General features: G+C 62.4%; 35 protein-coding genes and 1 riboswitch. Of the genes, 12 read left to right on the top strand and 23 right to left on the bottom strand.

All coding sequences use genetic code 11. The features are described from left to right. Positions 1-7: 7 nt before the first annotated feature. Genes Q0877_RS15405 through Q0877_RS17145 form a run of 6 tightly spaced genes read right to left on the bottom strand, consistent with a single transcriptional unit; the run spans position 8 to position 7337 of the window. Positions 8-1519 (bottom strand): hypothetical protein, encoded by a 1512-nt coding sequence (locus Q0877_RS15405; protein ID WP_299169422.1) that lies wholly within the window; start codon positions 1517-1519, stop codon positions 8-10. Next, positions 1512-2696 (bottom strand): lantibiotic dehydratase C-terminal domain-containing protein, encoded by a 1185-nt coding sequence (locus Q0877_RS15410; RefSeq protein ID WP_299169424.1) that lies wholly within the window; start codon positions 2694-2696, stop codon positions 1512-1514. The genes Q0877_RS15405 and Q0877_RS15410 overlap by 8 nt, the downstream gene beginning before the upstream one ends. Continuing rightward, complete coding sequence (locus Q0877_RS15415) at positions 2689-5283, bottom strand: lantibiotic dehydratase (RefSeq protein WP_299169426.1); 2595 nt, start codon at positions 5281-5283, stop codon at positions 2689-2691. Before Q0877_RS15415 ends, Q0877_RS15410 begins: the two co-directional genes overlap by 8 nt. Continuing rightward, a complete protein-coding gene (locus Q0877_RS15420; protein ID WP_299169428.1) occupies positions 5276-6136 on the bottom strand; it encodes an ABC transporter permease in 861 nt (286 codons plus the stop codon). The genes Q0877_RS15415 and Q0877_RS15420 overlap by 8 nt, the downstream gene beginning before the upstream one ends. Beyond that, positions 6136-7203 carry an ABC transporter ATP-binding protein gene (locus Q0877_RS15425; protein ID WP_299169430.1) on the bottom strand — a complete coding sequence of 356 codons (1068 nt, stop codon included), beginning with the start codon at positions 7201-7203 and terminating at the stop codon, positions 6136-6138. The genes Q0877_RS15420 and Q0877_RS15425 overlap by 1 nt, the downstream gene beginning before the upstream one ends. Continuing rightward, a complete protein-coding gene (locus tag Q0877_RS17145; RefSeq protein WP_367182186.1) occupies positions 7143-7337 on the bottom strand; it encodes a thiazolylpeptide-type bacteriocin in 195 nt (64 codons plus the stop codon). The genes Q0877_RS15425 and Q0877_RS17145 overlap by 61 nt, the downstream gene beginning before the upstream one ends. A 536-nt stretch (positions 7338-7873) precedes the next feature. On the opposite strand from Q0877_RS17145, the gene Q0877_RS15430 reads away from it, so the two are divergent. Then, positions 7874-9097 carry a helix-turn-helix domain-containing protein gene (locus Q0877_RS15430; RefSeq protein WP_299169432.1) on the top strand — a complete coding sequence of 408 codons (1224 nt, stop codon included), beginning with the start codon at positions 7874-7876 and terminating at the stop codon, positions 9095-9097. Positions 9098-9138: 41 nt separating this feature from the next. Continuing rightward, complete coding sequence (locus Q0877_RS15435; RefSeq protein ID WP_299169433.1) at positions 9139-9405, top strand: hypothetical protein; 267 nt, start codon at positions 9139-9141, stop codon at positions 9403-9405. Here the strand turns inward: Q0877_RS15435 and Q0877_RS15440 are convergent. Beyond that, positions 9402-9653 carry a hypothetical protein gene (locus Q0877_RS15440; protein ID WP_299169435.1) on the bottom strand — a complete coding sequence of 84 codons (252 nt, stop codon included), beginning with the start codon at positions 9651-9653 and terminating at the stop codon, positions 9402-9404. The genes Q0877_RS15435 and Q0877_RS15440 overlap by 4 nt on opposite strands. A gap of 122 nt (positions 9654-9775) precedes the next feature. Here Q0877_RS15440 and Q0877_RS15445 point away from each other — a divergent pair, with 122 nt between their 5' ends. Then, complete coding sequence (locus Q0877_RS15445) at positions 9776-10945, top strand: RtcB family protein (protein WP_299169480.1); 1170 nt, start codon at positions 9776-9778, stop codon at positions 10943-10945. 7 nt (positions 10946-10952) lie between these two features. On the opposite strand, the gene Q0877_RS15450 is transcribed toward Q0877_RS15445, so the two are convergent. The 8 genes from Q0877_RS15450 to Q0877_RS15485 form a co-directional block, all read right to left on the bottom strand. Further along, positions 10953-11714 carry a methylenetetrahydrofolate reductase gene (locus Q0877_RS15450; RefSeq protein ID WP_299169438.1) on the bottom strand — a complete coding sequence of 254 codons (762 nt, stop codon included), beginning with the start codon at positions 11712-11714 and terminating at the stop codon, positions 10953-10955. Next, positions 11715-13088 (bottom strand): L-serine ammonia-lyase, encoded by a 1374-nt coding sequence (locus Q0877_RS15455; RefSeq protein ID WP_299169439.1) that lies wholly within the window; start codon positions 13086-13088, stop codon positions 11715-11717. Next, entirely contained in the window at positions 13085-14197 is a 1113-nt protein-coding gene (gcvT, locus tag Q0877_RS15460) for a glycine cleavage system aminomethyltransferase GcvT (RefSeq protein ID WP_299169441.1), read from the bottom strand. Before gcvT ends, Q0877_RS15455 begins: the two co-directional genes overlap by 4 nt. Before the next feature lie 9 nt (positions 14198-14206). Continuing rightward, entirely contained in the window at positions 14207-17068 is a 2862-nt protein-coding gene (gene gcvP, locus Q0877_RS15465; protein ID WP_299169442.1) for an aminomethyl-transferring glycine dehydrogenase, read from the bottom strand. Positions 17069-17223: 155 nt separating this feature from the next. Beyond that, a riboswitch (glycine riboswitch) is annotated at positions 17224-17325 on the bottom strand. A gap of 85 nt (positions 17326-17410) precedes the next feature. After that, a complete protein-coding gene (locus tag Q0877_RS15470) occupies positions 17411-18481 on the bottom strand; it encodes an FAD-dependent oxidoreductase (protein ID WP_299169444.1) in 1071 nt (356 codons plus the stop codon). A gap of 85 nt (positions 18482-18566) precedes the next feature. Continuing rightward, positions 18567-20012 carry an NAD(P)/FAD-dependent oxidoreductase gene (locus Q0877_RS15475; protein WP_299169445.1) on the bottom strand — a complete coding sequence of 482 codons (1446 nt, stop codon included), beginning with the start codon at positions 20010-20012 and terminating at the stop codon, positions 18567-18569. A 2-nt stretch (positions 20013-20014) separates the two neighbouring features. Further along, entirely contained in the window at positions 20015-21109 is a 1095-nt protein-coding gene (locus Q0877_RS15480) for a peptidoglycan bridge formation glycyltransferase FemA/FemB family protein (RefSeq protein ID WP_299169447.1), read from the bottom strand. Beyond that, on the bottom strand, positions 21106-22575 hold the full coding sequence (locus Q0877_RS15485; protein WP_299169449.1) for a hypothetical protein: 1470 nt from the start codon (positions 22573-22575) through the stop codon (positions 21106-21108). Before Q0877_RS15485 ends, Q0877_RS15480 begins: the two co-directional genes overlap by 4 nt. 220 nt (positions 22576-22795) lie before the next feature. Here Q0877_RS15485 and Q0877_RS15490 point away from each other — a divergent pair, with 220 nt between their 5' ends. From Q0877_RS15490 to Q0877_RS15500, 3 genes are all read left to right on the top strand, one after another. Further along, positions 22796-23881, top strand: a complete 1086-nt coding sequence (locus Q0877_RS15490; RefSeq protein ID WP_299169451.1) for an inositol-3-phosphate synthase — start codon at positions 22796-22798, stop codon at positions 23879-23881. Between the two features lie 69 nt (positions 23882-23950). Continuing rightward, the gene (locus tag Q0877_RS15495) at positions 23951-24940 is read left to right on the top strand and encodes a YeiH family protein (RefSeq protein ID WP_299169454.1); all 990 of its coding nucleotides are present in this window, start codon (positions 23951-23953) and stop codon (positions 24938-24940) included. Between the two features lie 152 nt (positions 24941-25092). Next, complete coding sequence (locus Q0877_RS15500; RefSeq protein WP_299169482.1) at positions 25093-25500, top strand: sigma-70 family RNA polymerase sigma factor; 408 nt, start codon at positions 25093-25095, stop codon at positions 25498-25500. 68 nt (positions 25501-25568) lie between these two features. Here Q0877_RS15500 and Q0877_RS15505 read toward each other — a convergent pair whose 3' ends face one another. The 6 genes from Q0877_RS15505 to Q0877_RS15530 form a co-directional block, all read right to left on the bottom strand. Continuing rightward, a complete protein-coding gene (locus Q0877_RS15505) occupies positions 25569-26765 on the bottom strand; it encodes a glycine C-acetyltransferase (RefSeq protein WP_299169456.1) in 1197 nt (398 codons plus the stop codon). 11 nt (positions 26766-26776) lie between these two features. Continuing rightward, on the bottom strand, positions 26777-27820 hold the full coding sequence (tdh, locus tag Q0877_RS15510) for an L-threonine 3-dehydrogenase (protein WP_299169457.1): 1044 nt from the start codon (positions 27818-27820) through the stop codon (positions 26777-26779). A gap of 35 nt (positions 27821-27855) precedes the next feature. Then, entirely contained in the window at positions 27856-29547 is a 1692-nt protein-coding gene (locus Q0877_RS15515) for a formate--tetrahydrofolate ligase (protein WP_299169458.1), read from the bottom strand. Between the two features lie 107 nt (positions 29548-29654). Then, entirely contained in the window at positions 29655-30422 is a 768-nt protein-coding gene (locus Q0877_RS15520) for a phosphatase (RefSeq protein WP_299169460.1), read from the bottom strand. A gap of 78 nt (positions 30423-30500) precedes the next feature. Beyond that, the gene (gene mshA / locus Q0877_RS15525; RefSeq protein WP_299169462.1) at positions 30501-31745 is read right to left on the bottom strand and encodes a D-inositol-3-phosphate glycosyltransferase; all 1245 of its coding nucleotides are present in this window, start codon (positions 31743-31745) and stop codon (positions 30501-30503) included. A 260-nt stretch (positions 31746-32005) separates the two neighbouring features. Next, complete coding sequence (locus Q0877_RS15530) at positions 32006-32332, bottom strand: hypothetical protein (protein WP_299169464.1); 327 nt, start codon at positions 32330-32332, stop codon at positions 32006-32008. A 465-nt stretch (positions 32333-32797) separates the two neighbouring features. Here Q0877_RS15530 and Q0877_RS15535 point away from each other — a divergent pair, with 465 nt between their 5' ends. Beyond that, positions 32798-33958, top strand: coding sequence for a DUF418 domain-containing protein (locus tag Q0877_RS15535; RefSeq protein WP_299169466.1), 1161 nt, complete (start codon positions 32798-32800; stop codon positions 33956-33958). Here Q0877_RS15535 and Q0877_RS15540 read toward each other — a convergent pair. Both Q0877_RS15540 and Q0877_RS15545 read right to left on the bottom strand, forming a co-directional pair. After that, positions 33955-34602 (bottom strand): histidine phosphatase family protein, encoded by a 648-nt coding sequence (locus Q0877_RS15540; RefSeq protein ID WP_299169467.1) that lies wholly within the window; start codon positions 34600-34602, stop codon positions 33955-33957. The two genes, Q0877_RS15535 and Q0877_RS15540, sit on opposite strands and share 4 nt — an antisense overlap. Beyond that, positions 34599-36044 (bottom strand): CCA tRNA nucleotidyltransferase, encoded by a 1446-nt coding sequence (locus Q0877_RS15545; RefSeq protein ID WP_299169468.1) that lies wholly within the window; start codon positions 36042-36044, stop codon positions 34599-34601. The genes Q0877_RS15540 and Q0877_RS15545 overlap by 4 nt, the downstream gene beginning before the upstream one ends. A 223-nt stretch (positions 36045-36267) precedes the next feature. Between Q0877_RS15545 and Q0877_RS15550 the strand changes: the two genes are divergently transcribed. From Q0877_RS15550 to trxA, 5 genes are all read left to right on the top strand, one after another. Then, on the top strand, positions 36268-36747 hold the full coding sequence (locus Q0877_RS15550) for an NUDIX hydrolase (RefSeq protein WP_299169485.1): 480 nt from the start codon (positions 36268-36270) through the stop codon (positions 36745-36747). 71 nt (positions 36748-36818) lie between these two features. Further along, positions 36819-38546 (top strand): murein biosynthesis integral membrane protein MurJ, encoded by a 1728-nt coding sequence (gene murJ / locus Q0877_RS15555; RefSeq protein WP_299169471.1) that lies wholly within the window; start codon positions 36819-36821, stop codon positions 38544-38546. Between the two features lie 82 nt (positions 38547-38628). After that, the gene (locus Q0877_RS15560; RefSeq protein WP_299169474.1) at positions 38629-40134 is read left to right on the top strand and encodes an ABC transporter substrate-binding protein; all 1506 of its coding nucleotides are present in this window, start codon (positions 38629-38631) and stop codon (positions 40132-40134) included. 162 nt (positions 40135-40296) lie between these two features. Continuing rightward, on the top strand, positions 40297-41289 hold the full coding sequence (trxB, locus tag Q0877_RS15565) for a thioredoxin-disulfide reductase (RefSeq protein ID WP_299169487.1): 993 nt from the start codon (positions 40297-40299) through the stop codon (positions 41287-41289). 23 nt (positions 41290-41312) lie between these two features. Further along, complete coding sequence (trxA, locus tag Q0877_RS15570; protein ID WP_299169477.1) at positions 41313-41636, top strand: thioredoxin; 324 nt, start codon at positions 41313-41315, stop codon at positions 41634-41636. Positions 41637-41963 lie beyond the last annotated feature (327 nt).

Below are 41963 nucleotides of genomic sequence, written 5' to 3' on the forward strand. Positions count from 1 at the left end.
GGAACACTCAAGGGCAGCAAGGCCCCACACCCCGCCATGCCCGCACACCGCACAACCCGCCGAAACCGCAACCGGGCAACCCGCCACACCCAGCCGGTGGATTCAGGCTTAGCGCTGCTGTCTCCAGGTTCAGTGTCCGGTGATAGCGCAACACCAGTGCCGCCCACATTCGACGGGTTCGCGGTGAAAGATGCTCTTCCGGTGTGCTGACGGGGTACCACTGTGCCTGTCGATCGAGTAGTTGGGCGGTTGCGTCTGCGGCAGCCGTCTGTCGCGACCAGGAAACATTCACCGCGTCCTCCTCAGCCATGTGGCTTGCGGGGACAAAGCCGTCGAAGGCAAGGTGGGTGGATGCAGCCGACAGGGCGTCAAGCCTTGCCTGCGCAGTTGTCAGGCCGGTGCCTGCGAACATCCGCTTCGACGTACCCGTCCCCACCGTTCCAGCCTCCGCCATTCCCATCGGCAGCTGCTCGAGCGATCCAGGCGTCGGTCCTTCAAATCGCGAAAACAACCCGGCCCAGAGTGGTTCCAAGGCGCCCAGTATCAGTTCCTCCTCCGCACCTACCGGATCGGTGGGCACGGGGTGCCATTTCTCACCGCTGGACGTGTCCAGAGCAGTGAGGGTAGTAACCGGGTGCGGTTCCGAAACGAGGTCGGGCGAGGTGACCATGAACTGCGGCCGGTCTGCAAGCACCCGAACGGGGTCAAGCGGAGGCTTCGCGGCTGTTTCGGCAGCGTCAACCTCCCGGGCTACAGCCTTCAGCGTTGCGAGCACCAACTGAGCGGAAACGAGATTATGAGCATAGGACTTCTCCACCGGCTCTGTTCCCGTCCGATCCGACCCCGCCTTGGACAACATCCACCGATGCACAGCATCGACGTCCTGGGGAAACGGCTGGGCGTTGGTGGGCCCCGCTGCGTGCCAGCCACCTGCTGATACAGCCAGAACGGTCAGAACGCTTTCGTCTGGATCAGGTCGGGTACCGCCCGCCACTGTGCTGGAGCGGTGTACGAAGACGGTATCGACGCCGTCACCCGTCCCACGGGTTTCACTGGCAGTGACAATGGGAAAGCCTGTTTCAATGAAGGCGTCCCGTATACATTCATTGAGGACTGTACTGGTGCCGGTAATACTGATTGCGGTTCGAGGCATTCGGGCAGCGGCGGCGCGTGGTCGCCTCGTGAGCTGCTCAAAGTGCTCCACCAGGCCAGGGTCGACCGCCGGCAACCCGTCTGTATCTTCCACTTCCCGGAGCAGGTCATGATCATCCAGTTGCGCCATGATGGAGCGGATCAATGGCCACCCCTGAGGAGGAAACAGTGTGACGAGCTCCTCCTTGTCGCAGCCGGCCATCAGTCGTGGCTCCATGACTGCCCAAACAGCCTCCGCCGTACTTCCATTGATGACAACCGCGGCGCCTCCGGAACTGATTGCCACTCCCCTGGTGGGCATTACCCGCGAGCGGGCGGTGGACCGGAGTCGGACCGCGGTGGTGTCTACTTGCTGAAACTCAAGCATTCGAACCCACCCAAGGCAGTGTCGGTCGCACGTCAGGCGATGCACGCTGCTGGCGCTCAATGGACCGCGCGACTGTGGTCTCCCAGGTTTCGCCGACCACCAGTTGCGCCGCCGTGGAGAAGAAGTACGCGAGTGAATACCGCTGCAAGGGAGTGATTCCCATGACCGGCAGGAGCTCGAAGAAGTTGTTGATGAGGAAGCGGTAGGCAGCGAAGTCAGTGCCATTGCCCAGCTTGGTGAAATCAAGTTTGCGGAAGGCCCGGTGAAAGTCACTGTAGTTGCGGTCATCCGATCCGCTCCACTGCACCGCGGTCGCGTCGCCGAACTTCCGTGCCTGCGTAAGGCGGTCCGGGTGCGGATAGGGCAGGATGTCACCGGTAGCGGCGAGCTCCATCGCCCTCGGGAGCGAGCCTCGTACCCAGCTAAGCCACCCGTCCAGCACCGGATCGCCGGAGAGCTCTCCGGGTTGCAGGTCGGACGCCATCTGAAGAACGCTCGACAGATCCGACTCCTGCTCGCGGAAGCTTCCCTCCAGAACGCGTTGCAATTGACCATCCGCGTCAGCCCAATAGAAGTACTCCTTCCAGTGGGAGAGAAACGCCTGATACCCCGAGACGAGCCCCCACTGCGGATAGGAAACAGCTAGCGCAGCCATCCCGCGGAACGCGCTACTGAAGGCGTGCCCTCCGTCCAGAATCGAGTGATCCGCAGTCAAGACATTGCGCAGTCCGTCGCCGATGATCCTGCCCTTCAGCTCGATCGCGGAACGACTGCGCAGGAATGTATCGACCGGTTCCTCATGAATGATGCGAAGGGAGTTGTCTGGTTCCAGAGGCAGATAAGGCGGCTCGGTGAGTTCCAGTCGTCCAAGTTCTTTGGATAGGACTTCGTACTGGGCAGGGTCGATAGCGCGGCGGGAAGGGTGGCAGTCGAGGAACAGGCTGATGCTTCCCGCCAGGCGTGGTACTAGCTTCGCCAGCACTCCTGCTTCGCCGTGGATATAGAGCGTACTGTGAGGTCCCAACCGCCAATGCGACTGAATCCAGGCGGCGTTCACGCCGTCCATCGCCTGTGCCTGAAAAACCAGCGGCAAAAGGCAGGTGGCCAGCAACTCCTGCTTGGCGTCGTCGTAGTAGGTCACTTGGAGGCCCACAAAGGCCTTGATTGATTCAGGCACGACTTTCTCCCTGTGTTGTGGATATCTCGAAGAACAGCTCGGCGGCATGTCGCCCGGTTCCGGTACTGACGCCCTCGGTGGACGGGTGGGGATGAAACTCTTCGGCCAGCAGCGTGGGTCCAAGCTGGCGGGTGCGCTTCGCTGCGCCCGCCACATGAAGGCGGCTGAGGAAGTCAAGGTGCTGCGGGCGGGGGCTCATCGCGCGCTCCACCGGTGTGATCTGACGTCCGAACAAAGGCCGCACGAACACCTCATCGGGTATGCCCGCGGCCCGTCGTCGTACATTAACCTCGCGGAAAGCTTCAGCCGGCAGGGAATCCGGGTCGGGGATCAGGAGATTCCGTTCAACAGCGAACCGCCGGCGGAACAGCAGAAGATCGCGATGAGTGATTCTCGGAGACGCTATGACTTTCCCCGTGCCCGCGTGTAACCGTTGGTGCAGATCCAGCGTCAATTCGCTGAAGGAAAAATACGGGGCACCCGAAATCATGGCGAGTAGCATCTCGTCGCTGGGAAGAGCATGCGGCACCAGGAAGCCTGTATACAGGACGTCAATAGGATCGCCGGTCCGCTTCTGGTGAAGCTTGAGGCCCGCAGCACTATGGACCAACTCAAGGTCCTCGATACGGAGGGAAGCCGCAGCAGAGCTCTGCTCATCGGTGAGGTGCAGCTCCTCCTGCGCCAGTAGCGGGCTGAGATTGGCGTTGAACCCCAGTGTCGAGCGCATCTGAACTGTGCGCTCCCCCGGGGGAGCAACCGACTGAAAAGCGCCGCTCAGGACCTCGCTTACCAGCTCGGGTTGGTCTTTGAGGAACCTGCTGAAATAACGGCCGCGGCCACCATAAATGTGGTTTACGACCAGCTGGGTGCCGTCTGTCTGGCCGAACACCGACATGGAACGGCGGTAGGACCATTCACGCTCAGGGATGAGTGAAGCAATGCGGTATAGCACCGCTGTGTCGATGGCCACGTCGGAGTTTCCGCTGCTCGCCAATTCGATGAGGTGGTCAGCTGCGATGCGTCGGGCGGCGAGCAGGTCGGCAATCCCTGCAGACTCGGCCGGTGATTCTCCTGCGAGCAGCGCCTGGGTCAGGGGGAAAGCTTCGTATGCCTTTGCCGCAAATCCGCGCAGATCCGAGCACCGACCACCAACGCCGTATTCTCCGACGAACACGGTTTCCAATGCGGCGGCAAGGACTCGCTGATCGTCCTGTGCGACCAGAAGGGGCAGGAGGGTCTCCATATCGGCCGCCCAGCCCGTAATCATCTCGCCGGCCGCATTGGCGCCGGTGGCGACATAGCTGTCCTCGACGAGCGGATTCTCGAGGTGGTCGACCTCGAGGGAATCTGCCCACATTCGCTGCACCTTCTCAACGGTTACCACTCGTTCAGCGCCAGAGCCAGCGCTAAATCCAACCAGTGCCTGCTCAGTAGCGTCGAGGGCGTCGGTGAGCCGCGCAGCAGCTGCACCGGAAAATCGGCTGACATACTTTCTCCATTGAAGGAGGTAATCTTCCGCCTGCTCGTTCACAGGGAAGTAGGGAACGAGGAGTCCTCTTGCTGCAAGGGTGGCGGTCAGCTTCTCTGCTTGTTCAGCATCCCAGCCGAACTGTTGGCGAATGTTGTCCCTGAGTAGGTCCAAAGGAGTTGGTTCGCACAGGATCGTTTGGAGCCCTGCCCACACCCCTCTCCAGGCACCATCCAGGGCCAGGCTTACGTCGTCTTCAATGAAGGTGTCAGCTTTCATCCCGGCAGCCGGCAGGCGCCAGAGCCGCCGTCGGACAGTCAGGACTCCGTCCCGCTCACGAATGCCGTCTGCTATCTTCCACTGCACTTTGAGCGCATCGACGGGGTCCGAGACCAACTGGCGTGCGGCCTGACGGACAAAGAGTCGCCGCAGCTCGATCCTGCTTGTCCAGCTGACCCCTTCCGGGTGAACCAGGGCGTCGTCGACATCAAGCTGGTGGAAACGTGTGCCGGTGTAGAGAGAGAAGGGGCTGACTTTGGTGCAGGATCGGGAAAAGTACTGCACGAGGGAAGGCTCGGATTTGCGCAATCTCTTGGTGAGCTGACCCTGGGCCTCAGCACGCGAGCGCACGGCCCGGAAGAGCGACGAATTGGTCATCGCGACGCTTCTTTGAACGTCCGGGTCGGCGGTCCAGTCAGTCAACACGGCCCGTTCTCCGTCTAGTGCTGCGGAGTAGGAGGCATCGAGCTGTGCCTGAAGCTCCGCGGTGTGCCGCCAGCTGCCGAACCATTCCTGCAGGCCATCAATCCTGGGCACGTCCGAATGTTCCCTCAGCACAAGACGCGAGTTCCTGTTGTTGAATACATCCCGCTTGACCGGAATCAGGAAGGAGGATCGGTGTGCGCCGCTGAGTTCACACTGACGGGCGAGCCTCTCCACCAGGGGCTGGCGAAGAATATTGCGAAGGGCCTGCTCCCTGATCAGCTGCTCGATGAGTTCCCTGTCAGCTGCCGAATGCTCGCTGGACCGCAACTGGGAGTGAGGATAGAGGTTGACCCGCGAAACCCAATAAGGGCTGGTTGTGAGGCGCACTTTCTCCGCCAGGATTGCGTTATTCACCAGTCTCGTCCTTCGCCGATTTGCGCTGGGTGAACCCACGGGGTTCTTTCTCGGAAGCCCACTTGAAGAGCTTCAAGGAGAAGAAGGCTCCTACAGCGCCCCAAGCGAGCAACAGCAGCATCGCCTCGATGTCCCAGGACGGTCCGCTGTGGGACAGCGCTCGCGTGAACAACGCCATCAGCGGTTTACCGGGTAGCAGGGCCAGAATGCCGTCAGCGGTTTCTCCCAGTGAGAGGGCGAAGAAGGCTCCCGAGAGGAACGCCATGGGAAAGAAGATTCCATTGACAATGGGAACCGCTGAGTCGGCATTTGGCGGGACGAGCGAAAGCGCAGTCCCCAGTGGCGCGATGCAGATGAAGCCGATCATCGTCGCACCAAGGAGCATCGGGAGCCGGTCCACAATGAGGTCCACTCCGAGGCCAAGGGTGCCGATCAGGGTAAGCGTCACGAAAACCACAGCCAGTGTGACCAGGGCGTTGACGAGGAAAGCTCCCGTCACTGCGCTTGGAGACACGGGCGTAGTCCTGAACCGTTTGAAGAGTCCGTGGTGCCTCCGGATTGCCAGACCGATGGCAACGTTCGCGAACGCGACCGAGAGCAGTGCGAAGGTCAAGACTCCCGCGTAGCTGTAGTTGCCCTGGGTTATCTGATTCGATTCCAGGCTAAGAACGACCGCGGATTGGTCGCGGTAGGCAAATCCGAAGCCCACGTAAAACATGACGGGCAGCAGAACGATGAAGGCAAGGGAGATGATCGATCGCCAAAAGTCCTTGAACTCCATTTCCACATGCAGGAGGAATGATCGGACGAAAGTGCCCTGGTTGTGGACGGCTGCAGCGGTTGTAGCACTCATCATTTGCCTCCTGTGGTGGCTGCTGGTTCGAGCAGGTTCGCGTAGGCGTCATCCAGGCTCGGCGGGATGACTGTCAAACCTTGTATGGGCTGGTCAGTTTCACTGGACCAGCGCTGGAGAGCAGCCATCAGCTGGTCCTGATCGTGCGTTTCGTAGTGCACAAAGCCGCCGCTAACCTGGCCTCCCGTGGGAAGCGAAGCCTGCTCGATTCCGCTCAACAGAAAGCGGACCTGAGTCGTCGAATGTGAACCGGCGATGATGTTTTCAGGTGACCCGGACGCGATGAACTGCCCAGCGGCGAGGACATGAATGGTATCTGCCAGGTCCTGCACTTCGTCCAGGTCGTGAGAGGTGAGGATCACAGTGGTCCCGCTTGAATTCACTTCCCGAATGAGCTCCCTGATGTTGCGGCGTGAGAGCGGATCCAGACCCGTAGTCGGCTCGTCAAGGAAGAGGATTTCCGGATGGCCGACCAACGCGAGCGCAATATCCAGACGCCTCCGCATGCCCCCTGAAAGCGTCCGGACCAGACCGTTCTGCTTGTCCTCCAGCCCCACCTTCCGCAGGACTTCCCCCAGGTCCATGGGGTGTGCGTAATACGACGCCTGCCGTCGAAGCAGGTCACGGGACGAGATGCCCGGTTCGAGCATGGTCTGCTGGAGCACCACGCCCATTCTCCGCCGTAGCAAACGGAAGTCACGACGGTCGGCGGGATCCAGGCCGAGCACGCTGAGGTGCCCGCCGGTGCGCATGCGGTGGCCCTCCAGTATCTCAACGAGCGACGTTTTGCCGGCCCCGTTGGGACCAAGCAACGCAACGACCGCTCCAGCCTCAACGGAAAGGTCGATACCTTGGAGAACAGGGGTTGCCGAGTAAGCCTTTACTAGGCCTACGGCGTTGATTGCTTTCACTTGATGTTCCTCATTTCCTTGAACCTTGTGGTGCCTGCCGGGCGCCCTGGATGTCATGCCACCGACGACGCCCGGCAGGTACACCGGATGTGGGACTAGCCGCAGGACCCGGACGAGCAGCACGAACTGCTGCCGCAACAGGAGGTTGAGCTGCATGAACTGGAGCCGCTGGTTGCGCCGGTTTCAGGCACAGCTACCGCCTCCCGAACCGACATGACTTCGAGTCCCTCGAAATCCATGTCGGGCAGTGCAATGACAGGTGCTGTGGTGGTGCTGTCGATAGTGCTCATTACTCCCCTTTATGTGTTCGGTACCGGCGGTGACTACCCCAGTAACCGTTGTGTTGACAAGATGAGACTAGCGGTTGACAAGTAATTGTCAATTATTGTTGAAGAAGTGACACAAAGACACAAAAAACCGGGCTGGAGTTACCAGCCCGGCTTGTTTTTGTGCGCACCCGCCGAACCGGCGAGCATCGTCTATCGAAGTACTCCCCCGCCTCCCAGTGGCCAATCCCCGATTCCACCCAACGGCCAGTCACCTATTCCACCGAGCGGCCAGTCGCCGATGTGCTGTGGGATACCGCCCGGGACATGGGTTGATTCGATGCTTGTCGGGTGCGGGTGCGTCGCACTTCCAGCCTCGGAGTGATGCAGTGATGCAACCAAGAGCAATACTTCGAACATGTAGTTTCCCCCAAGAAGTGACGTGTAGTAGAATTTTGTCTAGTAGCTGATCGCTGGTTGACACGCTTAGTCAAACGGGGGCCGCTTCGGTTGTCAATGGGTACCGTCGGACTGGTTCCGGCCGGCCAGAAGGAGTCATAGTGACTTTCGGAGAAAAACTTCGGGAAGCGCGGGTAGCCAAAGGGCTGACCCAGAACGAGCTAGGCGGGGGCAAGTACTCAACCAGCTATGTGTCGCTACTGGAGCGAGCCCAGCGGCAGCCCACCCTGGCCATGACGCGGCATTTCGCCGACATACTGGGAATCGAGCCGGACACCGTCGCGCAATGGATCGGTTCTCCAGAACCGGATAGCGGCGGACTGTCGGCAGCTGTCCTCCATGCAACCAGTGCCGCAAATCTCAAGGACCATGCACTTGCTGCGTCCGAAGCTGAATATGCAGCCAGCCTGGCAAAAGAGCAGATGAACACGGCTGTCTGGTGGAACATGACTGCCGTGCAGGCTGAAGCGTATTTGGCGCTTGGAAGGTTTGATGAGGCCGTCGCCACCCTGGAAGAACTGCTGGAACATCCCACTACCCTCGCTCAGCCGGAACTGCATGCCACCGCCCTGGTGAGGTTGTCCGCCATCAAGCGAGCCACAGGCGACTTGGAGGACGCAATCGCCTTGGCACGCGCCGCAACCGGAGTCTCCAGGAGCCTCCCGGAACATTCGGCTACGCGCCTCGAATGCGGCTACGTGCTTGTTGCGGCACTGGCGGTTCGGGGCAATCTCGATGAAGCGTGGCAGCACGCATCTGATTTGGCGCTCGTCGACCAGTTCCCCGAGGTGCCTTCGCTGTCCATAGGACGTGCAGCGTGGGTCGTGGGCAACGTAGCCTTCCGACGGGGAGATGTTGAAACCGGCCTCAAACAACACCGGCTCGCAGCAGAGCACATCACACCGCAGGCAGACATCGGCATGTGGGCGCAGTTCAATCGAGCGAGTGCCTCCCGGCGACTGGCGGCGGGTATATCCGATGAGGACGTCGAGCAATGTATTGAGAACGCTGTACTCGGACTTCGCATTGCGGGCACCGCTGAAGAACATCTGGAACTTGCCCTGACCAGAGCACACCTACACAGCTCGCGCGGGGAATTTGAAGCAGCGAAACCACTACTTTTCGAAGTTCAGGAAAAAGCGGCAGGACTCGAATTCGAAGCCGCCGGGCTGCTGGAACTCCTGCTCGGCCGATACTACGCAAATGTTGAGGATCTCGAGGCGGCCAGGACTCACTACATGAAGGCCGCGAAATTGTATTCGGACGCCAGCGCATCCGATGTTGCTTCTCACGTTTTGGGCGAGCTGATGGACATCGCTTCCTGAAATAAGTGCCACCGTTATCAAACCCTATGAAAGGTCAACCCATGGAGTACATGCCCTGGTTCGCTTGGATCGCTATTGCCGGAATCATTGCGTTTGCCATTACACAAGTGGCGGTACAGATGGGCGGGAGACGGTCGGCGTCCAACAACGATCAACTGGTACGCACGATGCAGGCAACCCAGGAAACCAATCGCGCGCTGCTTGCCAGAGTCGAGCAGATCGATGGCCGACTGGCAAACCTGGAAACGCTCGGTTCCACAGACGCCGCCCTGCAGGATCGAGCCACATCGCAGGAAAACAAAAGCTAGTTCATCGAACGTTGGGCCCGCTTGCGCAGCTCGGTCCGCTGCAGGTCTGTAAAGGACCGCCATTGCGCAGCAGTGAGCTGCAAATACGGAAGTAGCCGCTGGTCCGCCTCGGAGATCACGGTAACCGCGCGGGCCACGGGCGCCACGTGATCACTGCTCCGACGTCGCGGTGCAGCAAAGGACGCAACGAGCACCATCAAGGCCGCAGCCGCCATGATTGCCAGCGCTCCGATGATTTCTACGCTCATGGATCCTCCTGCGGACGGTGCCTCGACGGAGTCACCGGGAGGGCATGACTTCATCGTTTCCTCCGCGCCTTGGGGAAACATTGGTTGAAGCCTGGGTGCCGGTGCAGGACGATGGGACCACCATGGAAAACGTCAGCCCCAGGTACGTGAACTTTGCGAGCGTCCTTGACCCGCAGACGCGGGCACAGAACCTCAAGACGGCGTCCATGCCGTTAATTTATCCGCATCTCGCGAGCATGCCGGATGCTCATCTGGGGAAGGGAGCCGCCGTCGGTTCGGTCATCCCGACCCTCGGCGCAATCATTCCCGCGGCAGTCGGTGTGGACATCGGCTGCGGCATGATCGCCGTGCGCACGCAGTTCAGCGTCGGCGATTTGGAAAGGCTGGACCGAAAGATACTTCGCCAGTCGATCGAGCGGGCCATCCCGCTCTCGGCAGGGCACAACAACAAGCGCATCGTTGATTCAGCTGAACCACGCGTCGAGCGGCTGGCACGGGAAGCTGACAGCGCTGGGTTCGATCCGGCGTCGTACTCCAAGCAGTGGGCGCTGCAGTTGGGCTCGCTCGGATCCGGCAACCACTTCATCGAGGTGAGCCTCGACGAGAATGACGACGTATGGCTCTTCCTCCACAGCGGATCGCGCGGTGTCGGAAACAAGATCGCCCAGCGGCACATCCGGGTGGCCCTCGAGCAGTGCCGGAAGCGCAACATCACCCTGCCGGACAATGACCTGGCCTACCTCACCGAAGGCGACGACGAGTTCGAGGAGTACATCCGCCAGCTCCGGTGGGCGCAGGACTTCGCGCTGCTGAACCGCGAGGAAATGATGGACCGCGTCATACATTGCGTTACGCAATGGGCCGGGAGGGCGGTTCAGGAGCGGGAGCGCATCAACTGCCACCACAACTACACGGCTCAGGAAACCCACTATGGCAAGCAGGTGTGGCTGAGCCGGAAGGGAGCGATCGACGCCTCTGAGGGGCGGCCGGGGCTTATTCCCGGCTCAATGGGGACCGCTTCCTATGTGGTCGAAGGACTGGGCTTCGCGCCGTCGCTGAATTCGGCTCCGCACGGCGCCGGCCGTGAGTACAGCCGGTCTGCGGCGCGGCGCACCTTCACGCGCGACCAGCTGAGGCAGGCAATGCGCGGCATCGAGTACCGCGACACTGACGCCTTCATCGATGAGATTCCGGCCGCCTACAAGGACATTGACGTGGTGATGGAGGATGCCCGCGACCTCGTACGCGTCCGGCACACCCTGCGCCAGATCGTGAACGTCAAGGGCGACTGAGCGCAGCTCAGTTTCGGGGCAGTCCCTGGAAGTCGTTGAAACTGTAGACGTGCAGCCCCGCGAATGCGCCGGATCCCTCAATAGAACGCACCAATCGAGAAGGATCGTACGACGACGACGCCAGTGCCATGCGCAGCAGCGAACCGCTGCGCCGGGCGAATTTGAGCGACGGACCGACCCCGATGCGTCCGGCGAGTGAGACCAGGCGGGTGCGCCGGACCCTTCCGGGGACCCCTGCCCATATCGGGACGGTCACGCCGTCGGTCCTGAGGCGGGTGATGTAGTCGCTGAGGACTTCGCCGGAGAAGCACATCTGGGTGACCGCCCACGCGCCGAGTTCCTGCTTCTTGAGCATCAGTTGGGTCAGTTCGGGCTCCGGAATTGTCGGGTGGCCTTCCGGGTAGGCAGCGAAGCCGGTCTGGAACCCGCCCAGGTCGGCGATCTCCTCCATGAGCGCGACGCTCCAGGCGTAGGGTCCGACGGGCTCCTGCGCGTCGCCGGCGATCACGAAGATGTCCCGCACTCCGGCGTCCGCGAGGCGAGCCGCGTACTCCGCGAGCTGCTGCTTCGATTCGATCGACCGCGCTGCAAGGTGCGGCACGGCCCGGTAGCCAGCAGCGGCAAGCTCAACCGCAAGGTCCACCGTCTTTGCCGGGCCGTGGTGCGGAAGGCAGGTGACGGCGACCGTTGCCGGTGGTGAGAGATGGCGTTGCAGCTGAGAGAGAACGTCAGCGCCCGGGATAACCTCAACCGTGAGCTGGGGGCCCATTCAGCATTCCACGACGTTCAGGGCCAGCCCGCCACGGGCGGTTTCCTTGTACTTGTCCATCATGTCGGCACCGGTTTCACGCATCGTCTTGATCGCAGCGTCGAGCGAGACGAAGTGCTGCCCATCCCCGCGGACCGCCATCCGCGCTGCCGTAATCGCCTTCATGGCTCCCACGGCATTGCGCTCGATGCAGGGTATCTGCACCAGTCCGCCGACCGGATCGCAGGTGAGACCGAGGTTGTGCTCAATGCCGATTTCAGCCGCGTTCTCAACCTGCTCCGGCGTGCCCCCCAAAACCTCCGCCAGTCCTGCGGCGGCCATTGCACATGCTGAACCAACTTCCCCCTGACAGCCGACCTCGGCACCGGAAATGGAGGCGTTCTTCTTGAAGAGGGCACCGACAGCAGTGGCGGCAAGCAGGAAACGGACGACACCGTCGTCGTCGGCTCCGGGAACGAAGTCCGTGTAGTACTTCAGGACGGCCGGGATGATGCCGGCGGCGCCGTTGGTGGGAGCGGTGACCACGCGGCCGCCGGCGGCGTTCTCCTCGTTCACTGCAAGCGCGAACAGGGTGACCCATTCCATGGTGCTGAGGTGATCGTTGGGATCCGCTTCCTTGCGGAGCAGTTCCAGCTGCCGAGCAGCACGACGCCGGACGTGCAGACCGCCAGGAAGGATCCCGCTGTTGGTTGACCCACGGCGGACGGTGTCCTGCATGACGTCCCAGATTTCGAGCAGCCCGTTGCGGACTTCCTCCTCGGACCTGGCTGCCAGCTCATTGGCCAGCACGATCCCCGAAAAGGACTTTCCCGTCGCTGCTGCAATGCCGAGCAACTGCTCGCCCGATTCAAACGGGTAGGGAATGGCAACGGTTTGCTCCGCGGACAGGTCGGTGCCGATCTGGTCCTCGTCCAGAACGAACCCGCCGCCCACCGAGTAGTATTCACGGGCTAGCAAAAGAATGTCCTCAGCGTTATATACCGAGAAACGCATACCATTGGTGTGGTAGTCCAGCCGCTGCTTGCGGTGCAGAACAAGGTCTTTCTCCGGATCAAAAGCTACGTCGTGTGAGCCGGCCAGACGAAGGATCTTCGTCTCCGAGATTTCCTCCACACGAGGTTCAGCGCGTTCCGGATCGGTGAGATGCGGCTGCTCGCCCTCGAGCCCCAGGATCACGGCCTTTACGGTTCCGTGCCCGTGACCGGTGACGCCCAGCGAACCGAACAATTCAGCGTCAACGTGGTGGACCTGATCAAGCAGCCCCTGCTCCACCACCATCCGGGTGAAGAGATAGGCCGCCGTCATGGGCCCGCCCGTGTGGGAACTGGACGGCCCGATCCCGATCTTGAAGAGGTCGAAGGCGCTGATGGTCATGAGCGGCCCGGACGCTTGTAGAACGGCAGCCCGACGACGGTGAAACCTTCCGGTCGGCCGCGCAGGTCAACCTGCAGCTCCGTACCCGGTTCGCTCAGCGCTGTGTCAACGTAAGCGAGGGCAACCGGGAACCCGAGGGTGGGGCTCGGGAGGCCGGACGTGACGGTACCGACAGTCTGACCGTCCGAGACGACGTCGTACCCTGCACGGGCGGACCGCCGTCCGTTGCCCTGCAAGCCAACCAGCTTTCGCGCCGGCGTCTCGCTCTTGAGCGGCTCCAGCACGGAGCGGCCCACAAAGTTCTCGGTCTTCTTCAGGCTGACGACACCGCCCAGCCCTGCTTCGAACGGATTCGTCTCGAGTCCGAGCTCATGACCGTACAGCGGCATTCCGGCTTCGAGGCGTAGCGAGTCCCGCGAGGCCAGACCGCAGGGCGCCAGACCATGGTCGGTTCCTGCCTCGGTCACGGCTTTCCACAGTTGAACGGCCTGCGCGTTCTCAATGAAAAGTTCAAAGCCATCCTCGCCGGTGTAACCGGTGCGGGCAAGAAGCACCGGCTGCCCTGCCAGCTCCACGCGAACGGCGGCGTAGTACTTGAGCGAGGTGATGGCGTCCTGGTCTGCGGCCGGCGCCATAGCGAGCAGGATTGCCTCCGCGTTAGGTCCCTGCACCGCAATGAGCGCAGTGTCTTCCGACTGGTCCTCCACAGTGACGTCGAAGTCGGCGGAACGCTGCTGCAGTTCGGCCGCCACCGTATCGGAGTTCGAGGCGTTGGGAACCACGAGGAACTGATCCTCGGCGAGACGGTAGGTGATGAGATCATCGATCACTCCACCGTTCTCGTTGCAGATGAGGGAGTATTTCGCCTTCCCCACCGCCATGATTGCCATGTTCCCCACGAGGGCGTAGTTGAGGAACTCCGCTGCCTGCGGCCCGCTCACCATGACCTCGCCCATGTGCGAAAGGTCGAAGATGCCGGCAGCCCGGCGGACGGTGTGGTGTTCCTCCAATTCGCTGCGGTACTTCAGGGGCATCTGCCAACCGCCGAAGTCGGTAAAGGCCGCGCCGAGTTCCTGATGCTGCGCATACAGCGCTGTCTGCTTTGTCATGGCCGTTCCTTAGTCTTCGAAGTCAGCTGCGTTGTCCTCGAAAGCTTCGAGGGGTGGGCAAGAGCACACAAGGTTCCGATCACCGTGCGCGCCGTCGATGCGGCGGACCGGCGGGAAGTACTTGTCGTGGCGCAGCTTGCGCAGCGGGAACGCCGCCAGTTCGCGGGAGTAAGCCTGCGACCAGTTGTCGCTGATGAGCGCCTGCGCGGTGTGGGGCGCCTGGCGAAGCGGGCTTTCCTCCAGCTGCCATTCACCCGTTCCCACCCGGTCGATCTCGTTCCTGATGGCGATCATCGCGTCAACGAAGCGGTCCAGCTCGCCGAGGTCCTCGGACTCCGTGGGTTCAACCATAAGCGTGCCGGCAACCGGGAAACTCAGGGTCGGAGCGTGGAAGCCGTAGTCGATGAGGCGCTTGGCCACGTCCTCGGCCGTGACACCGGTCTTCGCCGTCAGAGCGCGAAGGTCCAGGATGCACTCGTGCGCAACGAGGCCGTTCTCGCCGGAGTAGAGCACCGGGAAGTGCTCGTTCAGGCGGGCGGCAACGTAATTGGCCGCAAGGAGGGCTGACTTGGTGGCGGCCGTGAGGCCCTCGCTGCCCATCAGCGCGACGTAAGCCCAGGAGATGGGCAGAACGCCTGCCGAACCAAAGCGTGACGCCGAGATGGGAACGCCGGACGTCTTGCTGTCTTCTGCCCCTGATGCGATGTTCGCGTCGCCGGGCAGGAACGGGGCAAGGTGCTCCGCCACCGCTACCGGGCCGACGCCGGGACCGCCGCCGCCGTGCGGAATGCAGAAGGTCTTGTGCAGGTTCAGGTGGGAAACGTCTCCCCCGAACTCACCCGGCTTGGCGAGGCCGACCAGCGCATTGAGGTTTGCGCCGTCGATGTAGACCTGACCGCCCGCACCATGCACCTGGTCGCAGACCCAGCGAACGTCTTCCTCGAAAACGCCGTGCGTGGACGGGTAGGTGATCATGATGGCGGACAGGGAGTCCTTGTTCGCCTCGATCTTGGCTTGAAGGTCGTCATGGTCGATGTTGCCGTTCCCGGCGGTCTTCACAACCACGACCTTCATGCCGGCGAGCACCGCCGAGGCGGCGTTGGTCCCGTGGGCGGACGACGGGATCAGGCACACGTTTCGCGCCTCATCGCCGCGGGAGAGGTGATAGTTGCGGATGGCCAGCAGACCGGCGAGTTCGCCCTGGGAACCGGCATTCGGCTGGATCGACACCCTGGCGTAGCCGGTGATCTCGGCAAGGCGATCCTCCAGGTCACCAATCAGTTGGCGCCAGCCCTCGGTCTGGTGCTCCGGCGCAAACGGGTGGATGGTCGCGAACTCGGGCCAGGAAATCGGCTCCATCTCAACCGTGGCGTTGAGCTTCATGGTGCAGGAACCCAGCGGAATCATGGTCCGGTCCAGGGCCAGGTCGCGGTCCGAGAGCCCGCGCAGGTAGCGCATCATCTGGGTTTCAGAACGGTGCAGCGAGAACACGGGATGGGTCATGTACGACGACGTACGCTGCAGTTCCGCAGGAATTCTCATCCCCGGCCCGGCCTCTGCTTCGACTGGCAGGTCGACGCCGAAGGCCTCGGCAACCGCCTGAAGGTGGGCGTCTGTTGTGGTCTCATCACAGGAAATGCCGACATGGTCGGCGTCCACCATCCGCAGGTTGATGCCCCGCTCCTCGGCCTTGCTGACAATGCCGTCAGCCTTGCCCTCAACCTTCACCAGAAGCGTGTCGAAGAACGAGTCATGAACAATTCCGGGAAGAGCCTCGGCGAGCTTGGCTGCCTTGGCGTGGACGCGTTCGGCGATCGCCTTCAACCCGTCAGGGCCGTGATAGACGCCGTACATGCTGGCCACGATCGCGAGCAGCGCCTGGGCGGTACAGATGTTGGACGTCGCCTTCTCGCGACGGATGTGCTGCTCGCGGGTCTGCAGTGCCAGGCGGTAGGCGGGTGCGCCGTCGGCGTCCTTGGACACACCGACAAGGCGACCGGGAAGCATGCGCTCGAGGCCCTTGCGGACAGCCATGTACGCGGCGTGCGGTCCGCCGAAGAACAGCGGTACACCGAAACGCTGCGCGGAGCCGACGGCGATGTCCGCGCCCTGCTCGCCCGGAGGAGTGATCAGGGTCAGCGCGAGAAGGTCCGCTGCGACCGTCACCAGGGCGCCGCCGTCGTGGGCTTTCGCGATGATGTCGGTGGAGTTTCGCAGCGCGCCTGAGGTTCCGGGCTGCTGGAGGACGACGCCGTTGATGTCACCGTCGGGCAGTCCATTGGAAAGATCAGCAATTTCAATCTCGAAACCAAGCGCTTCGGCACGGCCCTGCACGACGGCGATGGTTTGGGGCAGGCAGTCGGCGTCCAGCACCGTACGGCCCTTGTTCTTGCCGGAGCGGCGCATGAGGAGGACAGCTTCGGCCACGGCGGACGCTTCATCGAGCAGGGAAGCGTTGGCGATGGGCAGCGCGGTGAGGTCCTGCACCATGGTCTGGAAGTTCAGGAGCGCTTCGAGGCGGCCCTGCGAGATCTCGGGCTGGTACGGCGTGTAGGCGGTGTACCAGGCAGGAGATTCAAGGACGTTGCGGCGGATCACGGGAGGGGTGACGGTGTCGTAGTAACCCTGACCGATCATCTGGACGGCGGTCTTGTTCTTCGCCGCGATGCTGCGCAGTTCCGCCAGGACCTCCGACTCGCTCAACGCAGACGGCAGGTCGAGGCCCTCGTTGATGCGGATGCTCGCCGGTACCGCAACGTCAACGAGCTTATCCAGGCTGGGATAGCCGAGGACCTTGAGCATCTGCTCGGCGTCGTCGGAGCGCGGACCGATGTGGCGGTCCGAGAAAGTTGATTCCGTCTGGTGTGTCATAGGAACTCCGTAGATCAGTGTCCGCTCGGGATGCGCGGACAGATGGTCGGGTTCCTCCCCACTCTGTATTGGACCTGAGAGATTCCGTGAACATGCCGTTCACATTGCACCGTCGGTGAGCACAACCAGTGGGTTGTGCCGCTTTCCAGAGTTGCCTCTCCGCTGCGGTGCTGGGCCTGAGAGATTCCTGGGGAGGATTTGCTCCTACGGCGCCTGCCGGCTGTGTGTCAACGGCAGAACTCTCCCGCTGCGGGTCAAGGGCGTTAAAAAATGTAGCTATTCAGTTGTGTGATCGTGACCAAGCTTACTCTTCGCCTTCCCGTGCGGGAAATGGTTGAGGTGTCAGCCTGCGAGCGTTTCCGGCTGATTCAGGCTGTTGAGCTGGCGCACTGCCTGAACGGCCGCAGCCCGGCCAGCCCTCGTGGCGCCGAGCGTTGATGCCGAAGCGCCATAGCCAACGAGGAGCACCCGCTCATCCTTCAGCACCCTCACGCCGTCCATACGGATGCCGCCGCCGGGTTCGCGGAGCTTCAACGGTTTCAGGTGGTCCAGGGCAGCGCGGAAGCCGGTCGCCCAGAGAATGGCGTCAACCAAAACGGTTGTACCGTCGTCGAGCTCTATGCCTGTTTCGGTGATTCTCTTCAGCGGGCCCTTCGACCGGAGGATGCCGGCGTCGATCCCGGCCTGGTACTGGTCGGTGAGGGGAAGTCCCGTTACGGAGACCACGCTCGACGGCGGAAGTCCGGCTTTGGTGCGCTCATGAACCTTGCGTTCGACGTCACGGCCCCACTCGGAGTCGAACGTCCGGTCCGTGAAGAGCGGCGGACGGCGCGTTACCCACGTGGTCGTGGCGCCGACGTCGGCCAGCTGGAGAAGGAACTGGACTGCTGAAGTTCCGGCGCCGACCACGACGACGGACTTGTCGCGGAACTCCTCTGCGCTGACGAAGTCATGCGTGTGCAGCTGGCGGCCGCGGAACAGGCTTCGTCCGGGGTAGTGGGGCCAGTACGGGCGGTCCCAGGTGCCTGTGGCATTGATCAGAAGCCGTGTTCGCAGCGTTCCTGAGTCCGTGTGGACGGTAAGGGCGCCTTCGTTCCCCTCAACCTTCTCCACCCTGACCGGTCGACGCACCTTGAGCCCGAATTCTTGTTCATAGGACCGGTAGTAGCGAGTGACAACTGACGACGCCGGCTCGCTCGGGTCGGGTGTGCCCAGTTCCATGGCGGGAAGGTCGTGAATGTTGTGAGCTGTTCCAAAGGTCAGGGAGTCCCAGCGGTGCCGCCAGGCGCCGCCCGGTCCCTCGTTGGCGTCGAGGACAGCGAAGTCACGATCCGGCCGGAGACCTTGTCGCTGCAGGTGGTAGGCAGCGGAAAGCCCCGCCTGACCGGCGCCGATGACCACGACTTGCAGCACGCTGAACCTCCTCGATCCCATTCCCTGGAATGGAACGCGATGTGAGGTTCGAATGTTCCTTCAACGGCGCTGGACCGCGCAGCAGCTAAGCCGCCGGTGACAGATCGGGCATCGGCAGCCCGAACACATCCTTCAGTGCCAGTTTTGCCGCGTGATAACCACCCATGCCGTGAACACCCGGACCGGGCGGCGTCGAAGCCGAGCACAAATACAGGCCCTTCGCCGGCATCCGCCAAGGGTTCGGGCCAAACGACGGACGCGCCAGCAGCTGCGGGATGGTCACGGCACCACCGCTGAAGTCTCCTCCGACGTAGTTCGCGTTGTGCTGCTCCAGTTCGGCCGCCGTCGTTGCGTGTGAACGCACGACGATGTCGCGGAAGCCGGGAGCGAAGCGCTCGATTTGCCGCACGATGGCGTCGGTCATGTCCTGTGTGGACCCGTTGGGCACGTGACAGTACGTCCACAGAACGTGACGCCCGTGGAGTGCGCGGGATGAATCGAACAGCGAAGGCTGGGAGACCAGCACGTACGGCTTTTCAGGATGGCGTCCAGCTGCCACGTCGGCTTCGGATGCAGCGACCTCAGCCCTGGTACCGCCTGCATGGACTGTGCCGGCCGTTCGTACTTCGTCGTTTGCCCACGGCACAGGACCGGAGAGAATGAAGTCCACCTTGCACGCGCCGTCGCCGAAACGGAACCGGTCCAGGGTGGAGAGGTAGCTCTGCGGGAGCCGATCACCAGCCAGGCCGCCAACCGCCCCGGGAGAAACGTCGAGCAGGACCGCCCGCGCGTCGTCGAACTCGCCGACCGATTCAATTCGGCGGGCAGTGTGGATGGCCCCTCCGTGCGCCCTGATGTCGTCGGCCATCGCAGTTACCAAAGCCTGCGATCCACCGACCGGAATGGGCCAACCCACCGCGTGGGCCAACGCACCGAGCGTAAGACCGGCACCGGCGGCTGCAAGGGCGGGCAAGGGCGCGACCGCGTGTGCAGCAACACCGGTGAACAGCGCCGACGCCTCTTCAGTGGAGAAACGCAGGTTCCACAGGGGTGATCCCTGCTCCAGGGTGCGCACGCCGAGCAGCGCAGCCGCCACCGGGTGCCGCGGGATGCGCAGGAACTGGTTCAGTCCTGTATCCACCACGCCATCGATGCGCTGCACGAGCGGACGCATCAGCCGCCGCCACGCTTGACCGTCCTTGCCCAGCCCCAAAGCAGTGCGTCCAAGATCGCGGTAAGCGAGGCCGGCACGCCCATCATCGAGTGGGTTCGCATAGGACAGCTCAGGAACCACGAAGGGAATCCGCTCCGAGAGGCCAAACTCGCGGAAAAAAGGCGAAGCGAGCGCCATCGGGTGAACGGCCGAACAGATGTCATGGAAATGCTGCGGTTCTAGGAGTTCCATGGTGCGCGATCCACCGCCGAGAGTCCGCTCGGCCTCGAAGACTTCTACGCTCAGCCCGGCCCGTGCCATCACGACGCCGGCCGCCAGACCATTCGGTCCGGCACCAACAATCGCGACGTCTGCCATGGCTAGTTCCTTACCTCGGATCGGCCGGTCCGCAGCTTCGATAACGACGACGCCGCTCCCATCAGGAGCGCCCGCCCCTTTGCCGGTGCCTCCCTGCGAAACGAGAGCAACCCGGCGACAGCCCGGTATTTCGCCGCGTTCAAAGGGATGTCGTACGTGGTCGGAATATCTACTACGTTTTTCGAGAAGTTCCGCTTGAACGTCGTCACGTTGACCAACTGCGGGTAGTTCTCGCTCACAATGCCCGTGAGCCCACACGCGGCATTACCGGCCGCCTTCAGTTGCTTGAATGCCTCCCACAGCAACAGGTACGGCGCAAAGGTCTTTCGCGCATCGTGTGTGCTGCCCGCGAAGTAATAGACCGAATAGCCGCGGTACTCGGTGGTGATCAACCAGCTCACAGCCCGGCCGTCCACGTAAGCAACCAGAAGCCGAAGATAGTCCCCCAGCCCGGAAAGGAGCTTCTCGTAGTATTCAGGGCTGAAGCTGGAGAACCCGTCGCGCTCCGCCGTCTCCTGGAGTATCGGAAAAAGGTCTCTCCGGAAGATATCAACCCACTCGGCCCGCTCAATCGTGCGCACTTCGACGCCCGATCGCTCCGCCCGCCGAATACTGTTCCGCGCGTTGGGGCGGAAGGACTTGAAGATTTCGTCCTCGCTCGGCCTCAGATCAACGACGATTTCGCGTTCATACCAGCCGTGCTCGATCGGACCATCCGCAGGAGCCTGCGGACTCTTTACCTGCATGCGGACATAGAGCGGGTTGGTACCCGGGTCTTCAGCGAACTGCTGCTGGACCGTACGCATAAGGCGAAGCTCGGCAACAGGTGAACGGTCTGCAAACCAGACCGGACCGTTGATCGCAACCAGCGATTCACGAAACCTGCGCCGCACCCGAAGGAGGCTCATCATCACGACGGGTGCACCGCCGTCGTCGTAGTACGCCCATAGCCCATAGGGCTCCCGCCCGAGACTCCGCTCGAAGTCTGCCCACTGCGGAGTCTGTTCGAGGGGAATGACGACGTCGGGATGAGCCGAAGCCAGCGCCTCAAAGGCCTCGGGCGTAAGGCGTTCGGCGCGGAAGGCAGGTGCAGTCACTGGGGGTCTCTCGGTGCGGTGAGGTTCGGGCCCGGACGGGACCCGCTCAAGCCTACCGGAGCGGACGCCTTCCGATCGGGAGCCAGGTTGAAGGGGCCGCCGGCAGGATCATCAATGTCCAACCGGCGAACCGGATCATATTCCGGCTCAAGCATGTTCTGCGCCACCCGGTAGAGCAGGTACCCGGTAACGAGAAGACGCACCAGAATGGCGGTGGTGAAGTAAGCGGGATCGATGTTGTTCTCGACCGGGCCTGAGGACACCTGGCGGGCGACGAACATCCAGTACGCCCACCAGTGAAGTACCTCGACGAGTTGCCAGATGAATAGTATTCTCCAATCGACATATGTGAGCGCCAGAAAGGGCAGCAGCCACAGGGTGAGTTCGGGCGAGTAGTCCGGCAGGACCAGGACGAGGGCTCCGATTAAAAGGAGAATCACTTGTGGCAGCCGAGGCCGCCGGGAAGCCCGCAACACCAACAGCGTTATGAGCGCTGCCAGTACGGCGAATGCGACAAAAGCCAGGATGCCTGTTATCTCAGGCGAAAGTGTTCGAAGGCCGAGTCGTTCCGCAAGCAGGTTGTAGCCCGACCAGAGCGAGGAAGAAATTCCGATGCGCGCTGGATCGTACTCCCATGGGAGCGCCAGTGCCCTGGCCGGACCAAAGGGGACGACGGTAAGCAGCCAGATCGCAGCCATGGATCCGCCGGTTACCAGCGGTGCGCGGAAACGCCCGGTACGCACCGCCAGCAACACGATTGCGGCGAACACGAGGAGCACGTGAATGCTGAAACCTGCACCGAATCCCAGCAGGACACCGGAAAGTACATAGCGACGTTGAGCGAACAGCCACACGGCCAAGACGCTGAGCAGAACGGAGAGCAGCGTCCAACCGGAGGTGGCAGTGAGGATCGCGATCGGAGCCAGGGCAACGATGGCTGCGTCCCAGGGACGTCGGCTCGCCAACCGAATCGTGACGAAAACCGTTCCGATCCACACAGCTGCGATCAACACCGCGTTCAGATCGAAGTACTGCACTACGGATTGGGTTTGCACTATCCCGGCCGCGGAGGTCGGGACCAGCAGCACAAGCAGTCCCGCCAAGACGCCAACAAGCAACGGGCCATCGAAGGTGGACCCTTCGGCGAACGGAAGCAGGCCGCTTCCAAGCCCCTGGAACTGGAACGCTTCCGTCCAGTCGGAGTAGCAGGCCCGATAGAACTGTTCCGGCCGCACCCAACCGTCAGCCCGGCAGGGAGCCTTGACCAGCACCGCGAGAACAGCGGCCGCCGTCGTCATGAGAATGAGAACCCGCTGCACGGTGAAAACCGCCGGACGCACCCGCCCAGGTGCCGCATGCCGGCCCAACGGACCCCCGACCACTTCCGTCAGTTTCCTCAGCAGCACGTCCTTGCGCGACGGTACGGAGATGCTGACCGGGTGGCGCGCACCTGCCTCATCCTCCATAGGTCGAAAGCCTAGCGAAAGCCTCCAACCACGGCGCCTGGATCCAGCAAAAAAAACTTCCGGGACTTACCCTCCGCAGAAGGGGTCAAGGGGAATGAGTGGGCACCAACGGGTGTTCCCAATAACAAGTAGACTGTGTTAGCTGTGGATTTCGCCGAGGGCAAGGGCAATAGATGTCTCAGTCCGAGCGGTTACAAGATGCGCGTAAATGAGGAGAACAGTGGGAACTAACCCCATTCGGGTAGCAATTGTCGGTGTCGGAAACTGTGCGGCGTCCCTGGTACAGGGTGTGCAGTACTACAAGGATGCGGACGCTGCGGCCAGCATCCCCGGCCTGATGCATGTGGAGTTCGGCAAGTACCACGTCAACGACGTGCAGTTCGTTACTGCTTTCGACGTTGACGGCAAGAAGGTCGGCCTGGACTTGGCAGATGCTATCGGGGCCAGCGAGAACAACACCATCAAGATTGCTGACGTGCCCGCCACCGGGGTGAAGGTGCAGCGTGGACCCACACTCGATGGTCTGGGCAAGTACTACCGGGAAACCATTGTTGAATCAGATGCTGAGCCGGTTGACGTCGTCGCCGAGCTCAAGGCCTCGCAGGTCGACGTTCTGGTCTGCTACCTGCCCGTCGGTTCCGAAGCAGCAGCCAAGTTCTACGCGCAGTGCGCCATTGACGCGGGCGTCGCTTTCGTCAACGCCCTTCCGGTCTTCATCGCAGGCACCAAGGAGTGGGCAGACAAGTTCACCGAAGCCGGCGTCCCGATCGTCGGAGACGACATCAAGAGCCAGATCGGCGCAACCATCACGCACCGTGTCATGGCCAAGCTGTTCGAAGACCGCGGCGTCACCCTGGACCGCACGTACCAGCTGAACGTCGGCGGCAATATGGACTTCAAGAACATGCTCGAGCGGGATCGCCTTGAGTCCAAGAAGATTTCCAAGACCCAGGCCGTCACCTCCAACGTCGAGGCCGAACTTCACGCCGACGACGTCCACATCGGTCCGTCCGACTACGTCGCCTGGCTGGATGACCGCAAATGGGCGTTTGTCCGCCTTGAAGGCCGCAACTTCGGTGATGCTCCCGTATCGCTTGAGTACAAGCTCGAAGTGTGGGATTCCCCGAACTCGGCCGGTGTAATCATCGACGCTATCCGAGCGGCAAAAATTGCCGCAGACCGCGGCATCGGCGGCCCGATCCTCTCGGCATCCAGCTACTTCATGAAGTCGCCGCCGGAGCAGTACAACGACGACATCGCCCGGGAAAAGGTCGAGGCGTTCATTCGCGGCGAGGTCGAACGCTAGAACGATGCGCTTTCCACAACGCCCCCGGCTCAAAGGCCGGGGGCGTTTCTGGTGTCCAGGTTCCCGCGGTTGACCGGCCGTATCCCGCCGATCCTTCCCGGCGTGGCAGTCTGTCTCGCCGGTGCGGTGCTGTCCTGGCTCCTGAGCCGACTGCTTCCGGGGGCCAGCCCGCTGCTGATCGCCATTCTGTTGGGTGCAGTCTGGGGTAACCTGCTGCCGGTCCCCGCCCTCCTGCACAAAGGCGTCGGGGTGTCCGCCAAGAATCTGCTCCGCGCCGGCATCGTACTGCTTGGCCTTCAGCTTTCCCTCTCGGCGGTCCTTGAACTGGGACCCGGCGCGCTGCTGATCGTCCTGCTTTCCGTTGGCGTCACCTTCGCCGCCACACTATGGTTCGGGAAGCTCCTTGGCATCAGCTTCGCGCAACGCCTTCTCATCGCTTCCGGATTCTCCATCTGCGGTGCTGCGGCGGTCGCGGCAACGGAAACCGCTGCAGGTGCTAAGAAGACGGAAGTCGCCACCGCTATCGGTCTGGTGGTGCTTTTCGGAACCCTGATGATTCCTGCCGTCCCTTTTCTGGGTGACCTGCTGGGACTTTCCGACACAACTCTCGGGATCTGGATCGGCGCTTCCACCCATGAGGTGGCGCAGGTTGTCGCTGCGGGCGATGCTGTGGGAAGTTCAGCACTTGCCGTGGCAGTCACTGTGAAGCTTGCCCGGGTCCTCACGCTGGCTCCGATTACAGCGGGAATCGCCCTGCACGTCCGCCGGAAAGGGTTGGGCACCGGTGGCACCTTCCCGCCAATAGTGCCGTTGTTCATCGTGGGGTTCGTGGCGGCGATGCTCTTGCGCACCGCCGAGGTCCTGCCGCCGAGTGTCCTCGAAATTGCGCAGATCCTGCAGACCCTCCTGTTATCAGCTGCAATGTTCGCCCTGGGGCTTGGGGTCGAGCTGAGAAGTTTGCTCCGGGTAGGCAGGCGCCCTGTCCTGCTGGGCCTCCTCGCCACCCTGGTTATTCTCGTCGTATCCCTGATCGGGACGGTGGTTCTTCCCCTCGCATGATCGGCAGCTACATCGGTATCGCGATTGCCTTCATTTCAGGACTATCCGAGCCGACCTACTCGCCGGTAGGGGCTGACCGCCTGGGAGAAGCTGCGGTATGTTGATCGAAGGACGGCCTCGGTTACCGTTCCTGCAGTTCACTTCATTACCGTCTGACCGCACGGCGAGCTACCACAAGGGAAACCCGTCATGCTCATAAATACAACCCGGCCATCGGCAGCGCCATGTCGTGGTTGATGACCATCACACATCACAGAGCCGTTGACAGGGTACGCAGCCAACAGGCCAGCGCCGACCGGGAATTCAGGTGGGGTACCGCCAATCAGTTCCCCGGGCACGACGTCGTCGCAGAAACCGTTGCTGACCGCATGGAAGCGCAGGCACTGATCCGGTGCCTCCGCGAGCTTTCACCTCTTCAACGGGAAGCGATCTCCCTCGCCTACCTCGACTGCCTCACCTACCGGGAAGTAGCCGCTCATCTTTCCAAGCCGGCAGCAACCGTAAAGTCGAGAATCAGGGACGGACTGAAGCAGCTCCGGACTCGTATGGACGAGGCCTGAGAAGTGGCCCCGAGCAGACTGACGGTGGAGGATCCGTTTCCAGACTGGGTAACAGGCTGAACTGAGCGTTACGCCTCCACGTCTCCGCGTGCGGCCGCGAACGCTGCCACGCAGTCTTCGATGTCTTCGGTGCTGTGGGCGGCGGAGAGCTGGACACGGATTCGCGCGGCGCCCTTGGGCACCACCGGGTAACTGAAGGCAATCACGTAAACGCCGTGTTCCAGCATGCTGTCCGCCACCCTTGCCGCCAGGGCGGCATCACCGAACATGACCGGGATGATGGCGTGCTCACCCGCCAGCAGGTCGAAGCCTTCCTCGGTCATCCGACGCCGGAAAAGGGCGGCGTTTTCGCCCAACCGGGCGCGAAGGTCGGCGCTGTTCTGGACCAGGTCCAGTGCCGTGAGGGTTGCAGCGACGATCGATGGGGCCAGTGAATTGGAAAACAGGTACGGACGCGCACGCTGCCTCAACAGCTCCACGATCTCCCGCCGACCCGCCACATAACCGCCTGAGGCGCCGCCCAAAGCCTTACCGAATGTGCCCGTGTAGATATCGACCCGATCGGAAACGCCGGCATGCTCCGGTGTTCCCGCCCCGGTCGCTCCCATGAAACCGACTGCGTGCGAATCGTCCACCATCACCATGGCGTCATACCGCTCGGCCAGGTCACAGATTTCCTTCAGCGGAGCCAGGTACCCATCCATGGAGAAAACGCCGTCAGTGACAACCAGACGGCGGCGGGCACCGGAGGCCTCCTGCAGCTTGGCCTCCAGATCAGCCATGTCGCGATTCGAATACCGGAACCGCTGCGCCTTGCTGAGCCGGATGCCGTCAATGATCGACGCGTGGTTCAGCGCGTCGGAGATGACCGCGTCCTCAGCGTTCAGCAGTGATTCGAACACTCCACCATTGGCGTCAAAGCATGAGGAGAACAGAATGGTGTCCTCAGCTCCGAGGAACTGCGACACGCGCTGCTCCAGCCGGAGGTGCAGGTCCTGCGTGCCGCAGATGAACCGGACTGACGCCATCCCGAAGCCACGGTCATCCAGCGCGCCCTTCGCCGCCTCGATAATCGCAGGGTGATCCGCCAGGCCAAGATAATTGTTCGCGCAGAAATTCAACACTCGCGCGCCCTCGGCATTTCCGAGCGCCGCGCGAATGGAATTCGACTGAGGTGACGAGATGGTCCGTTCGTGCTTGTACAACCCGGCGTCCCGGATTTCCTGCAGCTCTGACTGAAGCTGATCCCGCACTGAAACAAACATTCGCTACTCCTCTAGATGGCCGACCAGTCAAGGACTACTTTTCCGCTGCGTCCGTTACGTGCAATGGTGAAGCCTTCCCGCCAGTCCGACGCCGGAAGCACGTCGGTTACCACGCTCGCCACAGCATTGCGCAACCGGTGGTTGGACTGCAGCATCGCGGACATGGCATACCACGTCTCAAACATCTCCCGCCCATACACACCCTTCAGGGTGAGCATGTGCGTGACCACTTTCCCCCAGTCGATCGTGATATCCCGGGAAGGCAGGCCCAGCATCGCTATCCGGCCGCCATGATTCATGTTCTCGATCATCTCAGGCAGCGCCGTCGGGTGCCCGGACATCTCCAACCCAATATCGAAGCCTTCCACCATGCACAGTTCACGCTGCGCCTCGGTGATCCGCATCCGGCTCACATCCACGGCGAGGTCAACCCCGATCGACCGGGCGAGGTCCAACCGCGGTTCGGACACGTCCGTAATGGCGATGTTCCGCGCACCCGCGTGCCGGGCAACAGCGATAGCCATCAGACCAATCGGACCCGCGCCGGTGATCAGCACGTCCTCACCCACCAAAGGGAAGCTCAACGCCGTATGAACAGCGTTACCGAACGGATCGAACACCGCGCCAAGCTCAGGAGTCACAGCATCATGGTGCACCCACACGTTGGTCTCCGGGATCACCACGAACTCAGCGAACGCGCCGTCCCGCTGCACGCCGACGCTGACCGTCCGGATACACATCTGACGGCGGCCGGCCCGGCAGTTTCGGCAAATACCGCACACGATATGCCCCTCACCGGAAACCCGGTCACCCACCCGGACATCATGAACCCCGTCGCCGAGTTCAACCACCTCACCGTAGAACTCGTGCCCCGGAATCAACGGCGCCTCAATCATCCCCGCAGCCCAGGCATCCCACGACTCAATATGCAGATCCGTCCCGCAAATACCCGTCGTCAAAACCCGGATCTTCACCTCACCAACACCCGGCACAGGCTCCGGCCGATCCACAAACTCGAACCCAGCCCGAGCACCGGACTTGAACAACGCCTTCACTCAAAAATCCCTTCGTCTGTATCGCCCAACGGTGCTCAGAACAAGCCAATCGCGCCGCCGTCGTCGTCCACGTCCATGCGAAGCGCGCCCGGCTCCTTCGGCAGGCCCGGCATGGTCATGACCGCACCCGTAAGGGCGACGATGAATCCGGCGCCCGTCTTGGGTATCAGGTCGCGAACGTGGAGGGTGAAGCCCTCAGGGGCACCGAGCCGCGTGGGGTCGTCGGAGAACGAGTACTGGGTCTTAGCCATGCACACGGGCATCGCATCCCACCCGTTCGCCTGGATCTCCGTGAGGCGACGAAGCGCGGCCGTGGAGAAGTCGACGTCGCAGGCTCCGTAGATTTCCTGCGCAATCGTTCGGATTTTCTCCTCGACGGAAAGCTCCAACGGATAGAGGTGGCGGAAGGAACGGGGGGCCTCAAGTGCGGAGAGGACCTTCGCGGCGAGCTCATCCCCGCCCGGCCCGCCACCGCCCTCGCCCCAGATGTCAGCGACGGCGGCACTGATGCCCTCCGCAGCACACCACTGCAGCAGCCACGCGAGTTCCTCATCGGAGTCGGTGGCAAACTTGTTGATAGCCACAACCGGCGTGATTCCAAACTTCAGCACGTTTTGGACGTGCCGCCGCAGATTCACGACACCGCGTCCCACAGCCGCGACATCCGGCTCACGTAGATTCTCTTTCGCCACTCCGCCGTGCATCTTCAGTGCACGGATGGTCGCAACAAGTACGACGGCGTCCGGCGCCACGTCCGCTGCCCTCGCCTTGATATCCATGAACTTCTCGGCGCCCAGATCCGCGCCGAAGCCGGCTTCTGTCACCACGATGTCCGCGAGGTTATGCGCTGTCCGGGTAGCAATGACCGAATTGCAGCCGTGCGCGATATTGGCGAAAGGGCCACCATGGACCAGCGCGGGCGTGCCGGCGATCGTCTGCACGAGATTGGGTTTGACCGCATCCCGCAGCAGCAGGGTGAGCGCGCCCTCGACGCCGAGGTCTGCGACTGTGACAGGCTTCCGGTCATAGGTGTATCCGATGGTCATGCGCGCAAGCCGACGCCTGAGATCGGCAAGATCGGTGGCGAGGCAGAAGACCGCCATGACCTCCGAGGCCACCGTGATGTCGAATCCATCCTGGCGCGGAATCCCCTGGGTGGGCCCGCCGAGTCCGATCACCACATCCCGCAACGCCCTGTCGTTCACGTCAAGCACGCGCTTGAACGTAATCCTGCGCGGGTCGATGTTCAGGGGGTTGCCCTGGTAGATGGAATTGTCCACGAGTGCCATCAGCGTGTTGTTGGCGCTCGTAATCGCGTGGAAGTCTCCGGTGAAGTGGAGATTGATGTCCTCCATCGGCAGCACCTGCGAGTACCCGCCTCCGGTTGCTCCACCCTTCATTCCCATAACGGGTCCAAGGGAAGGTTCCCGTAGCGCAACCATCACCCGCTGGCCGGCACGTGACAGGGAATCCGCCAGGCCCACCGTACAGGTGGATTTGCCTTCGCCGGCCGGAGTGGGACTCATGGCGGTGACCAGTACTACTTGCCCCTGCGCCTTCCCAGGAACACGAGGAAGCTTCGACGTGTCGATTTTCGCCTTGTACCGCCCGTACAGTTCCAGCGCCTCGGAAGGAATTCCCGTAGCGACTGCAATCTCCTCGATGGGACGGATGCGGGCTGCTCGTGCAATGTCGAGGTCGGACACAGGGGCGTGGATAGACGTCATCGTCTTGAATCCCTCCGGGGTGCTGGCTGGACTGTGGGCGCTCGGGTACGAGCTCACGTCCAATCTACCAGCGCCCACAGGAGCGGGCCTGCCATCCTTCGGCGCTGTCAGGCCAGCCCGGCACGCTCGAGAATGTAACGGGTCATGGGCTCGTATAGGCCGGGGCAGAGATTGTCATCCAGTGGCACGGCTACCTCCAGCTGCCCCTGCGCTTCGGAGACAAACAGGCCGGGATCATTGCAGTCCGCGAAGCCCAGGGTCGGGATGCCGGCTGACGCGGCATGGCCTGCCCAGCCATGATCGGCCACCACGAGTTGTGGGAGCGGCGCGCCCTGCGACGCGAGCAGCGTCAGGCTGAGCCGCATCGGCTCCGGATAGTGGGTGTGGACGAGCCCGCCGTACTGGTGCCAGGCCAGAACCCCGAACAGTTGCCTGATGTCGCCGTCACCGAAAGGCTGCCCCTCCGGCACCTTCACCACAGTCGCCCCGCCCCGCTCCGCGGCAGCAGCGAGTGCAGCGTGAACGGGCAGCAACCCTGCCGGATGCCCCGTGGCGAAAAGGATGCGGTGTCCCGCACGCACGGCCTCGCCGAACCGGTCCGCGAACCGGTCAAGGGCGGCGACACACTTGACCGCGTCAATCGTGTCCTGACCCTCAAGGTGATCACGGTCAACACTGGTGCCGACGCGCTCATGCATCAGGTCGAAAACCTCATCCAGGCTCCACTGCCGGGTGAGCCGCACGCCGAACTCGAGGTGCTCGTTGCCGTCGAGGAACAGCTGCATGTGCCGCAGATTGTCCTGCCGTGGTGTGGCCACTTTCCCGGTAATACCCACTGAGTCGAGGTAGCTGGCAAGTTCCGCGGCGGCATTCACCCGTCCATCCTAGGCACAGCAGCCTGCAACGGGAGCATGCGGATTGCATGGAAAGCGTGAAGGATTACCCGCCGCCGTTCAGACCGGCGCGCCCTCATGCTGCTCGACGGCGGTGCGGTAGCTCTGCGCTGTAAACAGCGCCGTCCGCTGCCAACCGAAAGCCAGGGCGTGCACCGCCGCATTGGCGCCCAGCGTGCGCCGCATGCCGCCGTCGTCGTGCAGGGCTTCCAGCGCCGCAGACCAAAGCGCGGCGCCGTGACCATCCACGAGGATGCCGGTACGCCCGTCGCTTATTGCCTGCGGGAGGCCGCCCACGTTCGCCGCCAGCACCGGAGTTCCGCAGGCCTGCGCCTCCAGTGCCACAAGACCGAACGATTCGCTGTAGGACGGCATGGCAACGACGTCGGCCGAGCGGAACCAGTGCGCCAGCTGCGCGGGCAGAACGGGCGGGTAGAGGCGGACCACGTCCTGAAGCTTGAGGCGGTTGATCAGCGGCTGCAGTTCAAGCGCCTCGGCGCCGCTCCCGGAACCGATGATGCTCACCTGCAGCGGGATGTCGGGGCGCCGCGACAGCAGGTCGGCGGCGGCCTCAACGAGCAGGTGGGGGCCCTTCAGTTTTTGAATGCGCCCGGCGAAAACCACGTGGAACGCGTCCGCGGCGAACTGTAGTCCTTCCCGTGACGCAGGCCGGTCCAGCGCATTGAAGATATCCAGATCCACACCCGGCGCCACGATGTCGATTTTCTCGGCGCCTGCTCCGTACAGCGATTCCAGCTCGGCGGCTTCGGTGCTGGTGTTCGCAATCAGGCGGGCAGCGCCGTCGACGATGGTTTGCTCACCGATGATGCGCGACTCGGGTTCCATAGCCCCACCGGCATGGAGGCGGAGGTTCTTCACCCGTGCCATGGTGTGCATCGAGTGGACCAACGGCAGGTTGAGGGATTCAGCGACGGTAAGGCCAACAATTCCGGAAACCCAGTAGTGCGAGTGGATGACATCGAAATGCCCGTCCGCGAGAAGATCGGTTGCGTCGGCAATGGCGTCAGCCAGGTCATCCGAGAGCTCTGGAAGTGCTTCCTTCGGTACCCGGCGGGTGGGGCCGGCAATGAGGTGGCGCACCAGAACGCCCGGGCCGAGTTCCTCGATGTGGGGTTGTCCGTCGGCTGCCGCGCGCGTGAAGATTTCGACGTCGATACCCACCTTGGCAAGCTCCAGGGCCACTGAGCGGACATAGACGTTCATTCCGCCGGCATCTCCGCCGCCGGGTTGATCGAAAGGCGATGTGTGAAGCGACAGCATCGCCACGCGCTTCACGGGGGTCACTAGCCCTCCCTTCGCCATTCATGCCGGTGTGCCCTGCCTGCACTTGCCCTTTGCCGTTCTTGACCTTATAACGCCCGCGTCACCCGCTACATTCCGGGACCGGGCAGGGCAAAACGGACCAACGATGCGTTCGGTCCGTTAAAGGCGGAAGCCCGCGCTGGGAAGCGCGGGCTTCTCCTGGAGTGGCACCGATGACTTGCATCAGTTCCTCCTTCGCGGATCGACAGGAAGCGGCAGGACAGGCCGCATGGACGCACCGGTTACTTGATGAACAGGTGATGCTGCGGCAGTGCGTAGGACTGGGCGTTTTCCCAGGCATTCTCGACTGACGACTCCTGTATTCGCTTCCAGAAGGAAACACTTTCCCGGAGTTTCTTGATCATGAGGTACACCTCCTCTCTTTGCGTGAAGTTCGGCATCACCGCTGCAGAGTCGACAAGCTCGGCTGAAGATTCTTCAACCGGACTGTCGAGGCGGGTGAGGTTGCCGGACATGATGAATTCCCCCTGTGAATGCGGCTGTGCATCGACCTGGGCCGTGGTGCGCTCGCTGGAGATGGGGGCGGAAAGAACCTGGGAATCAGGCATGGGTGTCTCCTAGAAGGGTGGTTCGACTAATGGGAAATGCGCAGGGGCGGGCCCTGGAATTCGTGATAAGGACACGAAAAAAGGCGGATTCCGCCTGACACAAAAAGGGATGAAAGAGAGACTTCTCCCGGAACGAATTAAGAGAGAAGTGCCGTTTTCAGCAGGAAATTAGTGCGCAGCGACGGCGGAGGCTGGGCGGGTTCGCGCGGCCATCATGCCGCCGAAAAGATTAATCACCGAATCCCACCTCCACTTCTTACTAGCGCTTACCTGGACAGTGCTAAAACAAAGGAAGATTGAGATCTCCCAATGGCACTTCTCAAAGTTACCCCACACAGAGCGTCGCCGACTAGCTCTTTCCTGAAAATTCCCAAAGATTTTTTCCGGGCGGGAATAGGACGGCATTTCAGGCGCAATGTGTCGCTGCAGCGCTAGGCTGACCGGGGATCCGAGGAGAGGAAACGGGTGGTATCAGCACGTCTTCGCGAGGTCGATGCCCTGCGCAGCTTCGCACTCGGCGGCATCCTCATGGTCAACATCTGGTTCTTCGCTGATCCTTTCACCCTCGCGGGGGAAATAAACCCGGATCACCGCTCTGCGGCCGACCAAGCCGTCCGGTTTGCCGTTGCTGCTCTTTTCGAGGCGAAGTTCTACCTGCTTTTTTCCTTCCTGTTCGGCTACAGTTTCGTGCTCCAGTGGCGAGCCGCTGATGCTGCGCGGGCGTCCGCGATGCAACGCATGATCCGCCGCCTCGTTGCGTTGTTTGTCCTCGGACTACTGCACGGCATCCTGCTGTTCTTCGGTGACATTCTGCTGACGTACTCACTCATGGGCCTGATCCTGCTCGCCACCCACTCGATGCGTGCGTCCTCAGCGGCCATTGCTGGAAGTGCACTCATCGGACTTCTTGGATCCCTCATTCTGGTGGTCGGCCTTTTCATCGCCGCTGCCGCGACGGGCGTCCCCGCTTCCACCGTGCCAGTGGAGCCAGGGGCGCTTATTCGAAGCCCTGGATCCGCGTTCGCTGCCAACGCAGGGAACTTCTTCGAGACGGTCGCCAGTGTGGTGTTCCTTCAAGGTCCGCTCTCGCTGGGCATGTTCTACCTCGGCCTTGCGGCCGGCCGGGCCAGAATCCTGGAGCGGCGGCTCTCAAAGCGCGTCCTGACTACGACGGCGGCGGTCGGCCTTCCCCTCGGCCTCACCGCCGGAGCTTTCCAGGCCTATCTGACCACCTACGGCGACGGCGAACGCTTCAGCGTGCTGGCGTTCGGCATCTCTACCCTCACCGCGCCGTTACAGACAGCCGGATACGCGAGCCTTCTCCTGCTCTTTTTCCGCACGACGGCGGGAATACGCCTCTGTGCCTTCCTTGCGCCGGCAGGCCGCATGGCGCTCACCAACTACCTCATGCAATCGGTGATCATGGCTCTCATTTTCACCGCCTACGGGCTTCGGCTCTCCGGTCAGCTGCCGGCCGCCGCAGTGGCGGGCATCGCCGTCGTCGTCTTTGTTGCCCAGCTGATCTGCAGCCGGATTCTGCTTGCCCGCACAGGCGTGGGCCCGGCGGAGTGGCTGCTGCGCCGTATCACTTACGGCGGCCGGCGGCAGCCTGCTGCGCGGAACTAGATGTTCCAGCGAAGGATGGCGGGAGTCCGCTTGTCCCATCCCAGCGCACATACCGCAGCCGTACCCAGAATGAAGCGTCGCCCCTCCACCGGCTCGAACTCCAACCAGCGCGCCGTAAGTACGCGGAGGAAGTGGCCGTGCGCCACCAGGAGCGCATTCCGCACGGGGGTTGCCCCCGGGTCCTGGTCCGCGGGCGTGCCGCAACCGGCCTGAACGCGGGAGATGATCCGGTCGGCACGAGCCGCCACCTGGTCCAGCGTCTCCCCGTTGGGCACCCCGTCCTTCCAGATCAGGTAGCCAGGATTCTCCTGGCGGATCATGGCGCTGTTGCGGCCCTCGTTGTCGCCGTAATCCCACTCGTGGGCGTATGGGAGAACCTCGGCGTCAGGGAATCCGGCCAGCTCCGCCGTGCGTCGCGCACGCTGCAGCGGTGAGGTGAATACCAGGTCGAACTCGACGCCCGCGAGCCGGCTCGCTGCATCCCGTGCCTGCTGTTCGCCGGCCGGTGTCAGCGCGAGGTCGGTCAGCCCGGTGTAGTTGCCATCGCGTGACCATTCTGTTTCACCGTGGCGCAGCAACCAGAGGTACGGCAGCGGAGTGCCGGCAGCTGTCAGGTCCGCCGCAGCAGCACCGGACTGGCTCATGATGCATCTCCGGGGGCTTCGGGCTGGCTGGCCCACCAGAGACGAAGCTTCGACTCGGCTTCCTCAGGCGTGTGCGGACCATGTTCCATGCGTTCCTCCAATAGAAAGCGGTACGCCCTTCCTACTACCGGGCCCGGCCGAATGCCCAGCAGGGCCATAATCTGTTGCCCGTCCAGATCAGGACGGATCGACGCAAGCTCCTCCTGCTCGGCGAGCGCCGCGATGCGCGTCTCGAGGTCGTCATAGGCGAAGGCGAGCCGCTCAGCCTTGCGCCGGTTGCGTGTTGTTACATCCGACCGCGTCAGCCGGTGCAGCCGCTCAAGCTGCGGCCCGGCGTCGGTGACGTAGCGGCGCACCGCCGAATCGGACCAGCCGGCCTCACCGTACCCGTAAAAACGCATGTGCAGCTCCACCAGCCGTGCCACTGCCTTGATGGTGTCATTGTCGAACCGCAGCGACTTCATCCGCTTCGCCGTGAGCTTCGCGCCGACCACGTCATGGTGGCGGAAACTGACCGCTCCGGTTGATTCGAATCGCCGTGTTGCCGGCTTGCCGACGTCGTGCATCAGGGCAGCAAACCGCAGGACGAAATCAGGGGCCGGCACGGCGCCGTCGTCATCGGTTTCCAGCTCACATGCCTGCTCCAGCACGGTCAGCGAGTGCTGGTAAACATCCTTGTGCCGGTGATGTTCGTCCATTTCCAGGCGAAGCGCAGGCACCTCCGGGAGGATGTGGTCGGCCAGCCCGGTGGAAACCATCAGGTCAACCCCGCGCCGCGGGTGCGCACCGTTGATCAGTTTGGTCAGCTCGTCGCGGACGCGCTCGGCGGAGATAATCGTGATCCGCTCCGCCATGACGGTCATTGCCTCCCGGACTTCCGGCGCCACTTCCACTCCGAGCTGCGATGCAAACCTTGCGGCGCGCATCATGCGGAGCGGATCATCGGAGAACGACGACGACGGCGCCCCCGGAGTGCGCAGCAGGCTCGCATGGAGGTCCTTCACTCCGCCGTACGGGTCCACGAGTTCGAGTGAGGGCAGCCGCAGCGCCATGGCGTTGATCGTGAAGTCGCGGCGAAGGAGATCATCCTCCAGGTTTGTACCGAACGCGACCACGGGCTTGCGCGAGGACGGGTCATAGGCCTCGGCGCGGTAGGTGGTGACCTCGATAGTGAAGGAGGCCTTGCGCAGGCCGATGGTTCCGAACTCACGGCCGATTTCCCAAAAGGCGTCGGCCCAGCGCCGGATAACCGCGATCGTCTGGTCCGGGTCGGCGTCCGTCGTGAAATCCAGGTCCGGGGACGAACGCCCCAGGAACAGGTCCCGGACCGGCCCCCCCACCAGGGAAAGTTCATGACCGGCGTCAGCGAAGAGCCGACCGAGCTCAGTAACCACCGGCGGAAGCGGGGCGGTCAGCGCGGAGTTTTCCAACAGGTGCACCATAGTTCTTTAAGCGTGCCAGAGATCAGCCCAAACACCATTACGGGCTGCTTGGAACGGGCAAAACCTCGACGACGAAACCATCGGCGCGGCAACACGCCGAGCGATCTGCATCGTGGCGTGGACAGCGCGTGGGCGGTCATCATCGCCCGGTAAAGGTAGTTAGAGTGGGGTCATGGACCGTCCCGTTCCGAGCGCCCCGAAGCGCACCCCATTGACAGCGTCAATGGGTCGAACAGGCGCGCCCCTGATCCACCAGGCCCTTCCCACCGTCGAGGAAGTGTCAGCCGGCGGAATCGTCGTCGACCCCTCAACTGACCTGCTCAATGTGGCAATCATCGCGCGGTTGAACCGGGGTGGACGCCTCGAATGGTGCCTGCCCAAGGGCCATCCCGAAAACCAGGAGAACAACGAGCAGGCAGCCGTGCGGGAGATTGAAGAGGAAACCGGAATTCGCGGCAGGGTCCTCACAGCGCTCGGCAGCATTGACTACTGGTTCACCGTGAGCGGGCACCGGGTCCACAAGACGGTCCACCACTTCCTCCTGATCTCGACCGGCGGGCATCTGACCATCGAGAATGACCCCGACCACGAGGCCGTCGATGTCGCATGGGTGCCGCTCGCCGATCTCGGCCGTAAGCTCTCCTTCCCGAATGAGCGGCGCATCGCCGACCTCGCCCGCGAGATCCTGCCCCAATACCTCTGATCCGCAGCCCGTCGCCCGGCGGAGCAGTCGGTTACCGGCGTCGTCGGGTATTGGTGAGACGATAAGTCACGATGTCTGATACCAACACCGCCTCAATACCGGTCCAGGATGCGGGCGTGGTCCCCGGTCGCCGTCCAACTCCAGCCGGCAATGTACCGCCCACCGATTCAACAGCACGCTCAAGCGCAATCATGGCTGCGGGCACGCTGGTATCTCGCATACTCGGGCTTGTCCGGGTTGCCCTCCTGGCGACGGCGATCGGCACGGCGGGCGCCGTATCCGACCTCTTCCCGGCAGCGAACAACCTGCCCACCTACATTTTCCTGATGATCGCCGGCGGGGTGTTCAACGCGGTGCTGGTACCGCAGATCATCCGGGCGAGCCGGCAGGAAGACCGCGGCTCGGACTTCGTCAGCCGCCTCATGACGCTCTCCGTGGTTGTCCTGTTCATCCTCACCGTGCTGATCACGCTTGCAGCACCGTTCCTGGCGGACCTGCTGACCAACGTGTCCGGTGACGCGCTGGCGCTCACCACGATCTTCGCTTACTGGTGCCTGCCGCAGATCTTCTTCTACGGGCTTTACTCGATCATCGGCCAGGTCCTCAACGCCAACGGATCCTTCGGACCCTATATGTGGGCTCCCGTCGTCAACAACATCGTCTCGATCGGCTTCCTCATCGCCTTCATTGTGATGATGGGGGCCGAGCGCACCACCGGTCATACGCCTGATACCTGGACGTCCACCCACACCTTGCTTCTTGCCGGAGGAACCACCCTGGGCATCGTGGTCCAGGCGCTTGTACTGATTGTCCCGCTGCGCAGGCTGCGTCTTGGCCTTCGGCCGAAGTTCGGTTGGCGCGGGGTCGGGTTGGGGAAGACGGGGCGGTTGGCGTCCATCACGATCGTGACCATGCTGATCGGCAACGGCCTCTACATGGTGAATCAATGGGTGGCCACGATCGCCACAGAGGCACGGACCAACCTGCCCGACGACGCCTACATCGCGGGTCTGACCAACCTGGATATCGGTTCGCTGGTGTATGTTCTGCCGCACTCCGTAATCGCGCTGTCACTGGCCACCGTCATGTTCAACCGCCTCGCCGCCGCGCACTCCCAGGACGATCTTGGAACCACGAAGGAAACACTTTCGCTCGGTATGCGGACGATCGGCGTCGCGACCGTTTTCGGCGCAGCAGCCCTCCTCGCCCTGGCGGCGCCGCTGGGCATGGTCTTCTCCGGCGGGATCCGTGAAGGCGGCGCCCTCAATGCGCTGATCATTACCCTGCTCGCGGTCGGGGCGCCCTTCCTGAGCGCGAACTTCTTCCTCAACCGGGTCTTCTATGCCGCTGAAGACGCAATCACGCCGCTGAAGATTCAGCTCATCCTCTCTGTCACGGGCGTTGCGCTGGCCCTCACAGCGAGCCTGTTTGAGCCCGCCCTGATTGTGCCGATGCTTGCCTTGAGCTTCACCCTCGGAAACATTGTGGCCGTGGTCGTCAGCCACCTTTTTCTTGTGCGGAAGATCGGCAGATACGGTGCGGGGCATATCTACGACGTCCACGTCCGCCTCACTATCGCCGGTCTGGTGTCTGCTGCCTTCGGCGCGGCTCTGCTGTGGTTCTTCGGCGCCTACCAGGCGGACGGATTCGTCTGGCAGTCGGTGGCTAGCGCCGTCGTCGTACTTCTGATTGCCGGACCGCTGATGTTTGCGGTCTATGTAGGGATGCTGAAGGTCCTGCGCGTAACCGAGCTGAGCGACTTCCTCGCTCCACTGCTGACACGCTTTCGACGTCGGTAAGCCGCAGCCCTGCGCGTACACGCGGTCAGCCCGAAAGTGACCGGTAGCATTGGTACAAATTATCCACATCCGGGAGGAACACGTGCCAGAAGCAGTAGACGTCGGCTCAGTGCTGGGCGGCCGGTACAAGGTCACCGCTTACGTACTGGCCTCTGCTGAGAAGGACCTGGTGCTTGACGGTGTCGATCAGGTGCTGAATCGGCCTGTCAGCATTCTGGTGGCTTCGCCTTCCAACGCCGGCCAGGTTGCCACGAGCGCGCGCGAGGTTGCTACGGGTGAGCGGGCAGGCAACATTCAGGTCCTTGATCTCGGGATCACCGACGCGGGCACCTACCTGGTCACCAACCGCGCACCGGCTGCCGACCTCCTGGATCTCGTTATCCAGCAGGACGCCCCCTACATTGAACCGTTCTTCACGGACACGCTCGGTTCCGAGATCTTCGGTGTTGCCCGTTCCACGGAGCCTGAGACCTATGAGGACGACGACTGGGATCACCATGAGCAGGAACGGCGCCTCTCACGCCTCCCCAAAGCCAGGATGCCGCGCTTCGGGCGAGGTGCCGCTGCCGGTGCTGCCGGTGGGGCTGCCGCGGGCGCCGCGGCCGCGTCCGGGCAGGCTGACCCGGGCACCGCACCACAGGACATTTCCTCCTCGCGCCCAGCGGGCGGCAACGCCAGTGTTCCACCGCCGCCAAGCGCCCCTCCCCGTGCCACCTCCGCCGACGAGCGGAACGAGCGACCGAAGGTGTCGGTCTGGTCGGAGGACGATTACGACCAGGCGGACGACATCTCCTCCCAGCGGCCGGCGTCGCGTTTTCCTGCCGCCGCTGCGGCCGGAGGAGCTACGGCTGCCGGTACACAGCACGACGACGACGGTCCCTACGAGGACTACGACGACGATGAAGACCGCGAGAACAATCCTCGCTTCACACGGCTGCTTGTAGGCATTGTCCTTGCTCTGGTGATCGTCGGTGCCGTGATACTTGCTGTCACCCAGCTGCGGCCCATTTTCGATCCGCCGGTAGCAAACGAGAACCCGACAACCGAAAGCAGTGTTGAAGCCACGGAGAGTCAGGGTGCCTCGCCGTCGGATTCCGGATCTGCTACGCCAACACCGGAACTTGTACCTCCGGTCGCTGCGGGTGTCACGCGCCTGGTGCCCGACAATCCTGAGCTGAACTCCCAGACGGACGGGGACCTCGGTGCCATCATCGATGACAATCCCGCAAGCTTCTGGGGCAGTCTCGTGTACGCCAATGAGACTTTCGGTGGACTGGCTCAAAACCTCGCGCTGGTGGTTGAGCTGGAGGAGCCCTCAAGCATCTCCGAGATCCAAATCGAACAGTTGAATAGCTCGGGTGGCAGCTTCACCGTCTTGCTGAACGACGAGCCGACACTGGAGGGTGCCACCCAGGTCGCACAGTCGGGTTTCACCGGACCGTCCGTGACGTTCAACGTGCCGCAGACCGATGGTGCTCCTCCGACAGCGCAGTACGTGATCGTCAACTTCACCCAACTGCCGCGGCTTTCCAACGTCCAGGCGCAGTACCCCTGGGGCATGCGCATCGCCGAGATCAACGTCTCCTAGAATCCGGGCGCGGATCCTCCACCGCACGGAATAACAGCGGTAGGCCTGTCGTTGTTGCAAATGATCGCGACCGGACTCAGAAGTTCGATCGCCCTCACCGATAGAAAGGTTCCTCAACCCGTGAGCACTGACACTAAGGTCGCTGGTAGCGCGCCTGGCGATATCCGCGACGTCATCATCGTCGGATCCGGTCCGGCTGGATACACCGCCGCGGTGTACACCGCCCGGGCCAATCTTTCACCGCTGTTGATTGCGAGCTCAGTCACCGCTGGCGGAGAGTTGATGAACACCACTGACGTCGAGAACTATCCGGGTTTCCCCGACGGTGTCATGGGTCCTGACCTGATGGAGAACTTCGAGAAGCAAGCCGCGCGTTTCGGGACCGAGATTCTCTTTGAGGACGTCACTTCAGTCGATCTGGAAGGTGATGTAAAAACGGTCACCATCGGGACTGGAGAGACGTTCCGGGCCCGGTCAGTCATCATCTCCACGGGATCGGCCTACCGTGAGCTCGGTCTGGAAGATGAGAAGCGCCTGTCCGGCCACGGAGTCAGTTGGTGCGCTACCTGTGACGGCTTCTTCTTCAAGGATCAGGACATAGCTGTTATCGGTGGAGGAGATTCCGCCATGGAGGAAGCCCTCTTCCTGACCAAGTTCGCCCGCTCAGTGACCGTCGTGCATCGACGTGATTCGCTTCGTGCATCGCGGATTATGCAGGACCGCGCACTGGCACACGAGAAGATTCGATTCGAGTGGAATGCTGAGGTGACAGCCATTCACGGCACCGAAAAGGTCACCGGCCTGACTCTCGGGAGCACTGTCGATGATTCGACCAGGGAACTTGCAGTCACCGGCGTCTTTGTGGCCATTGGTAATGACCCGCGGATCGACCTGGTCAAGGATCAGCTCACGCTGACTGACGAAGGAACGATCGCTGTACTGGGGCGCACCTCCAAGACGTCCCTGCCGGGCGTCTTCGCCGCCGGTGACGTCATCGATCCGACCTACCGCCAGGCCATCACCGCCTCGGGCTCCGGCTGCGTCGCGGCCATCGACGTTGAGCACTACCTCGCGGATCTTGGCGACAGTGTAGACACTGCGGCAGAAGTACCGACACCCGTGTCTGAAGAAGTATCTGAGACGGCATCCGTCTAACCCTCGAGAAGGAGTGAAAGAACATGAGTAATACCAAGGAAGTAACTGACGCCTCATTCGAAGCGGACGTAATCAACGCTTCGAAACCAGTCATGGTTGATTTCTGGGCAGAGTGGTGCGGTCCTTGCCGCAAACTGTCGCCAATCCTTGATGACATCGCCTCCGAGCACTCGGAGAAGATCGACGTCGTGAAGCTTAATGTGGATGACAATCCCGCCACGGCTGCCAAGTACGGAATTACCTCAATACCCGCCGTCTACGTATTCAGCGGTGGTGAAGTTGCTGCAACTTCGATCGGCGCCAAGCCGAAGCAGGTACTGGAGCAGGAGTTCGGTCAGTTCCTTTAGTACCAAGGAGTGCACAAGGCCGGGTAGCCCAGTGGGCCACCTGGCCTTCTTCTTGCCCTGGATAAGAGGCGTACGTCGTTTCACGTGAAACGGCCCTCGAGCTAAAGCAACCAACCCGTGCAGTGGTGGCTTCACGCGATGAACCTCGGGAGGCTTCCTAACACAAGTCCTCAGCAAAACCCGTCATGCATCGTTCCAGACTTCTATAGGTTGACTTCAGGTTGTCTACAACGCTGGCGGCAGTCCGGCAGGTCAAGTCCCGTGGAGTGGTGTAGCCGGTCTGTGGGTTTTCGAGGTTGTTGAGGGTTAGAAGTTGTGGTTCTCGGA

It is taken from the genome of uncultured Arthrobacter sp., assembly GCF_947495145.1.
Lineage (GTDB): Bacteria > Actinomycetota > Actinomycetes > Actinomycetales > Micrococcaceae > Arthrobacter_D.

Bases quoted from the DNA above. Each gene is read 5' to 3' on its own strand.
- Q0877_RS15405 (WP_299169422.1), bottom strand. From the start codon at position 1,519: ATGCTTGAGTTTCAGCAAGTAGACACCACCGCGGTCCGACTCCGGTCC.
- Q0877_RS15420 (WP_299169428.1), bottom strand. From the start codon at position 6,136: ATGAGTGCTACAACCGCTGCAGCCGTCCACAACCAGGGCACTTTCGTC.
- Q0877_RS15425 (WP_299169430.1), bottom strand. From the start codon at position 7,203: ATGCAGCTCAACCTCCTGTTGCGGCAGCAGTTCGTGCTGCTCGTCCGG.
- Q0877_RS17145 (WP_367182186.1), bottom strand. From the start codon at position 7,337: ATGAGCACTATCGACAGCACCACCACAGCACCTGTCATTGCACTGCCC.
- Q0877_RS15435 (WP_299169433.1), top strand. From the start codon at position 9,139: ATGGAGTACATGCCCTGGTTCGCTTGGATCGCTATTGCCGGAATCATT.
- Q0877_RS15440 (WP_299169435.1), bottom strand. From the start codon at position 9,653: ATGAGCGTAGAAATCATCGGAGCGCTGGCAATCATGGCGGCTGCGGCC.
- Q0877_RS15445 (WP_299169480.1), top strand. From the start codon at position 9,776: ATGGAAAACGTCAGCCCCAGGTACGTGAACTTTGCGAGCGTCCTTGAC.
- Q0877_RS15450 (WP_299169438.1), bottom strand. From the start codon at position 11,714: ATGGGCCCCCAGCTCACGGTTGAGGTTATCCCGGGCGCTGACGTTCTC.
- Q0877_RS15455 (WP_299169439.1), bottom strand. From the start codon at position 13,088: ATGACCATCAGCGCCTTCGACCTCTTCAAGATCGGGATCGGGCCGTCC.
- gcvT (WP_299169441.1), bottom strand. From the start codon at position 14,197: ATGACAAAGCAGACAGCGCTGTATGCGCAGCATCAGGAACTCGGCGCG.
- gcvP (WP_299169442.1), bottom strand. From the start codon at position 17,068: ATGACACACCAGACGGAATCAACTTTCTCGGACCGCCACATCGGTCCG.
- Q0877_RS15475 (WP_299169445.1), bottom strand. From the start codon at position 20,012: ATGGCAGACGTCGCGATTGTTGGTGCCGGACCGAATGGTCTGGCGGCC.
- Q0877_RS15485 (WP_299169449.1), bottom strand. From the start codon at position 22,575: ATGGAGGATGAGGCAGGTGCGCGCCACCCGGTCAGCATCTCCGTACCG.
- Q0877_RS15505 (WP_299169456.1), bottom strand. From the start codon at position 26,765: ATGTTTGTTTCAGTGCGGGATCAGCTTCAGTCAGAGCTGCAGGAAATC.
- Q0877_RS15515 (WP_299169458.1), bottom strand. From the start codon at position 29,547: ATGACGTCTATCCACGCCCCTGTGTCCGACCTCGACATTGCACGAGCA.
- Q0877_RS15530 (WP_299169464.1), bottom strand. From the start codon at position 32,332: ATGCCTGATTCCCAGGTTCTTTCCGCCCCCATCTCCAGCGAGCGCACC.
- Q0877_RS15540 (WP_299169467.1), bottom strand. From the start codon at position 34,602: ATGAGCCAGTCCGGTGCTGCTGCGGCGGACCTGACAGCTGCCGGCACT.
- Q0877_RS15545 (WP_299169468.1), bottom strand. From the start codon at position 36,044: ATGGTGCACCTGTTGGAAAACTCCGCGCTGACCGCCCCGCTTCCGCCG.
- Q0877_RS15550 (WP_299169485.1), top strand. From the start codon at position 36,268: ATGGGTCGAACAGGCGCGCCCCTGATCCACCAGGCCCTTCCCACCGTC.
- murJ (WP_299169471.1), top strand. From the start codon at position 36,819: ATGTCTGATACCAACACCGCCTCAATACCGGTCCAGGATGCGGGCGTG.
- trxA (WP_299169477.1), top strand. From the start codon at position 41,313: ATGAGTAATACCAAGGAAGTAACTGACGCCTCATTCGAAGCGGACGTA.